Genomic DNA, 41,426 nt, shown 5'->3' with positions numbered 1-41,426 from the left:
CAGTATAGTACGCCAATTTGTAGGATTAGAGAGTAAGCAACTTCTACTACTGGATTCTTTTGCCTTTTTCTCCATCTGGTAAATTTCTTAAATATTTATTACTAAAGTAGTATTATGGATACCAAATTTGATATTAGAAAAATACTTCCCTTTTTCTGGAGCACTTTAGTATAATGAGTTTAGTATTGTAAATTACTTCAAGTAAAATTTTTGGTACTAAATCTACAGTGGGCTTTATGAATAAGAAATTTCTCTGTTCATCATTATCAATAAAAAGTATAGAGGAAAACGGTTTATTTTCTGGTTATGCGAGCGTTTTTAACATAGTTGATAAACAGAATGATCTGATCTTACCTGGGGTATTTAAAGAAAACTTGAATAAAGATAAAACAAAACTTCTCTGGCAGCACAACCCGAGCGAACCTATAGGTTATATTATAGATATTCATGAAAATGATGTTGGTCTGTATATAACTGCACATTTACTTTTAGGTATCCAAAAGGCAGAAGAAGTTTACTTGATGCTTAAAACTGGAGTAATCAAAGGACTTTCAATTGGCTATATACCTATAGAGTATGACATTTATCATGAAAGTGGAGCTCTGGTGTTGAAACAAGTGGAATTATGGGAAGTAAGTTTGGTTACTTTTCCTGCAAATTTAGCTGCTCAGGTAGTTAATGTAAAAAGTCAGGATAACGAGCAGAAGATGTTGATAAGAGCAATAAAAAAGGCAAAAGATGTGCTCACAGGCACGTATATTTCTACTTAAAGCTTACCGCAAGCAAGAGCTTTACTGTAAATACTTACTTAACATTTAAGGCGTTCAGGTTAGGTTTAACATTCGCATTAATGCTTACCTAATATTCACACCAATATATATAATTTTGTTACTATTTTTGATGGTCGTTAATAAAATTCGACTCTCAGTTTGGGAAAAGTTTTTAAAGTTTAAAAGATAAGGTGGTTTTATGCTCAATGCTAACAATGAAATCAGTGTTAAGAAGGAAGAAAGAAAACACAGTTGGTCCACCGTATTTGCTTGGTTATACCTAAAAACGATTGGATGAATATTGCCCAAGAGATGAAACAGATGGGCAGAAAATATTTTGTACTACGATTAAACCACTGCAGATAATGAAGTTCAAACTGATGCTTTTAAGACGGTAGATGAAAGTGCTCAAGTTGACTTAAAACCTGAAGTTGCTGAGAAAGAGAACCAAAGGAAATTGAAGGACGAGAACGAAAAATTAAAGGGAGAGCTGGAAGGAGCAAATCAGGTGCTAAAAGCGTTTATTGGACTTTGTGATGATCAAGCACAGCAGATTGCAAACTTACAAACAGGAAATGACCTTTTGGAAGAGGAAAATGGGGGGTTGAAGTCTAAACTTGCAGAATTTAAAAAGAGTTACAGAGAATTGGCAGAAGTTGTAGACAAACGAGGGAAAGAGTTTCTAGCAAAACTGAAGGAAAGATCCGAAACAATAGTGCGACTGGAGGGAGAATTAATTAACCTCAGCGCAGAGTTTGCAAATGAAACACAAAAGCTTTCGGTGGAGGGAGAAGAAAAAGATGCAAAAATAAACAATTTAAAGTGGCTGCTTGAAACCTTAGAACAAAATAAAAAGCAATGCAGGATAAAGTTGATGAGGAACAGAAAGCTATATCTGATCAGGAAAAAAGAATGAAAGAACAAGACACTTTATTTAAATTACTTACTGATAAAAATGAGGCTGTTGAGAAAGATAATGAGAGCCTACGAATCCAAATCATGGAGCTTGGGGGGAAAGTTAGTGGGTTAGGTCGTGAAAAAAAAGCTCTACAATCAAATGTGAATACACTGACTGCTCAGTTGCAAAGTGTTCAAGAATCTAAACAACAATTGGAGGAAGAAAAGAGTAATATCGAGCAACAAAAACAAGCTGAGTTAGAGCAAACTATATGCAAGAATGCTGAATTAGAAATTAAAGTAAGTGAATTGCGAAAAGAAAAAGCCCAGTTTGAAGAGCAGTTAGAAGCTATGAAAGAAGAACGTAAAATGCACGAAGAAAATCAGCGTGAGTTAGAAAGTCAATTGAAAAACTTAGAAAGTCGATTAAGTACAGCAATAAACAAGAAAAAGAACTTAGAAAATGATGTTGCTGAGTTACAAAAGCAAGCGCCTCCTTTAGAAGGAAATAAAGAATGGGAGTTAGCTGGAATAGATAGTACCTTAAATGAAACTTTTTTGACCATCATGGAATTGTTAGCGCAGCAACTACTACTAAATAATCAAGAGCAATCTGTAAAAGAAAAAAGTTAGAGGAGTTAACTTTATCCTATAGTGATCAAGTACATCAGATTGCAGGCTTACAAGCAAAAAATCTCTCGTTAGAAGCGAAGAATGGAAAATTGCTATCTGTGATTGAACGATCTATAATAGAGGAAACTGAAGTGAAGAAAATGGATGAAAAAGTAAGGCAAAATCAACTAAATGAAAATCAACATGTATTAGGGGACTTAGAATATAAATTAGAGAGCTTAGAAAGTCAAATCACTGTGGCAAAAATGCAACAACGGAAATATAGCTCCCACCAAGCGAATATGAAATCAATGGCCAAAAGTGAGGCTGATTTATCTAATGAGAAAAAAGTAAGTTTTGTTAAGAAGCGTAAAAATAACCTATATAATGAAAAATTTGCGCAGTCCTATACAAACTCTTTACCTGAAGACGCTCTGGAAAAGTCAATAAAAACTAAAGCAAAATCCTTAGGCTCAAGTAATGTTCAAAAACTAGCAAAAAATATAAGCAATGAATTTATGTTACCAAAAAATACAAACATCATACCTAACTCTTTCATGAGTCACACTAATAACACTGCGCATGTACTTTCATTAAGTAATGTAAGAACAGGTAGTTAAAGTAGGCTCTTAGCATAAAGTAACAACTCCTCTTTCGTTAAGGAATAGGAGCTGTCTTCCCAATATTGTTTTAGCAACTCCAAGTTTCTGCCCAAACTTTTCCCTGACTGATAACCTATATTTATCAAATCATCGCCAGATAAAGGAAATTTCTGGATATCGAACACTTTAGCAAGTGAGATATATTCATCAACGTTTGCTCCAGACTCAACACCACAAATTTTCACTAAATCACAATATAATTCTTTACCAAATAAAGATATGTATTTTTTTTGCTCTTTTTCTGAAAGCCCTGTTTTGATATTATTGGATACTAAAAATAGTAGCTTTTTCTTTTGCTTGTTTGAAAGACGTAAAAACTTGCTTATGTATTCTCCAAGATTTAGCCTGTCTTTGGTAGTTCTAAGAAGCAACGCTAATTTTACTAGCGCATCAGCACCAAAAAGAAGTGGTGAGGACAGGATTTCGCACTTTACTTCTTTGGGAATAATCTTTTGCAAAACATCAGATTTTTGCATACTCTTAAGCGTTGGAGCGGGGTCACCACACTCTAGCAATTTAAACATTTCGTCTCTTATTCTCTCTCCAGAGAGGTTTTGGATCATGTGCGAATGCTTTTTGCATACGTTCAATATTTCATCACTCAAATTTCCAACGCATATTTTTGCGTAAAACCGAAATACTCTTAAAATACGCAGATAGTCTTCCTTGATTCTATCTTCAGCATTGCCTATAAAGTTTAACTTTCGAGCTTTTAAGTCCTGAGTACCACCAAAGTAATCATATATATGGCCATGCTTGTCTGCGTATAGGGCGTTAAACGTGAAGTCGCGCCTTGAAGCATCAGCTTGCCAATTATTGGTAAATTCTACTTTCGCATGTCTACCGTTGCATTGAGTATCATACCTTAGCGTTGTGATCTCAAAAGATCTTTGGTTTAAAACTGCAGTGATAGTTCCATGTTTTAAGCCATTTGGAATAGTTTTTATATTGCGAAGTTTGAGCGCTTCAATCGCTTGATTAGGGAGTAGATTGGTAGCGAGGTCAATGTCGTGAATGTCACGCTGCAGAATTGAGTCCCTTACACACCCACCGACAAGCCTTGCCTCCCCACCAAACCTCTCTATGGCATCAATGATTAAACTAGTCTCATGGTCAACTTGCATTTAGGTTAGTATGTATTGCAGCTCATATTACATGAAATGCAAAGCTTTTGCAAAAAGCCTTATATAAAGATATACAGGGCTATGAAGATTTATTTTATTACAAGCTGCTGCTGATCAAATGGTTTTTCTATCCATCATCCTTTTTCACCACACCTTAGTAAACTTGAAGGGCTTTGCTCTTCAGAACGCTGAATACATTGCTTTATATCACTAACGCACTGCTCTACAACATCACTAATTTTTCCTTCAGGATTATTTTTCAATAACTCATCAAATCTCTTTTCAACTTCCGCCCTCTTAGAGATACCCTTTGAAAGGTTACAATATTCTAAGATCTCATTTATCTGAAGTTGTTTTGCGAATAGAAAGTCGTCTTGTTCTTGTTTTAGTTTATCTTCCTCTTGCAGTTGCTTTGCTAAACTTTTATTTATATCAAGCAATGGTTCGAAATGACTTTCACCATTACATACCATATGTATGGTAGATTGATCATTATAGTCTAAATTATCTTCTGGTAAACTGCCTGAAGAATCAATAAGACAATGTGTGTGACTTAAGTTACCAAAATCCTGCATATTTTTTAGCAATTTACTCGCTTCATCAGAGTTAATTTCTTTCAATTTTTGAGCAAGTGCTCCGTTAGAATCAGAGTTCATTATTGCTGACTGAATCTCTTTGCTAAACTTACTTCTGTCTTGAGACACTTCTCGTTGCAAAAACTTAAAATATGATTGATCTTCAACAACATGCAATGTTACACTATACTTCTCACAAAGTATTCTGCCTTCAATGTCAGGATCACCCCATCTATTACTGTCCATAATGTTTACTACATAGTCATTTACAGTTTCATTACGACGTGACTATTGTTATCATAACTGTTGGCAATTGCATTTGTAAACCACTCTGGCGGATTGTTTTGTGCAAATTTTTTACAATTATTTCTTAATTGCTCTACAGTAACTTGTGTTCCTATTTGCTGCTCTAGACTCTGTCTGAACGAGTCAAAAAACAGCTTCAATTATCAATTGCTTGTCCTACGTGGAAATTGTCAGGATAAGGGATGCCACTTAAAGAAGTTACTTTACCTCAGCATTCTGAAAATTTGGTAGCTTTTGTTTATTAGCTGTAGTCATAGTCTCTCCTCCTAATATAAGCTATATACTACTATACTAACAAAATTAGTAATAAGTAGATAATTAAGTATAGCAAAAATTCTTAAATTATGCATTAATTATAATTTTACATAGTAAATATGAGCTTTAATTGTGGCATAGTAGGACTGCCAAACATAGGAAAATCAACTTTATTTAATGCACTTACACAATCAAGTGCGGCTGAAGCTGCAAATTATCCTTTCTGTACAATTGAATCCAACGTTGGCAAAGTGCCAATAAGAGATCAACGCTTGAAACAAATCGCAGCAATTGCCGGCTCGGAGAAGATAATTTACAACCAACTAGAAGTTGTAGATATTGCAGGCCTGGTAAAAGGCGCAAGCAAAGGTGAAGGACTTGGTAATAAATTTTTAAGTCATATCAGAGAAGTTGATGCTATCGTTCATCTGCTCAGATGCTTTACGGATGACGACATCAGCCATGTACACAATACAATAGACCCAATATCAGATGCTGAAGTGGTGGAAATGGAATTAATACTAGCAGATATTGATAGCATAGAAAAAAGGCTGCCACAATTAGAAAAGAAAGCAAAGCAAGGTGATAAAGAACTAAAGAAACAACTTGATTTAATGCAAGAAATCTTAGCTACTTTAAGACTCGGTAAACCTGCAAGAAGCTTAGAACATATCGATAAAGATGAGATGAAGTTGCTTCAATTGCTGACAACAAAGCCTTTTATGTACGTCTGTAATGTCAAAGATACAAATATCACAACTGGCAATGAATTATCTAAAAAAGTAGAAAAGATAGCAGAAGAGAACAAGAGCAAATTTTATTGTATCTCAGCAAAACTTGAAGCAGAGATTGCAAACCTTGAAGACGAAGAAGAAAAACAGAGCTTCTTGTCAGAATTTGGCTTGCAAGAGTCAGGCCTTGATGGAGTAGCGCGTATTATGTATGAAGTGCTGAGTATGATAACTTTCTTTACTGTAGGGCCAAAAGAAGCACGTGCGTGGCCAGTAAAGATAGGATCTACAGCTGATAAAGCAGCGGGTGTGATTCACACTGATTTTGAAAAAGGCTTTATCAAAGCAGAAACAATAAGCTTTGCAGACTATGTAAAATATGGAAGCGAATCAGCCTGCAAGGACGCAGGAAAAATTCGCTACGAAGGCAGAGATTATATCGTGCAAGATGGCGATATAATGCACTTTAGGTTTAATGTATAATATTTATTGTTTCTCAATGGAAGGAGCTACTAATTTTGTAGTTCCTACTTCATCAAGAGCAGAGCCAGGCACAATGATATTCTCGCGTGGCTGTGTATTCTCCTTCTCCTTACATTGTGTTTGCTGGATTAGACATTTTTCTAAAACTTCATGTAAAGCTTTACCACCTATAAGTGCAACTCCATTTTGCTTAGCGAATTCTAAAATTTCCTTCGGTTCAACATTTTTACCGTTAGTAGTTGATTTTTTAATACTAATTTGACCAGAATTTATGCTTAGAACAATAACGCAACTAAGATCTTTTTCTGAGGTATTTTTTGCATTCCAACTAATTTCAATGTCGCACACTGCAAGCTTCGTAAAGGAGTAGTTCCTCTGTTGTTTCTCATTCTTCTCAATTGTTAATATTTTTTTGCCGTGGTCGTATATTTTTGCTCTTTTTACCTCGCTTTTCTCCTCTTCCATTCTTTTAATTTTTTCGGTGAAAAGGCGACTAGTTTCGAAAGTCTGTCCAGGTTTAGTAATGTTGATATTAAGATTCTCGTGAATATTGCGTTTGTGCCCTGCATGCTATATAATATCCATTAAAGAAAGCTGTCAGATCACTATTTAAAAACTCTTTCGCATCATTTATCCCTTGCCCAATTCTATCCGAATATATCTTCATCCTCTCCCTAAACTTCTCTCTGGCCTGGGTATCACACTTCTTACTTATTATATCCATTATCTCTTTTTCCTTGTGAAATACCATATCGACAAAGAGGAAAACATTCTTCTTTCTTCGATAATATTTTGCTATTTTATCAAATGGATTTGCCTCTTTACCTTTATTGTAATTCATATCATATAAATGGTGGTTAAATTGCCCACTTGAGAAATCCAAACTATCAAAATCCAATAATATGCTTTGTACCTCAGGATCGTCATCAAATTTATGCTTGTCCTCAGAAACTCCTTGTACAGTCAAGTGTTCTTGAGAATGTGATGAATTTAATATTATACTCTATTACATTTCCAATATAAAAGTAGTACATTTAATGTTTGTATTCTGTAAAGCTAAAATTTAGGTGTGTCAACATTAAATAATTTAGCATAAATTTTGCACTGTTTGCAGCTTTATCAGCTTGTTAGGTAGAATAATTAAAGAACTAGTTGAATAGGTGTTATGACTAAATTTAACTCCATCTACAAGTTCTCCACTTGTTACTCCAGTTATAATGAACACTGATTCGCCTCTTGCCATATCTTTTACGGTGTAGATTTTTTCTGGATCATCAATATTCAGATTCTTTGCTCTTTCTTTTAACTGATCCGTGTCAAATATTAATCTTCCCTCCATTTGTCCACCGATTGAGCTCAGCGCTGCAGCCGCAAGCACTCCTTCTGGCGCTCCTCCTGTTCCGATATACATATCATGATTGCCATTCACTAGTGAGACTACAGCAGCAATATCACCATCATCTATCAGTTTAATTTTCGCGCCTAATCTCCTGATTTTTGCTATTAATTCATTATGCCTTTCACGTTTAAGTATAGTTACTGCCAGACCACTTACTTTACATCCTTTTGCCTGAGCTAGATTATCTAAATTTTTTTCGACACTATTTTTTAATGAAACTACGCCTTCTGGAAGATTTTTTCCTATCGCTACCTTTTCCATATAAACATCAGGTGCGTGCAAAAAATTACCTCTTTTTGTTGCAGCAAGAACGGACATTGCTCCTTGTTTATAATGAGCGCAAATCGTAGTGCCTTCGAGTGGGTCAACAGCAATATCAACCTCAGGGCCATTTCCCGTGCCAACTTTTTCCCCGATATATAGCATCGGTGCTTCGTCCCTCTCTCCCTCGCCGATCACAATCGTACCATTTATTTCCATGGAATTTAGCACCGTCCGCATCGCATCAACTGCAACCTGATCAGCCTTTTTTTCATCACCAAAGCCTACCAACTTATGCGCAGCAAGCGCTGCAGCTTCGGTTACCTTAACTAACTTATAAGCTAAACCTTCTATCATTTGCTCGAGGTAAAGCATTCAATATACATTATGCCACTTGAAAATGCAATATATCTTGACTGATTGCTGGGAAGTTGATATAATAGGCATATAGCAATAGCGGTAAGATCTGATATGGCTGATAACTTAACTTATGAAAAGATAAAAGAAATTTTAACTAACAAGGATGATATAACTGCTGAGGAGTTTGGTAAGGAGCTTAGAAAAGAGAAAATAGATATAAAAATAACAAATCAAGATGGTTGGACTTTGCTTTATTATGCTGTTCGTCCAGAAGGGAATTATATTACCGGCGATCGTAGCATATTTCTTAAGGTTGTTAAATTGCTTATAAATTCAGGCATTAAGATCAATGGTATTCAAGATACTGCTTATACTTTATTGGACCGTGCTGTAATAACAAAGCAAGCTGATATTGTTAAGATACTTTTAGAAAGCGGGAAGTTTAATGAAAAAGAAAAATTGCAAGCTTTGAATTCTTCTATTGTTCAAGGCAATGTCTAAGAGTTTGAGGTATTTTTAGATTACATAGATCATGCAAAAATACTAGAGGCTCTTAATAAAGCTTCTTGTGATGAGAACGCTGACATTATGAATGTGCTTTTAGATCATAAGAGACTTACTAAAGAAGAAAAGGCTAATGCCTTGAGTAATGCTTTTGTAGATGGTGGTCTACCAAAGGTTAGGTTACTTTTAAAGTATATGAGAGGTATACCAGCAAATGGTATAAGAAATCTTTTAGAAATGATTAAAGAAAGTAAATCACCATTTGAGGAAGAGCTTAGGACGAATTCTGAGTTTAAAGTAGACTTCGACAATTCTGATCATTATGAATACTCTCGAATTGTGTAATAATTGCACTGCTTAGATCAGCAATAAACAAAAAAGATGGGCAAAACATATCCAATGCAGAAGAAAATAATGGGGTAAAATTCAACAAAAGTAATGGGAATGTAAGTACTGGTCTCACGCCAAATAATGATGACACTAGGAATCTATTTCTGGACATAGATAGAATTACAAAACAGGATAACACAGTTACTAGCCTTGAAGGTTTACAAAAAAGGTTAAGGAGGAACAAAATTAACCTTCAAGGTAAACGTGAACAAAATGCTGTACTGGAGCATGCGATTGAAGATTGAAATTTAAATGTTATAAAGTTTCTCTTGAAAAATGGGGTAACTATGATCAACATAATCGAAGAAGGAAGGTATTCCATCAGCAAAATTAAAGAAAACGAATCTATATTATGCTCTGTTGTTTCTGACACTGATGGTGATAATGCTGAGATTCTAAGCACGCTGCTGCAAAGTGTTAATGCAGAGCAATCAAAGTTAAGTTCTGAGGACGAATTGTATAGGCTATATCAATAACTAAAGGATGATGCGTTCCGCACTGCTTTTGAAAAACGTAACTCTGTAGCAGCGAAAGTGCTAATACAGAACGATCAAGAAAGAATTGCATCATGCAAATCAGCAGTAAACGACAATGAAATACCTGTAGTAACGATTAACTAGGTTGTTACTACGCCAAACGTAGAAGAAGGTAAACCAGAGCCCAGCGGAAAGGTTGATAGTAAACCAGCGTCTCCTATACCAACAAAAGAAACAGGTACAGGCCAAACTGCTGAGCCAAGCGATGATAACAAGTTTGATGACTTCAAAAATCATCAATTTTCTCCACCAAATGAAGAGGAAACTAAATACAAAGAAAGCAAGGAAAATTTGCATATCTCATTAAGGAATGATGTTGTTGGAGTTGTTATTACAGGATTATTCATTGCTGCTGCTGTGATGGTTCCATCTGTGGCTGGTGCAGCGGTTTGTGGTATTGTAGCTGCTTAAGCTCTAGTAGCTACTGGAATACACGTAAAAGATTCTACATTGCCAAGTTATAAAGAGATGGAAAAAAATAGAGTTGAATGCGTAGCCAAAACTGCACAGTTTGCGATTTGAAAAACCAGGAAAGTAGCACGTAGCGCTGAAATCTAATTTATCTAACAAATTTAGATTTGACGCTAAATTGCGCTGCTACTAATTTCGCAATCGGCACCCTATAGGGTGAGCATGAGACATAATCAATCCCTGATTTGATGAGAAACTCTATAGATTTTGGATCTGCCCCGTGCTCCCCGCATATACCAAGTTTTATTTCTTTTCGGGTTTTCCTGCCTCTTTCGATAGCTATCTTGATTAACTCCCCTACCCCTTCGATATCCAGCACTTCAAATGGATCGTTTTCGAATATGTTGTTTTCTTTATAGGAATCAAGAAAATTAACTGAATCATCTCTTGAGAGTCCCATGGTTGTTTGCGTTAAATCATTAGTACCAAAACTGAAAAATTCTGCGTGTTTTGCTAATTTATCGGCAATCAGTGCTGCCCGTGGTAGCTCTATCATCGTTCCGATTGAATAAGCCTTGTCTGATGTCATTCCAGCGATGACAGAGGATTCTTTCTTTATTAACTCGCATATCAGTACAAATTCTTTCTCATTCATGATAAGAGGGATCATAATTTCAGGCTTAATTTCTACCTTTTTTTCTTTTCTTAGCTCATCTGCGGCGCTGAGTATTGCCCTAATCTGCATGCTATATATTTCAGGATGAGAAATGGCAAGCCTGCAGCCTCGGTGACCAAGCATTGGATTTTTTTCTGATAACTGTGCTGTTTTATTTTTTATCAATTCAACTGACTTATTGAGTGACTTGGCGATCTTTTCTATGGTGGACTGATTGTCTGGTAAAAACTCATGCAGAGGTGGATCAAGCAAACGTATGGTAACCTCTCTGCCATCCATAATAGAAAATATTTCTTTGAAGTCAGACTTTTGCATTTGCTCTAATTTGCTCAGTGCACTCGCTCTTTCAACCTTGTCGTCAGCTATTATCAATTTTTGAATGAACTCAATTCTATCACTAGCAAAAAACATATGTTCCGTGCGACATAAGCCTATGCCTTCTGCACCGAACTCCTTAGCGCTCTTTGCATCTTTCGGAGTATCAGCATTTGCTCTCACCTTGATCGTTTTAATTTCATCTATCCAGTTGATTATCGATTTGAATTCTTGCGATAACTCAGGTGAAATCGTAGGAAGAATGCCAAGCATCACCTCACCCGTCCCTCCGTTGATGGTAATTGGCTCACCCTTATTTACTTTTGTATCTCCTACAGAAAAGAAATTTTCATCTTTATCGATATAAAGTCCACTCACGCTGCAAATGCACGGCTTACCCATTCCACGGGTTACAACAGCAGCATGTGAAGTCATTCCTCCTCGTGCCGTGATTATACCGCTTGCAGCATTCATCCCATTAATATCCTCAGGACTCGTCTCTGATCTTACTAAAATTACTTTTTTACCCTGCTCTGCAGCTTTTTCTGCATCATTTGCGCTGAACACTACATATCCTGAAGCCACACCTGGTGAAGCCGGTAGCCCCTTCCCTATTACTTTTTGATCACCCTTAACTTCAAGAACTGGATGTAATAAACCATCAAAAGTTTTTGGATCAATCCTTAGTATTCCTTCTTCTTTTGTAATTGTTCCTTCGTTTACCATATCAACTATTATGCGCACGGTAGCCTCGGCTGTACGTTTACCGGACCTAGTCTGCAAAATCCACAACTTACCGTTCTGCACAGTGAATTCTATATCTTGCATGTCTTTATATTGCCTTTCAAGCTTTTCACATACATCGCACAATTCTTGGTACACGCTTGGCATCAATTTCTCCATGGTATTATCCTGCTCTCCGTCAACTGTCATAGGGGTGTAAATACCGGAGACCACATCCTCACCTTGAGCATTGACCAAAAATTCGCCAAAACACTTTTTCTCACCAGTTGCAGGATTGCGCGTAAATATCACACCAGTTGCAGAATTGTTGTTAAGATTACCAAAAACCATTGCTTGCACAGTTACTGCAGTGCCAAGTGTTTCAGGAATGTTATTTATTTTTCTATAGGAAACGGCCCTGTCATTCTGCCAAGAGGCAAACACTGCATTTACTGAGCTGAGCAATTGTTCTTCAACGTTCTGTGGAAAATGTTTTGCAGTTTTTTTGTGCACTATCTTTTTGAAATCGTCAACGATCTTTCTTAAGACATCAACATCGAGATCAGCTAAACTTTTTGCTCCATTTTTTTGTTGTTCATTATCAATAACGCTTTGAAAAAGGTGATGGTCAAGCTGTAGCACAACGTTGGAATACATCGTAATAAAACGGCAGTAGCTATCATAGGCAAAACGTTCTCCACTTTTTTTTGCAAGCCCAACAACGGTTACATCGTTTAAGCCAACATTTAGGATTGTATCGAGCATACCAGGCATCGAACTTACACTGCCAGAGCGTATGGAAACCAGTAAAGGGTTATTTGAATCCCCAAATTTACAACCGATATCATTTTCGAGCATCGCCAGGTATTTTTTGATCTCGTTACGCAGATCGTCAGGCAATCTATTACTCTGGTGATAGCTCTTGCAAACAGAAGTGGAGATTGTAAAACCAGGTGGAACGAGAATACCAACGTTGCACATTTCCGCTAAATTTGCCCCCTTTCCTCCCAGCAGATTTTTCATTTCTGCATTGCCTTCACATTTGCTTTGGCTAAAGTAATATATCAACTTTTCTTCCATTGTTTTTCCGGATTTTCACTAATAAAGACATTATACGTATGACTCCAACAGGACTTGAAACCATAGGGTAATAAATTTTGCAAAATTTGGCAACAGCGGATAATAAGTAAAGTTAAATGATCTTATGGTAAATGAAAAATCGAAAGCTCTTCAATTGGTCTATTTTTATCTTTGTACAAATAAAATTTAAATACCATCCGAGAGCTCAAATATTTCTGCCTCCACATTATCCAACGAACCACCATAAGTGACTGCTTTTAGGTAAAACTTTTTTTCCCTTTGCACTTCGAAAGAAATTATTGAATCATCAAGCAGAACAAATTTTTCACCTGCGGTATACTTGTACTCTTTAGTGCCTTCTTGCCCTCTAATTAGGTCGCTAAGCTTATATTTATTTTTATCTATAAGCTCAGCACTCTGGAATTTTATTACTTCTTTTCCAACTAGTGCTAACGCAACTGGGCTCATAACCGACAGCTTACCAAAACGCAGCACTACTATAATTCCCCCATTTGTAGATTCCATTACATATCCGTAAGTGGAATGCTTGTTTGTGCTTGCGATAGGCTGATAATCTTTATCATCATACGAAATAAAAAGCGTTGCTCCTTTCTAATTCTCTTCTTCACCAGCTAAAGTAAAGCTTGCAATATTTCCTTTAACATACGATAAATCAATCATTTCAACGACGGTTTTACTGATGTGAGAAGTAGGGTGTTCTTTAAGCATAAGTGACCTCGTTGAAGGAAAAGAAAGTTTATATATAGAGCAGTCATAACTAACACCAATTATTTGAATAGACATGCTTGCAAATTTTGTTTTTACGATTCTCATCGTATGCTTTTTCTCGCCATCTGAAATTGTTATGACATCGCTTGGCGCAAGCCACGCATATTTTATCGGCAGCTTAAAATTGTATATATTTCTCTCTTGTCACGAAGAATAAAGTAAAACTTCAGCTATATTTTGCGCCTCCCCTTCATCCATGATTAGTGGTATTTCAACCGTTGCAGCATTGCCCTGCTTTGGCAGCTCAGCATATTTCACGTCAATTGGATAACCAAAATTGCGGTTAAAATAAACAACGTTGACCTTGTTGTTCAAATCTAGCTGACTGGCACTTACAAGTTGTATTGGCTTTGAGCTGTGATTGAAAACAATTTCATCAACTGGTATTTCAGTTGTAACTTCCCTGTCATTTTGAGCAAATTTTAGCTTAGAATCCCGCTCAACAACATCAAAAAAAAATAGCAGCTCTGTAGCATTTTAATAATTGAACGTATTGACTGTTGATCGTTTATTACATACCAAGACAACAATCCTTTAACGTCGCTTGTGTTAAACTGATCGCTTTTTAAACCTGCCTTTTGCAATAGATCAGATAAAACATCGGAAACATTAAGCTGTGAAATTTTTCCCTCAGTCCAGTGCCCTGTCTGCCAATTATGGCATTCAGCCCACATATCACACAAATTTGGAAAATAAGGAAACAGTCTTGCATTCCATGCCAAGAGAAACATTTTCTCCACCATTTCTGAATTTTGCCACTTTCTTAGCGTTCCTTCAATTGCAGTTTTCTGCGCAAGAAAACTCACTTCTCCGTTTGAATATCGCGGATATTTGCTCTCTATGCTGTTTTTATCAACAAACACATTTGGCTCATTAGTGCAGCCTTTCATGCTGGGAAATCCATATTCGGTAAACCATATTTTTTTCATCTTTGGTTGCCATTTTGTTTTACTGCCATCAGGATTTATGTGAGCTTCGCTCCACCATTTTTCTATGTTTTTCCATGCATATCTACTGTCATTATACTTTATTTTCTCAGGTTCACTTTTTGAGTAATCATAGAAATAATCATACCCAACTCCACTGCTCCAACCATCGATTACATCTTCTGCAGAATAGCGAAAAGGAGGTTCTGGTCCATCAGTTAGCGGAAAATAAGCATCTATGCTAACAGCGTCGATGTACTGCGAAGACCAAAGTTCATCCATGTTATACCAACCATCATATGAATGATATTCGCTCCAGTCGGCAGCATAAGTTACGGTTACCTCCTTTCCAAGATGAAGTTTTGTCTGCTTTGCAAGCTCAGCTAGCTCCATAATTCCAGGATAGTTGCCTTTTGCATCTTTTACTTTGGTTAGCTGCGCAAATTCAGACCCGATAATAAATCCTTCTACTTTAGTCTGTTTAGCAATGCTCGCGTAATGTTCTATGAATTTGTTATACTGATACTTAAAAAAATCACTTATATCTTCAGGAGCCCCGCTCAATTTTCCTCGCCACTCTTTGTTTTCTGTGTCAAGCAAGGCATCGGATAGAGCATCACCTTATAATCTCTGCTGTGTAACTCTTCTATATATCTTATTAGCGCTGCATCACTAACTGTGCCGCCATATCTTGGATTGCCATTATCATCTTTTGAAATTAGCTGAGCATTATCTCTGTTAATACTTCCCACTTGCCAATCATCGTGTAATATCGCGGAATCGTCTTGAAATTCAACTGCAGGGTATATTTTGCAATCCTTGATATTTAAACTACTTGCGAACCAATTAACTACTACCGATGCCAACTCAACATTTGGCAAACTTTCTTTTAGTTGATCCAAGGAAAGCACTGCGTCACACTTTTTAGTGTGATTATTGTGATTTACCCTTTGTGCCAGCCCATATGGGATATATTGGCTACTGCTTATTCTTTCTCGTGCAATTTTCTTCTGTATTTTCGTATCATACACAAACTCCCCTGAACCTGGTATGATATTGATATTCCGAATATTCTAGACTACTAAAAATCCACTGGACTTCAATGTAGTTTGCACTTCAAATGTAAATACCGGAACGCGATCGTTATAGTCCGCTAGAGGAAAATTCTTGATGACTATATAAGATATTCCTCTGTAAGCTGGCATATTTTCCTCGCCTTCGATTGATAACATAAATTGATAACATAAAAGGATCAGGATTTTGGTCTTCTGTACCACGGTAAAAAGTATAATCTATTTCATCAAAACTAAGTGACATTGTATCCGCCCAGATTCTATTTAATTTTTTCACTTCTCCTTTGCAGATTGCAATTGCAAGCGTTGCATAGTAGTTATATGCAGCATTCATACCTCTTCAGGTTTTATTTTTGGTAGTTGTTACTTCTTCTTTGATTGGCTGTGCCCAAATAATATTTCCCGCAACTCGGGCAGTGCTATAGATAATTGGAATTGTTCTGCTGTAGGTTGAGGTTTGAACTTGCAGATTTTTCAGCCTCGCCTCATGCGTTATCTTTTGCTCGGCATCCAAACTAAAAATTGCATTATCGAGCTGTGCACCAAGAAGAGCACCTAGTTCTGAACCGATAATCCGCTGCCAGCTTGACCTAAAATTGATGATAAAATTATTGTAGACATATAATCCTTCCTTTTGATAGATTTTCTTGGAATTGTTGAGCCAGTGTTACACACATGAACATTGTAGTGTCAAAGTTATGAAAGTAGCCTATTTCTTGTCATCCAAGTACCTTCCTTTGTTGTCATCCCAGTACTTGATACTGGGATCCAGGATACTACTTTAGTAATAAATATTTAAAAATTTACCAAGCGAAAAAAAGGCAAAGAAATCCAGAGTGGCGAGTTTTGACTCTTTAAATTGGTGCTATAATAATTTACTGACGCTTAGTTCAAGCGCAATTTGGCTGAATGTAGAAAAAATGAAAAAGACATGCAGCCGCTATAATTTGATACAATCCGCAAAAAAATACCACGAGTTTTTTAATGAATTTTGTCATTGAGCCTGCAGATCAAAAACAAGTTTTGAGTCAAAAATACCACTATTATCATAGCGGTGAAGTTGAAAGAATTTGTCAAGCAAATTTTGCATTTAATCCGTCTATTTTTGAATAAACTCCATTTGCATTTCCTGTATACTATCCTCTATTTGCTTTATTTGCTCTATTAGCCTTTCCTCTAAGTCAAAGTTACCGCCCAGCCTTGCTTTGATTTTTTCCTCTTGTAACACGTTTAATTCTTTTCGTAACACTACGTTATTCCACACAATTTCTGCTGATTTCCTCTCGTTTAATTGGCTATTTAATACGCTAGTTTTTTCGAATATAAACCTTACGGTTTCAGCACCATTAGACTGCCCAAACTCTTGTAATAAAGCCTCTCTATTGAGTTCTCTGCCATTATTTGCCACATCAATTATACGCTGTTGTAATTTTTTCATCTTGGCATTGGTAAACTCAAAATGAGAAAATTGCTCAAAGAATATAGGATGGTGTAAGATCTCGGGAAATTCTATCACTATATGCAGAATTATAGCCTGGTTTTGCTCTGCTTCAATTAGCTCTGGAGATTTATTGTAAAGATACTCACCTTTTGTTGCTTTGCTATTAAAAATCAGCTTTTTAAAGCTTCTTCTTAATTCACTGACCTTATTATAAAAATAATCTCTGTAATACCTTCTAATACTGCTGTTACCGATAGCATTGACATATTCCATGAACTTGTGCTCAAGAATTGAATATTTTTCCGGAGCAAGGTTTTTGTAGCTTTGAAGACTACTATTGACTATGTGGTGCCATAAATATTCAGAATGCAGTTCTGTTGAGCGGTCAAGCCCAGAAAGTACGTCTTCTTTCTTATATTCTAGCTCATTGCATATATCGTATGGGTCTTTATCGCTTGGCAAAGTCACAAACTTCAATGTATACCCAGGCTTGAGTATCGGAAGAGCAAATTCCGCAACTCTGGTAGCGGCGTGACGTCCAGCACTGTCGCCATCCATACAGATGGAGATTTCTTTAGCAAATCTCCACAGGTTTTTTATCTGTTCTGCAGAAATTGCAGTGCCAAGCTGGGCAACTGTATTACTAATTCCCGCTTGATGTAGTGCTATTACATCCATATACCCTTCAACAATAAATATGTTTTGTTTTTTGCGTATTTCGCTTAAGGCAAGGTTTAGCCCGTATAAATTCTCCCTCTTTTTAAAGAGCTGACTTTCTGGGCTGTTTAAATACTTCGGCTGTTGCTCAGAGCTCAGTGCACGTCCGCCAAAACCAATAACTTTGCCTGCGATGTTGTGTATAGGAAATATCAGCCGATCATAGAAATAATCACGAGAATTCTTATTTATTAAGCCAACATCGGTCAAAATTTTGTCTTCAATACCGGAAGAGTTTAAATATTCCTTCAAGCCAGAGTTTGGCGCATAACCTATCTTAAATTTATCTATGATTTCAGGCGAAATTTTGCGTTGCTTTAAATAGTCTATAACACCTTTATTTCTTTGTACAAACCAGTTTGCAGCTAAAATCAGCGTTGAAAATAATTTGTTGCTTTCTTTGGTAATATTGAGGTTTTTAGGTAACTCAACACCTGCAACTGATGCTAGCCTTTCCAATGCTTCCTTAAAGCTTAAGCCCTCAGTTTGTGAAACAAACTCAAACACATCGCCATGAGCAGAGCAGCCAAAACAGTGATACGATCCACTAGTATTACTCACAAAAAAAGACGGTGTTTTTTCATTATGAAATGGGCAAAGTCCCACGAAATTATCTCCGCTTTTTGTCAGCCTGACTTTCTTACCTACTATGTCAGATAGTAACAGTCTTGATTTTATAATATCTATGTAATCCATCTTACTTGTCGAATGAGTGGTAGGATAAAAATTATACAGAATTTATGCTGTCCTGACTCGAAATTTATTTCAAGTCTCAGAGCTCCCAAAAGGTCAGGAGGGCTTGACAAAAAACCCAAAATAAATTACCCATGTTAGATGCCTTTAAGTCATAGTTTCTTATATGTCAGATGTAATATCAATTGCCTCAGACCACGCCGGTTATGAATTAAAATCAGAAATAAAGCTTTACCTGGAAACCTTTGGTTATGCAGTGATAGATCGTGGCTGCACTGCTAAGCAAAAGAGTGTAGATTATCCTGACTATGCTGTCAAAGTTGTGGAAGATATAACAAATAAAAAAGCAAATTATGGAATATTAATTTGCGGTACAGGCCTCGGTATGAGTACCGTAGCGAACCGTTTTGAAGGAATCTACGCTGCTTTATGTAATAGTGTTGAGATTGCAAAATTAGCTCGCGAGCATGGCAACGCAAATGTACTCTGTCTTGGTGCGGGGTTTACTACGAGTGGATTAGCGAAAGACATAGTCAAGCAATTCCTCGAGACAGAGTTTTCAAAAGAAAGTAGACATAAAAAACGCCTCGATAAACTCGGCAATTTGACCTCTTCTAGTAAGAAAAAAAAAACACAGACTTATAATGAAGATGAAGTATCAAAATTCGCTAAAATAGCAGGCGAGTGGTGGGATGAAAATGGCAAATTCAAGCCATTGCACATGATGAATCCCGTGAGAGTATCATACATTATTCAGAAAATAAAAGAGTTAAAAAAATGCGATTTAAAGGAATTATCATTACTTGACGTTGGGTGTGGTGGCGGCATTTTGTCAGAATCAATGGCTCGTGTTGGCGTTAGCGTTGCTGGAATAGATGTATGCAAAGAAAACATAAAAGTAGCACAGTCACATGCAAAAAAAGTAGGATTAAACATAGAATACACACACACCAGCATTGAAGAGCTGAAAAATGACAAAAGATATGATGTGATTCTACTTATGGAAGTAGTTGAGCATGTGGATAATTTAGAGCTTTTCATGAAAAAACCGATAGAACTACTAAAACCAGAGGGACTAATATTTGTATCAACAATAAATAGAACTATCAAATCCTTCTGTCTTGCAATAATTGGTGCAGAGTACATATTAAACTGGCTGCCGAAAGGCATGCATAACTGGAATAAATTTCTCAAGCCATCAGAAATTGCAAATCACCTAAGAGAAAATAATGTCACGCTACAAAACATGTCTGGCATGGAGTATAACGTAATGAAGCGTGAGTGGAATTTGACTAAAGGTGTGGATGTCAATTATATACTTTGTGGTGTGATGAATAGTTAGGTTTTTCTTATAAAAGCACCATTTTTATTTCCAAAATAGCTCAATAGAAGCATTTTTTTATTGTGTAGCCAGGAAAGCAGCCGCTCCAAGCATTGCTGCCAGCTTATCTAATGATTTGTACTCTATGTTTTTTAGATTGTGAATACCCAGCAGCACATTGCCACCATGGATACGATAGTAGGCAATTGTATCCAGAAACAACAACAAAGCGCTTTCCTTGATGCAAAATTTGACCCTTAGGACAACAAACTTCTTTTTCCGTTACCTTTTTTACAATTGCAGAAGCACCAAAAAACACAGCAGAAAACACACCAAGTGAGAAAAGTACAGGCCAAGGCATTTTTCCAAATATTGCAAGCAAGCTTGCACCAATTATTATTAGTGTAATCACTAGTCCCCCTATTCCACCAATGTAATCTATTACATTACACATTACCTCTATTGCTCTACCAGCATGCGCATCAAATGCATAAAAGAAAATCAAACTGTAAATAGAGCTGTAAGGAAATCTCTCACTATTTTTTCAATAATCTTCATTTCATACCTAATTGTCTCATGTCTCGGTAAATAGTTTTTCCAATAAGGTTTAGTAGTATGTGCTTTGTGGTGTGATGATACCAAATCTCAATGGTAATAGGACAAACTAAAGATACTGTTTTGCCAGTCAACAATGGTGTCATCCAAGTAGCAGACACTGGAATCTCACTCTACTTTATGACGGTGTCATGAAAGTAGCCCTCCTCCTGTCATTCCAGAGTCTCCTTTTTTTTTGTCATTCCAGTGCTTGACACACAGCTGTATGAACATTGCAATTAGTAGGTAATTTGCGAGTGTCATCCCAGTGCTCCGACACTGGGATCCAGTCATTCCATAATGATTAAATGGTGTGTTTTAAATTGAGATTAGCTACTTTCTATGTTCACAAAATTAGTTTGCTTGTGAGCAAACAAACTTTCCTAGATTCCAGCGGCACGCGCTGGAATGACAAAGTTATGTGTATCATCTAAATGCCCTTTTCCCGTCATCCCAGCGCGCGACGCTGGGATCTAGGATACTATTTTAGTAATTTACTAAATAGAGAAAAAAAGCAAAAGAAATCACGTGGTAGAAGTTGCTCACTCTCTAATCCTGCAAATTGGCGTACTATACTTTCTTGAACGACTTATAAGCGTGTTTCAGCTTGTATAGAGAAAAACTTAAAAGTCTAGGTGAAATTAATAAAGAGATGAGGTGCACATAGTGCAAAAAATTAAACATAAGACGCCAAACGTGATACTTTCGTCGTTTAATCTGCACAGATTGAAGCTAAATGAATAGCTCCAATCCTATGATAAGGGTAACAGCGAAGGTTGTCAAGTAGTTTTTTTGTTTCTATTGGGTAGCTTTTCTCTACTGTTGTCTACTATTATGTAATAAAGCCCGGTAGCTATTGATTTTTACAACTAGTGCAGATATGATAAAGCTTTAAGCACTGAATAATGGAGCAATTTGGAAACTTTTACATTACTACGCCAATATATTACGTAAACGACAAACCACACGTTGGTCACGCATACACCTCCCTTTTGTGCGATGTAGTGGCAAGGTTTATGAGACTTACTGGAAAAAATGTCAAATTTACTACTGGTACGGATGAGCACGGGCAAAAAATCGAGAAAGCAGCCAAAGCACAGAGAATGCAGCCAAAAGAATTTACAGATGAAGTAAGCGTTTCATTTAGGGAATTAGCTAAGTCCATGAATTTTCAATATGATGATTTTATCCGCACTACGGAAGAACGTCACGAAAAAGCTGTAATAGCTCTGTGGAATGGGCTTGAAGAGAGAGGACAAATATATCTGGACTCTTATTCAGGTTGGTATTCAGTACGTGATGAAGCATTTTATCAGGAATCGGAGCTGATAGATGGCAAAGCACCAACAGGTGCAGAAATTCAGTGGATAAAAGAAGAAAGCTACTTTTTTCGTTTGTCGAATTGGCAGAACAAATTACTGGATTTATATGAAAATCAGCCAAGTTTTGTCTTTCCTGAGAGTAGAAAAAATGAAGTGGTATCGTTTGTAAGATCAGGACTCACTGACCTTTCAATTTCTCGCACTAGCTTTAATTGGGGAATAAAAGTGCCAGGCAATGACAAACACGTAATCTACGTTTGGATTGATGCACTCACTAATTATCTCACGTCAGTAGGCTTTCCTGGTACTGAAGGTGAAGAATATAAGGGGTTTTGGGCAAATGATAGCTCTTCCAACGTTCATGTAATCGGTAAAGACATATTGCGCTTTCACGCTGTATATTGGCCGGCGATTCTTCTTGCAGCAGATTTGCCACTGCCAAAACAAATTGCGGTTCATGGTTGGTGGCTAAACGAGGGAGAAAAAATATCCAAGTCTCTTGGCAATATCATAGATCCAATTGGCTTAGCGCAAGAGTTTGGCGTTGATCAACTACGCTACTTTCTTCTTCGGGAAGCAAGCTTTGGGCAGGATGGGAATTTCAGTAAGAAAAATATGATCAGCCGAATAAATTCAGAACTGGCAAACAATATAGGCAATTTAGTGCAAAGGACAATTTCATTTTTACACAAACAATGTTCGGGAATTGTACCAACGGTTGATCGAAATTTACTTAAAGGTGAGGAAAGCTTGCCAGATTGCAAAGCTATACTCGACCAAGTTATGGATCATCTATCAAAGTATGAATTTAACCACATTATACTGTTAATTATCAATATATCTTCCGAAGCCAATGCTTACATAGACAAAAGTGCACCCTGGACACTAAGCAAAACTGAAAGAGAGCGTATGAATTTAGTAATCTACAAATTACTCGAATATATCAGAATAATTGGCATTTTATTGCAACCAATTGTTCCAAGATCAGCAGAAATGATACTCGACCGATTGCAAATCCGAAAAGAACAACGAGATTTAAAATCTCTGTGCAGCGCGCGCGTAAGCTTAGGTATTACACTACTTAAACCTACGCCGGTTTTTTTGAGGGTTGAGGCTAAAGAGGAGAAAAATAGTTTTTAGCTATTTCTCTTGGGTGGGATTGTATAAACTAGAGACTTCTTAAATGCTCTTAAGCAGCATCAATACTCGAAAGGTTAGGTAGCTTAGAGACGTTTTGACTATCAATATTTAAATAACTCATGGGACTAGTTACGCTAAATGAGCTAGAAATCTCATCCAGCGCATCATAGAATGGCTCATTCTCGTCCAACTGCTTTTTCAGGTTAGGAATCTCATCAACTTGCTTAGCAATTTCCTGCTGTTGAACTTGCACTTCATCTTCCTTCCCTTTTAACTTCAATATAAGCTCAGCTTTTTCTTTTCCTTCTTCATGTAGAAGAGTACTCTGCCTACGGATAGCACCATTCTTTTGAATTACTACAGCTGAAAGTGCAATAACCACAGCAGAAAATATAGCACCACCAATGATAAATGGAATGCCAAGACTTAAAACTGCAGCTGAAGCTAAGAAACCAACATAAGGAGCTACAGCAAATACTCCTGATGCCAATAGAGTTACGATAGCCAAAGCACAACTCGCAAGATAAGGTGCGTTAGCTTTACTAAATATATTTTTCATTATATACCTCACTAGAATTAATTTTTTAATAAAATTAAAGCACGGGTGAAGAGATATGTCAAGTTTATTGATAAATTAGTAAACTATAGCGAGGATAGGTGTTGATAAAAGATTGCTGAGGGCTATGAAATATGCCTCTCCGTGTAATCTTTGAATGCGCCTCTGCTGGAGTCAAAATATAGCTTCACACTGCCGATTGGTCCGTTCCTTTGTTTTGCAATAATGAGCTCTGCAATATTTCTAATTTTCTCCATCTTCTCTTGCCATTCTCGATGTTTATTGCTTCCTTCACTTGGCTGCTTTCTTAGCTCATAATATTCCTCTCTGTAGAGGAACATTACTATGTCAGCATCTTGTTCTATGCTTCCTGAATCGCGCAAATCAGCAAGTTGAGGTTTTTTGTCGTCTCTTTGCTCAACAGAACGGGAGAGCTGCGATAGTGCAACAATGGGAATATTTAGCTCTTTTGCAATTGCTTTCAAACCCTGCGTCACTTCGGAGATTTCTTGCACTCTATTTTCATTACTCCTTTTTGTTGTTCCTCTAATTAACTGCAGGTAATCAATAAATACCACTTCTACACTATATAATTGATACAGCAGGCGTATTCTGGTACGAAGAGCGCTAATTGACAGCGCAGGAGTGTCATCTATGATGAAAGGCAATTCAGACAATTCTGTACTAGCATTAATGAATTCATGCAATTCAAAATCACTAATTCTTCCGGTCAGCGCCTTATAATAACTGATTCCCGAATCTATAGTGATCAATCTTGCAGTTAATTGTTCCGCTGACATTTCAAGTGAGAAAAACGCTACGTAGTATTGTTTATCTGCTCTTTTTTGCAAGGCCTTACAAGCATTAAGGGCAATGTTTAGCGCCAGTGCTGTTTTACCCATAGAAGGCCTTGCAGCTAGAATTAATAGGTCAGATTTCTGCAGACCACCAAGAAGCTGATTTAGGTCTTGGAGTCCGGTTGTAATGCCCAGCGCTTCCGGATTATTTTTCAGCGTGCTTATCTTTTCAACTACATCTTTAACTGAGCTTGCAAGCTTTATATACGTCTTTTCACCTTGCTTTTTTACTGCTAAGTTGAACAATTTTGTCATTGCTTGTTCAATTTGCGCCTGTGCAGGGTTTTCGATGTCATAGCTGTAACTATCATCAACTATCTCCTGTCCGAGCTTGATTAAGCATCTTCTTAAGTAAGTGTCACGGATTATTCTAGTTAAGCTATAGATATCAAGCGCAATACCAGCCTTCGCTGCAAGCTTTGCGAGATATTCAACCCCACCGCACTCGGTAAATGCTTCGTCGTTCTCAAAAAACATTTTGAGGCTCAGTTCATTAGCAACTACGCCGTGTTTTCTGGTTTTAGATATCTGCGCAAAAATGCTTTGATGCAGTGGATCATAAAAATTGTCTGCTGCGATTATATCTTCGACTGCGTCACAAATTCTATTATCACGAATCATTGCACCGATGAGCATTTGCTCCGCTTCTAAGTTATGTGGTAATTTGCATATTTCTTTATCTATGCTTCTTGAATCGATGAGATTAGCTAATTCATTCATTCTAAATTTTTAGAGTAACTATCCATTATTGTAGAATATTTAGTCCTCGTTTGAAAGATGTAAAGGTAAAAAAAATTTGACTAATTTCGTGTTGCCTATAGCATTCAAACTTAAGCCCCTGTGGTGGAATGGTATACACGGCAGACTTAAAATTTGTTGCTTGCAAAAGCAAGCTGGTTCAAGTCCGGCCAGGGGCACTTAAATCTTGGAAAGTGCATATGTTACAAAGGTTTTTTGATCGCTTATTTTCTATTCTCTCTTCTATGAATACTATTCAAAAGGTGAAAAGGGATGAAAGTGGAATATGCTATGTAACGGGGTTTAGGCGCTATATATCGGTATTGCTTGATCTAATTATCATCGTTTTGTTCTTACAGTTTTGCAGCCTGGCCGCAAATCAGCTCTTTACAAACTCAGAAGACAGGAAAATATTGAGCGAAATAATTGCAAAATATCAGGTGCAAGCGCCTATTTCTGCGGAAGAGAGGGCAACACAGAGCAAACTTGTTAAATTAATGGTCCTAAATCAAATAGTCCAATTTATTATGCTGTTTAGCTATGTTGCATATATGTGGATAAGGTTCGCTGCTACGCCTGGAAAACTGCTACTTAGGCTCAGAGTTGTGGATGAACAGACTTTTGGAAAAATGACCCTAAAACAAGCAACGAAGAGGTTTTTCTTCTTTATATTGTCAGTTGCGCCATTATTTTTGGGTTTTATATGGTCAAATTTCGACAAACGCTGCCAAACTTGGCACGATAAGATCGCAGGCACGGTGGTTGTCACGAGCAAAAGCCTTAGAACACAGAAAGAAAAAACTACTTGACAACCTTCGCTGTTACTCTTATCATAGGATTGGAGCTATTCATTTAGCTTCAATCTGTGCAGATTAAACGACAAGAGTATTATGGTTGGCGTCTTATGTTTGATTTTTTGCACTATGTGCACCTTATGTCTTTATTAATTTCACCTAGACTTCTGGGTTTTTCCCTATACAAGCTAAAACGCGCTTATAAGTCGTTTAAGACAGTATAGTACGCCAATTTGCAGGATTAGAGAGTGAGAACAATCTAACACGGGCTTCTTTTGCTTTTTTTCTTATCTGGTAAATTTCTTAATGTTTGAGCTAAAAATCAGATTGCAGGGTCAAGTCTTCCACCCAAATGACCACGCACTCTACCTGTTTGTTTGGATATATTTCTTGTACTAAGGTTTTATAGATCGACATTTGCTTTTTTATTTCATTTAACGAGGAAACAGAAACACTGCGGTGTGATTTATAATCAATTATGATTGCTTTATCTTGCGTTATACACAGCCTATCTAGCCGTACTAATATAGGCTCTCCATCAATTGTTCCACTTAGTGTGATTTCTGATTTACCTTCTAAATCGAATAGATAATCATATTTTTCATTAAAGGCTAATATTTTATTGTAAATTTCATCTTTATCTTCCCTGGTGTTCATATTATCGAGATATTTTCTTACACAATTTTTTCTCCTGTCTTTCTCTATCTTAGGCATATACTGCAATATGCTGTGGATTATTAGGCCTCTTGCATAGCCATCTGTTATTCCAGCACTTGTCATCCCAGTGCTACTTTTTTTGTCATCCCGGTGCTCCGACACTGGGATCCCTTCTTTTTTTTCACTGGATTCCAGCATCAAGTGCTGGAATGACAAAGGGGAATGCTGGGATGACATAGATAGGTTTGGTGGAGGTGAAATCACTGGAACATCAAAATAATCACGTTTTTTATAAACAGAGGGGTAATTTGCATTTACACACAGTACTTCAACCCTTTCTTTAAATATTGGATGTAAATCCGCTTGTTTTTTCTCATATGGTTCCCCGTGCCTAGTAATTATATCATACCAAGAGTTCTTTTGCACTGGCTCTTTACCTAAAATGTATAACTCATCTTCAGCACGCGTGAGTGCTACATATAGCAAACGCAAATATTCATTATAATCCTCTAGTTTTTTCTCTCTTTTTACTTTCTCACAATAGGCGTTGTCGTTTTTTCCACACCAAAATGGTGCTTCCATTGCATCAAAAACGATACTTTCACTGTTTCTTGGTACTGTGTTTGTATCAACCAAAAACACTATAGGAGCTTGCAGACCTTTTGATTTATGAATTGTCATTATTCGTACAGCGTTGCGTTCTGATTGCATATCGGTTTTAATCTCAGGATTATTCTCCTTGATCCACTGAACAAATGCTTGAAGAGATGGGTTTTCAAATTGCAGCACAAGGTTCATGAATTCATCTAAGATTTCAAAGCATTCAAGACCTAGCCTTGCAGCAAATTTCTTCTTGCCTGTACGCAATACATACGTGAATAATGTAAGAGAGGACTCTACGTGAGATAAGTTAATGAGATAGTTTAATTCACTATAGATAACCCAATGATAATCTTCAAGTTTTTCCCATAACGAATGTTCTTTACGATCGTATGCAACATTGAATAAATCATCCTCAGTGAAATTAAACAGTGGTGATTTTAAAACATTCGCAAGAGCCAAATCGTTTGTTGGCAAGAGTAAAAATTCAGCCAAAGCTATCAAGTCCTGCACAGCTATGTAGTCCATGATTCTAAAATAGTCTCGTCCTATAACCGGTACGTTTGCTTTTTTAAGTTCGCTTATTACGTAGTCAACTAACACATTTCTCTGCCGTACCAGGATCATAATGTCCCTTGGTTCTATATGGCGGTCTTTAGCGACTAAAATCCGCCCTTCATTTAACCAATTGTGAACTTTGTAGGCTATTGCCTGAGCGAGTAATCGCTCTGCTATTACATGATCTTTTCTCTGTGCTAAATGAATTTGTAAGGCTTGCTGCTCTTCCTCTTTACGTCTTGGTAGTAATGGCCAAATTTCAATGTATCCTTGATCGTTTTCTCTATGAGGAATATGCTTTATTTCACTATCGACAAAAGATATCTCTTTACGAAAGTTGTTAAATAATCTGTCTACAAGTGCTAGAATGTGCGGAGTGGAGCGAAATGATTTTTCAAGTTGACATGATATCAAGTCTCTGCCGCCGGTTTTTGTGTGAAAGTATTGTTGCATGTAGTTGAATAGGTAAGGATTTGCCCCTTGAAATCTGTAAATAGATTGTTTTACGTCACCAACAACAAACAAGGTTCGCTTTTTATCACCACCGGTAAAAAACTCATCACAGAGATTTGTTATAATTTTCCACTGACTGATGCTATTGTCTTGCGCCTCATCAACGAGGATACGGTCTATTTTTTGATCTAAGTTAAACAATACCCAATCTTTATAATCTGGGTTGCCGAGAAGATTTGTTGCTAAATGGATTATATCATTGTAGTCAAGCAGTGCATTTTTTGATTTTTCATCATTGTATAGATCAATGTATACTTTAAATATTTTGAGTAAACTACTGGTTCTCTTGAATATTTGATAAGAATTGACATCTCTCACATGAGTAAATACTACATTTTGAATATTTTCTATGATCTGTTCTGCATATTTGAATTTTTCCAAAGTTCCCTTTGTTATGATGGATGATATGCTTTTTTTTTCGTTTGATTCTGATTTTAGAAATACTTTGGTTAGAGTTCCTATATTGGTGTCATCCAAGTAGCTGACACTGGGGTCCATATTTCTTTTTTTCTGGCTTCCAGCGTCACGCGCTGGAGTGACAGGTGGTTTACACAAGTCGTAGAGCATTGTACTGTAACTTTGATCTCTTTTGCTTCCCTCACTTAGTATCTCAGCTAGTCTTTCTACGTGCTCAATTGTTTCACTCTGTAACCAATGAATTTCATCTGGGGCACTCAGCTTATCTTTAATATACTCCAAATCATCTGCCGACAACGGTCTTTTTACGAATAAAGTATAAAGCAGGTCGCGTAGTTTGTTTTCATCAACCTCGGCTGCGATAAGGTTAATATCATCCTGCACAGTTTCGTTATGAAGCGTTTTGTCAAATACGATGGAATGTAATTCTTTGCATTCGCTCAGCGTACAATTTGGAGCGATGCCAGCTTCCACAGGGAAGCTAGAAATTAATTTGTAACAAAAAGCATGTATGGTTTGTATAGTCAAACCAAGATTTTCCAGTTCAGAGAAAAGCCTTCTTGCTTGACCTTCGTTTTCTCTAGATCCCAGTGTCGAGCACTGGGATGACAAAGGGGGATGCTGGGATGATGCCGAAGGATGAGATGACGTTTGGGATGACATTAAAGAGAGACCCAATTGTTCTAAGTCTGCTGCCAGCACACTTCCTGAGCATATTGCCCACTTACTGAGTGTACTGTGAATCCGACTTTCCATTTCGTTTGCTGCAGCATTGGTAAATGTTAAGCAGAGAATATTTCTTTTGTTTTCCAATAAAAGTCTTAATACTCTATCTATTAAGATTTTGGTTTTGCCTGTGCCAGCAGACGCGTTTACCCACACAGAGAGGCTAGGATTTATTGCATTTAATCTCATCAAAAATGTAAAAATCGTATAAAATTTGACTAAAATGGCATTATAAAATATACTGTGAAAGTAGTATTAGTGAAGATATACAAATGAAAAGTTTTTGTGTAAAGGCTCCTGCAAAAGTTAACCTTTTTTTGCATGTTGTAGGGAAAGAAGAAATAGGGTATCACTTAATTGAAGGCTTATTTGTTTTTGCCAATCTTTCCAATTTTTTGGAAATAAAGGTAGGTGAAAAGGATTTCAGATATGATAACTCTATAGTTGAATTTGTAAATTCTAAACTTAGAATAAATAACAGGTACAACACCGTAATGAGAGCAGTTAATCTATTGCTTAGATATGCTCCTGTGCGAACTAAAGTCATTGTAAAGGTTGTGAAAAATATACCAATTGCTGCGGGTTTGGGTAGTGGCTCCTCAGATACTGGGGCTATAATACGTACACTAGGGAAATTATGGGAAATTGATAGATCAATCTTAAATGAAATAGCTTTAAGCGTTGGTGCTGATGTTCCTGCAAGTATAGATAGTAAGCCGGTTTTGGTTAGAGGTATCGGTGAAGAGTTGTGTCTCATAAAAAAATTCTCTTTATCAACAAATATAGTACTTGTAAAACCGAAAAAAAAGTTTTTGAGCACACCAGAGGTATTTTCCAAATATAAAGGGGATTTTTCAAAACGAATTGAATGGAGTGGTGATGCTGAGGAGGATCTACTGAAGCTTCTCAAAGAGACGAAAAACGATCTTCAAGAGATAGCAGTAAGTCTTGTGCCTGAAATTGAAGATGTGATACTAGCACTAGAGTCACAAAAAGGCTCTATACTGTCTCGCATGTCAGGCAGTGGTGTAGCGTGTTTTGGGATATTCGATAATGAAGAGAATGCAAAAGCTGCTGCAGCGAATATCAAAGAAAAGCAGCCAGAATGGTGGGTATGTGACACTCAATTAATAACTTGATTTATGGAAATAATTCCTTTAGCTTCTACGAATAAAAACTTTATAGGCAGTTACGGAAAAGGAAAATTTTTGGTGAATGATCAAGAATATCATAGCTCAATTATAATTTTTCCCGAAAAGGTGATTGAATTAAAAGAAAGTGATATAAATAGTAAGGAGCATTTTAAATCTTTTTTAACAGAGGAAATAGAAATTTTGTTGATAGGTACAGGTAAAACACGCAATGCATTAAATTCTTCGGTGAAATCCTATCTCATGGAGCAAAAACGTTTAAGTTTTGAATTTATGACAACGGGTTCTGCATGCAGAACCCATAATGTTCTGATATCAGAAGACAGGTTTGTTGTCACTTACTTAAGAGCCATATAGCATGCTTGAAATGTTTTCACAGGACTTTTTCATCAACAGCCTGATTGCGATAGTTATAATTGGCCTTGTGACAGGTGCACTGGGGTCATTTATGATATGGCAGAGATTATCATACCTGGGTGATAGCTTGTCTCATTCTTCGTTGCTTGGCGTTGCACTGGCTTTAATTTTTAAGACTACTCCCTCAATCAGCATAATGTTTATAGCAATTGCTTTTGCAATACTGATTTCCCTTAATTTTGATAGGTTGTATTCTGTTGATACGATATTAAATATCGTTACTAACGTAGTTTTATCATCAAGTTTAATACTGATATCCTTTCTTCCATCAAGAAATAGCAGCATTATTAGCTCGCTATTTGGCGACATATTAACACTGGAGCAGAGTGACATAGTATTGATTTTTTTAACTTCAGTAGTGGTTACTTTGATATTAGCATTTAGATGGCGCTACTGGCTAATAATTTCAATCAACCAAGATTTAGCAACAGTTGAAAAGGTTAACGTGAATTTAGTCAGGCTAGAATTTTTAATTACTCTCGCCATATTTATAGCAGTTTCTGCTCAATTAATAGGAATATTACTCATTGCTGCATTTTTGTTAATACCGGCTGCATCTGCAAGGCTTATCTCAAAAACTCCAATGCAGATGGTTATCATTGCAACGGTTTTTTCTGTGATCTCTGGAATATCAGGTCTTATATTATCTGCAAGTTTCGACTTATTAACAGGACCTGCAATTATACTTATTGCAGCTGCATACTTAATTATCACTTATTTTATGAAGTTGATATTAAGTAGATTAGCTTAACTTCACTCTAGGTGTTAACGATCTAATCATATATAATCAAATGAGATGATATAGAGCGTATGAAAGTTACACCATCTAAGATCAAAAAATTTCTAGAGAAACCTGATACTTTAAGTGGTGTGTTAATTCATGGGAGCGATAATAGTAGGATTGATTTTTTCGTACAGGAGATAATTGCCATTTTAGGTGAGTATTCAGTTCAGGTGATGGACTTTGCAACAGTGAATAAGTCACCTGGTTTATTACTTTCTGAGTTAGCAAACGTTTCGATGTTTGCTAACAAGAAATTAGTTAAGCTGATAAATGTAAGTGTGAGTATATCTAAAGAGTTAAAAAGCGTATTGGATCATAATACAAATGATCATTACGTAATGATGATAGCAAATGATCTACCATATAGTTCTGCAACTAAAAGTTATATGGAAAGCTCAAAAATTTTTGGCGTAATTGCTTGCTATAAAGATAGTGGTAGTAATCTTTACGACATTGTATCCAGTTACTTGAAACAAAATGACATAAAATACACAAACGAGGTAATCTACCATTTGCAATCTTACTTTAATCTTAGCAAGCTACCTATATACTCAGAACTTGAGAAATTAGTTTTGTACCTAGGAGAGAGAAAGGATCTTAAACCTGCTGATGTAGAACTGTGCCTTTCAGCTTCTAGCAATGATTATGTTACACTTGATAACCTGTGCTCTGCTATAGCAAATAAAGATATGGCAAATTTCATCAAAATTTCCGATACACTGATATTACAGGAGAATTTTTCACCGATAGCGTTAATTCGTATTATATCAAATTATTTCCTGCGCCTTGAAACCGTTTTGCTGTCGATACAAAGTGGAATGAGCGAACAGGCTGCAATTGATCAGCTGAGTCCCCCATTGTTCTTCAAGCAGTTGCAAAGTTTCAAGCTTCATTTGAAAAATTTTCAACTTTTAGAACTCAGAAGGATCTTAGAAAGGTTGATAAGATTAGAGGTCATCTGTAAAAGAACTGATTTAGATCATAAAATGATCTTTCAACATGCACTGCAAATGGCTGACACTTGAGATATTAGAGCTAAACTGTGGCACAAATTGTAGCTTTCATATCAAGCACCGAAAGATGTTGTTTATACTTTTGCAGATACAATTTATGTGCTATAATTTAAACTTTGATAGATAAAGTGCAAAGAAGTAACATGAAAGTAGAAGTAAAAAGATTATCACATGGAGAAGATCTGCCTCTTCCGTGTTACGCAACTACGCAGAGCGCTGGTATGGATCTTTATGCTGCGCTGAATGACTCTGCTATTTTAAATACGCTTGAAAGGCTACTTATTCCAACTGGAATTATAATTGCAATACCAAGTGGGTTTGAGGGACAAGTCCGCCCGCGTTCTGGCCTTGCTGAGAAACATGGGATCACTGTCTTAAATTCTCCTGGTACTATAGATTCTGATTATCGAGGTGAGGTTAAAGTTTGCTTGATTAATTTCAGCAATCAACCATATGAAATAAAAAGGGGAGATAGAATCGCACAAATCCTTGTTACTGCTGTGTCTCAGGTGATTTGGGATGATACAAAAAAATTCTACGTAGAAGAAACTGACCGAAATGCGGGGGGTTTTGGCTCAAGTGGTAGGTAGTTTATGCAAATGTTACCTATCAGTTGATTTTTACATCAAAAAATTCTTGACCGAGGTGATTTTTTACATATAATTTTAAGTATATTAATAATTTATTAAAGAGGTAGCTATGCCAATTTTCAAAAACAATTGTGGTCAATTCCACAAAATGAACACTGCACTTGTTGCACTTACTTCTCTGTATGTCATAGGCGCAGCGGCAGCACTTTTATCACCATATTGGGCATCTTCATATCCAGTTCTAGCTCCACTTGTAGCTTTTGCAGCTACATCACTTGGAATGGGTATATTAGCAACTGTTACTGTTGCACTAATTGGTTTAGCAGTATATGCCATCATTAAAAATAATGAAGTATCTGAGGAGAAAGCTCCGAAGGTTACTAAGGATGGGTTGTCAGTAAGAAGAGATGTATATGAGGAAATGAAGAAAAATAACCAAGTTAAAGATGGTAATGCTAAGCCAAGTCAATATTATATAGACTTCAACTTGAGAAACAAGAACTACCGTATTATTGTTGGTGATCAGTTTGACGAGGAGCAAGGTAATACTTTACTCTTCAAGACATATTCACTAGAAGTGAAAGGCGACGGAGGTAAATATGCTCAGGTGACTAGTAAAGATAAGGAATTGGAAGCATTAGGGTTAAAACAATCTAGTGATGAGATTAACACTTATTTAGGCAAACTTTCTTTTGTTACACTTGCTCAACAAGGAAAAGGACAATAATAAGCAGTCAGCTTAAGTAAAACAAAGAGGTAGGCTAAGTCTGCCTCTTTTTCTTCTAAAAATTCTTGAATTTCGAGCACCACGCAAGTTGCACGAACATTGTTTTGGGTCTACAGCAGGGTGCCCCAAGTAGTCTATTCTTCTGTCATTCCAGCGCGTGACGCACAACTGTACGAACATTGCAATTAGCAGGTAATCTGCGCAACAGACGGTGTCATCCCAGTGCTTCGACATTGGGATCCAGTTTTCCATAAAAATGGTGCATTTTAACATAACTTTTATGCTTACCTACTTGATAAAATTCCAGAATTTTAGCGTCACGCGCTGGGATGACACCACTTGTTGTAAAAACAAATGTTCGTTCATAGATTGCAACTAGCTATAAACATTAAGAAATTTACCAGACGAGAAAAAAAGGCGAAAAAATCCCTAGTGGCGAGTTTTGACTCTATAATACTTTAAATTGGCGCTATAATAATTTGCTGACGCTTAGTTCAAGCGTGATTTGGCTGAATATAGAAAAAATGAAAAAGACATGCAGCCGCTATAATTTAATACAATCCGCCAAAAATACCCTGAGTTTTTTACTGAATTTTGTGATTGAGCCTGCAGATCAAAAATAAGTTTTGAGTCAGAAATACCCTTGTTATTATGATAAGGGTAACAGTGAAGGTTGTCAAGTAGTTTTTTTAGTTCTGTTTTTATGGCTAAAGAAATCTAAATGCCAGTCGGCTACTTGCACTTCAAGATAACAATGGACCGTCAGGTATATTACCAATTACATTGATCTGATTTAATATCTTATTAGTGTGGTAGAAATAATTTTTTATAAATTCCTTATATATAGCTGTCAATTTGTGTATATCGTCCACTGACACGCATTCATTTACCTGATGTGCAGTTTTGTTGACCATACCAAATTCAATCACTGGACAAACATCTTTGATAAATGCAGCATCAGATGTTCCGCCGCTTGTGCTCAGCACAGCGTCGATATTGGTAACTTTATTTATTGCATCAAGCATAATATCAGTGTCCCTATCGGGAGTAGAGAGAAAAGCGCCCCTGCTGCTATGCATAGAGAGTTTATAATCGTTGGTCACACTTGAGCATATTTCATCGATCAACTTATATAAACCGCCAGGTGTTTGCATATTGTTGTATCGAATGTTGAAACTTGCAGTTATTGAACCAGGTATTAGATTGTCAGTATCGTTTTTAATATCAATAGTAGTAATCTCGCAGTTTGAAGGCTGAAAATATCTATTACCATGATCAAAAGTAGTATTTTTCACCTTATCTAATATCGACATCATCTTATGTATTGGATTATCCGCAAAATCTGGGTAGGCAACGTGCCCTTGTCTTCCATAGCAAATTAACTTGAATGTTGCGGATCCTCTTCTGCCTATCTTTATAGTATCACCCAGTTTTTCGCTAGTGGTTGGCTCAGCAACTATGCAATAATCTATCTTTTTTTGCTTACTTTCCATCCATTCTAAAACTGCCTTTGTTCCATATTCTTCCGTACTCTCTTTAGCGCTGGTAATCAATGCACTTATTGAACCATTGAATTGAAACTTTTCCTCAATTAAATTTACCATGGAGGTAATAAATGCGGCTACTCCGCTTTTCATGTCAGCTGCTCCTCTTCCATACAACATTCCGCCTCTCACTTCCGGCTTAAACGGATCGAACTGCCAATCCTTCAATTGACCTGGTGTTACAACATCAACATGGCCAGCAAAACATAAGTTTGGCACCCCATTTATATATTTCGCATAAAGATTTTTAACTCTAGTTCTACTATCACCAAACTCTAAAATCCTACAGTCAAAACCACTTTTCTTGAGAATTGCCTCTATGTGTTCTATTGCTCCACCATCCTTTGGTGTTATACTCTTAAAAGAAATCAATTTCTTAGTTAGTTCTACAGGGTCAATCTTCATATCAACCTTGAAATACTGATATTACTATATTGTAGACATCTTATGCATTATTTAAAACAAATATTACACCAAGCCAAGCAAACTCTTATAAGGGAAGTAATAGTAGATCATCACCTCGTTGACGATATCTATGAAATATGCACACAACACGAAAATGATATTTTCTTAGTTGCAGATGAGAATACAGCAGAGCTTTTGAATAAAAACGTACTTAATAAAATTTCTCACCTAATTGTTCCTATTAATACCATTAGGCATCTTGCAAAATCCTATTTCATCTCGGATGCTTCCAAAATTCTGTCATCCCAGTGCTCCGACACTGGGATCCAAAAAAAAGAAGTATGGATTCCAGTGTCAAGTACTGGAATGACATCAGGTAGAGAAATGATACCAGACAGTGTTGCTTCTCTCGAAACCGTCAATCTAGTTAGGAACAAAGCAAAAGATAGTGATCTAATAGTCGCATTCGGTGCTGGCACTGTTAACGATATTTGCAAATATGCAAGCTACCTCGAGAAAAAAGATTACATATCGTTCCCAACAGCAGCTTCTATGAACGGCTATACCTCTGCAAACGCTTCAATATTAGTAGATGGGCATAAAAAATCATTCGTAGCACATCTCCCCAAGGCAGTATACATCGACATCAATATAATCGCCGACGCACCACTGCGCCTTACATTAAGCGGATTTGCGGATTTTATCTGTCGTTCAACAGTAGAGGCCGATTGGCTACTATCTCATCTGCTACTTGGTACAGAATATAATGCATTACCTTTCACACTTGTTCGTGATTTGGAGCAAATCTTGCTCAGAGAACATCTAGCGCTTGCAAAAAGAAGTAAAAAAGTGGTCTTATTACTTATGGAAGCCTTACTAATCTCAGGACTTGGAATGGTGATATCAGAAGGCAGCCATTCTGCGAGCCAAGGAGAGCATATGATAGCTCATGCAATGGAAATGGTAACAAAAGATTATTCTTCACTACATGGCGAAAAAATTGCTGTTACAACGCTTACCATGGCTAATTTGCAGGAAAAGATATTATCAATACAAGATCCTACCATTAAACCAATCACTTCAGATGTAAAGCGTGTGACTGAGTGTTTTGGTAATACCGAATTTACAAAAATTCTAGAGCAGAAAAAAATTCTGCAGCAAAAAATTGGAGGGATCATTCATAAGGAATGGAATAATATTTCCAGCTTAATTAAGCAAAATTTGTTACCTGCAAGACACCTACAGGAAATATTTGAAGATTTATCAATTCCACACTTACCAGAGCATTTGGGCTGGAACCAAGAACAATATTGCAAAGTAGTAGATTTTGCATTTGCAACAAGAGACAGATTCACCTTTCTTGACTTGGCTCACTGCATAGAAGAAAGTGAAGTTTTGTAGCTAGAGCAATCAGAAAACTATTGACACATTATTCTCTGGTGATCGCTCTATTTTACTTTCCAGCTCCAGTTCTAAAAGAGCCATTAAAGCCAGGTTTGTGGGCAGTCCACTTGTTAAGATGAGCTCATCTATATCAATGTGTACAGAGTTGATATGACTCACTATGACGGACTTTGCTTGTTGCAATTTTCCCTGTTTCCCACTCTCCTTGTTAACGTGCTCAACATCAAATAGGCTCTTTTGCCGAGGAGGTAAACTAAACCTAATACTCTCTATTATATCGTCAGCGGATTCGATGAGTTTAGCACCGTTCTTAATTAAATAATTGCTACCACTAGAGCACAAATCCAAATGGAAACCAGAAACTGCAAATACCTCTCTTCCTTGATCCAAAGCAAAATTTGCTGTTATTAAAGAACCGGAACTTTTCGATGCTTCAATCACTGTCACACCTAGTGATAAACCAGATATAATTGGATTCCTTTGAGGAAAATACTGAGGCTTTGGTTTAGTTGCAAATGGAAGCTCAGTAATTACTAGCCCACCATCTTCACTGATTTTCTTGTATAGATCAGAATTTTCTCTTTGGTACACTACATCAATTCCACTCGCTGTAACAGCAATTGTAGGGTGATTTTTGTATATTACGCTGTTCGCTGCAGTGTCGATCCCCCTTGCAAGCCCAGAAACAACAATGAACCCCGCTTCACTCAAATCAAGTGCCAGCTTGCTGGCAAAATTTCTTCCACTGACTGAAGAGTTGCGCCCGCCGATTATTGCAATTATCTCACGACTTAATAACGACACATCACCAAGTGCAGTTATTACGGAAGGACAACCAGGTATATTTCTTAAAATGTTAGGGTAATCTGGATCACATGCAGCTATGATTTTGGCTCCAATTTTCCTTGCATTATTGATTTCTTTTCGTGCATCTTGAATGCTATATACCTTTTTATTTTTAGTGAGCCCATCGAGATATTTTAACGCTTCATCCAGTGACCCACACGCTCTTATTACACTAGAAAACTTTGTTGGTCCTAAAGCTCTAGCTAGGCTCAACCATATCTCTAATTCTTCATTGCTCAATTTATTTATCTGCATAAAGGGCTTGAATTTCTTATTAACTTAGTGTACCAAAGATAATATAAATATACAGTGTTTTATGACGCATTTTGTTACGGATAAATGCATAAAATGTAAATATACAGATTGTGTAGAAGTGTGTCCTGTTGACTGCTTTTATGAAGGCAAAAATATGCTCGTGATTAATCCAGATGAATGTATTGATTGCGGAGTGTGCATACCCGAATGTCCGGTAGATGCAATTGTAACTGACGATTTTATAAAAGACGTTTTGGAACTAGATGAAAAGTTATTGAACAGTGAACAAAAAACCTTCAAATCATTCTACAATATAAACGTAGAATACTCGCAAAAGTGGCCAAATATTACGGCTAAAAAACAACCTCTGGATGAAGCAGAAGAGTATAAAGAAAAAAAAGACAAAGCAGCTTATTTTGGTGAAAATCTAGAATAATGCTACTGAAGGAAAAGGAAACTTTCACGGTTGTTGCTCTTGATTGCTGGTAGTGGTTGTGCTGTTTGTGTTTTTAATATTATTCAACACCAACTAATCCGTTAAAGCGTAGTAGAAAGGAGATTTGTCAAATCATCGGTAAATCTAAATTACTTTAGCTATAGCAGTAGGTTTCTATTGAAGGTAAGAGCATCTTTTATGTATACTATATAGTAAAACATAGAGTGCTTATGTTTCCAACTATAGCAATTCTGACTGGTGGATTCTCTCGTGAAAGGGAAATATCACTGATGAGTGGAAAAGCAGTAAAAAGGGAGCTTGACAGCCTTTCATATAATACAACAGAAATAGATGTTGACAGCAACATCGCTGAAAAGCTTAAAGAAATTAATCCTTATCTTGCTCTTATTGCTCTGCATGGACATTATGGCGAAGATGGTTGTATTCAAGGTTTATTGGAAATTTTAGGTATAAAGTATACACACTCAGGAGTCATGGCTTCAGCTATTGCTATGGATAAAGCAATGTCCAAGCATATATTCCAATCGCTCGGTATTGACATCTCAAAAGGTTACATAATTAGTCGAGAAGATGTACTAAAAAACAACATTAAAATTGAATATCCGTACGTCTTAAAACCGATCAATGAAGGCTCAAGCATTGGAGTACACATAATTTTCTCGCATGAGGATTACTTAAAATTAAAAAACGTGTTTAGTGTCATTCCAGCGCTTGACCATGAAAAAGAAAAATGGATTTCAGTGTCAGCTACTTGGATGACAAAAGACTATTCAAGAGACTTGATGATCATAGAAGAGTATATACCTGGTGTAGAGTTACAAACTGTTGTATTGCTAGATGAGGCGATTTGCACTATGGAAATAAGGCCAAAAAATAAATTCTATGATTATGAGGCAAAGTATACAGATGGGCTTGTAGAGCATATATTTCCTGCTGAAATTCCTGACGATATATATAAAATGACCTTGGAATATGCATTGAAAGTTCATCGATTTTTAGGATGTAAAACTATCTCTCGTTCAGATTTTCGTTATAACACTAAGGATAACACTCTAAAAATGCTTGAGATCAATATACACCCTGGCTTTACTGAGTTATCGTTAGTGCCAGAAATTGCAAAATTGACAAAAGGAATTGATTTTAATGAATTAGTTAAAATTATCGTTGAAGATAGTTTGCAACACAAAAGTATTAGAGACCAAGTAAATGCTGAGCAATGTTACTAGAAGCCAAAGGAGTTTCCTGCGTAAGTGTGCTTTGGTTATTATAATAGCACTCTTTCTTACGCTAGTACTCTATAGCTCGTTTGATAAAATCACAAGTCGATTTAATTATTACCTTACTTGGTGTAATGATCGCTTATCTAGTTTGTTACTCAGCGGTGGGTTTTCAATCGATGAAGTAGTTGTAACTGGCAATAAATTCACAAACGAAAAGGACATTCTAGGTTTGGTAGATAAAACGCAACCGATTATGTGTGTATCACTTTCAAGACTTGCTGATAGCATACAGTCCGTAAGCAAATGGATAAAACACGTAAGAATTTATAGAACTTTGCCCAACACCTTATATATTAACATAGATGAACATAAACCGTTTGCTCTCTGGAAAGATGGCAACAGGACTTCAGTAATCGATTCCGAAGGTAAAGTGATTACAGACGACTATCCGATAGATAATCTTGTTGTAATTACAGGACAAAACTCGTTATCGAACCTAAAATTTGTTAAAGACATACTAGGAAGCAAAACTCAATTGAGTGGCTACATTTCTTCTTGTGTTTATGTAGGAAATAGAAGATGGAACATCATGCTTGATAACGTTTCTACAGTAAAACTGCCTGAAGATAATCCCCATAGCGCATTGGATTATCTAACCCACCTGCAAAACACAACTGATTTTACTTTCAGTGATTGGAGCATAATTGATATGCGTATTGCCGACAAAATCTTTGTGAAGAGGTGATCTGCTGTCATCTAAGTAGATAACAGTGGAAAAAAGCTACCTCATAGAAACAAAAAAACTACTTGACAAATTCCTCAGGTTCTCCAATTATAGTATTGGAGCTATTCATTTAGCTTCAATCTGTGCAGATTAAACGATGAAAGTATCACGGTTGGCGTCTCATGTTTAATTTTTCGCACTATGTGCACCTCACGTCTTTATTAATTTCACCTAGACTTCTAGGTTTTTGCCTATACAAGCTGAAACGCGCTTATAAGTCGTTCAAGACAGTATAGTACGCCAATTTGTAGGATTAGAGAGTAAGCAACTTCTACTACTGGATTCTTTTGCCTTTTTCTCCATCTGGTAAATTTCTTAAATATTTAT

The 41,426-nt window shown here is 36.6% G+C and carries 42 protein-coding genes and 1 tRNA gene; 22 read left to right on the top strand and 21 right to left on the bottom strand.

The features are described 5' to 3' along the window. Window positions 1–236: 236 nt before the first annotated feature. From AB6N09_RS02280 to AB6N09_RS02265, 4 genes are all read left to right on the top strand, one after another. Complete coding sequence (locus tag AB6N09_RS02280) at window positions 237–770, top strand: HK97 family phage prohead protease (protein WP_411131341.1); 534 nt, start codon at window positions 237–239, stop codon at window positions 768–770. 457 nt (window positions 771–1,227) lie between these two features. Further along, the gene (locus AB6N09_RS02275) at window positions 1,228–1,686 is read left to right on the top strand and encodes a hypothetical protein (RefSeq protein ID WP_411131340.1); all 459 of its coding nucleotides are present in this window, start codon (window positions 1,228–1,230) and stop codon (window positions 1,684–1,686) included. After that, window positions 1,683–2,300, top strand: a complete 618-nt coding sequence (locus tag AB6N09_RS02270; RefSeq protein WP_411131339.1) for a hypothetical protein — start codon at window positions 1,683–1,685, stop codon at window positions 2,298–2,300. Before AB6N09_RS02275 ends, AB6N09_RS02270 begins: the two co-directional genes overlap by 4 nt. Before the next feature lie 140 nt (window positions 2,301–2,440). Next, entirely contained in the window at window positions 2,441–2,899 is a 459-nt protein-coding gene (locus AB6N09_RS02265) for a hypothetical protein (RefSeq protein ID WP_411131338.1), read from the top strand. Here AB6N09_RS02265 and AB6N09_RS02260 read toward each other — a convergent pair. Continuing rightward, complete coding sequence (locus tag AB6N09_RS02260; protein ID WP_411131337.1) at window positions 2,896–4,065, bottom strand: CCA tRNA nucleotidyltransferase; 1,170 nt, start codon at window positions 4,063–4,065, stop codon at window positions 2,896–2,898. The genes AB6N09_RS02265 and AB6N09_RS02260 overlap by 4 nt on opposite strands. A gap of 134 nt (window positions 4,066–4,199) precedes the next feature. Next, window positions 4,200–4,886, bottom strand: coding sequence for an OTU domain-containing protein (locus AB6N09_RS02255; RefSeq protein WP_411131336.1), 687 nt, complete (start codon window positions 4,884–4,886; stop codon window positions 4,200–4,202). Between the two features lie 434 nt (window positions 4,887–5,320). Here AB6N09_RS02255 and ychF point away from each other — a divergent pair, with 434 nt between their 5' ends. Continuing rightward, window positions 5,321–6,415 (top strand): redox-regulated ATPase YchF, encoded by a 1,095-nt coding sequence (ychF, locus tag AB6N09_RS02250; RefSeq protein WP_411131335.1) that lies wholly within the window; start codon window positions 5,321–5,323, stop codon window positions 6,413–6,415. 3 nt (window positions 6,416–6,418) lie between these two features. Here the strand turns inward: ychF and AB6N09_RS02245 are convergent, their stop codons facing one another. From AB6N09_RS02245 to glpX, 3 genes are all read right to left on the bottom strand, one after another. Continuing rightward, window positions 6,419–6,880: a hypothetical protein gene (locus tag AB6N09_RS02245; RefSeq protein WP_411131334.1), complete on the bottom strand. Its 462-nt coding sequence runs from the start codon at window positions 6,878–6,880 to the stop codon at window positions 6,419–6,421. 67 nt (window positions 6,881–6,947) lie between these two features. Next, complete coding sequence (locus AB6N09_RS02240) at window positions 6,948–7,382, bottom strand: hypothetical protein (RefSeq protein WP_411131333.1); 435 nt, start codon at window positions 7,380–7,382, stop codon at window positions 6,948–6,950. 120 nt (window positions 7,383–7,502) lie between these two features. After that, entirely contained in the window at window positions 7,503–8,429 is a 927-nt protein-coding gene (gene glpX / locus AB6N09_RS02235) for a class II fructose-bisphosphatase (protein ID WP_411131344.1), read from the bottom strand. Window positions 8,430–8,546: 117 nt separating this feature from the next. Here glpX and AB6N09_RS02230 point away from each other — a divergent pair, with 117 nt between their 5' ends. The 3 genes from AB6N09_RS02230 to AB6N09_RS02220 all read left to right on the top strand — a co-directional run bounded on the left by AB6N09_RS02230 (window position 8,547) and on the right by AB6N09_RS02220 (window position 9,805). After that, on the top strand, window positions 8,547–8,936 hold the full coding sequence (locus AB6N09_RS02230; protein ID WP_411131332.1) for an ankyrin repeat domain-containing protein: 390 nt from the start codon (window positions 8,547–8,549) through the stop codon (window positions 8,934–8,936). Window positions 8,937–9,023: 87 nt separating this feature from the next. Next, window positions 9,024–9,284, top strand: coding sequence for a hypothetical protein (locus tag AB6N09_RS02225; RefSeq protein WP_411131330.1), 261 nt, complete (start codon window positions 9,024–9,026; stop codon window positions 9,282–9,284). A gap of 332 nt (window positions 9,285–9,616) precedes the next feature. Continuing rightward, on the top strand, window positions 9,617–9,805 hold the full coding sequence (locus tag AB6N09_RS02220; RefSeq protein ID WP_411131329.1) for a hypothetical protein: 189 nt from the start codon (window positions 9,617–9,619) through the stop codon (window positions 9,803–9,805). A gap of 140 nt (window positions 9,806–9,945) precedes the next feature. On the opposite strand, the gene AB6N09_RS02215 is transcribed toward AB6N09_RS02220, so the two are convergent. The 9 genes from AB6N09_RS02215 to dnaG form a co-directional block, all read right to left on the bottom strand. After that, window positions 9,946–10,095, bottom strand: a complete 150-nt coding sequence (locus AB6N09_RS02215; protein WP_411131328.1) for a hypothetical protein — start codon at window positions 10,093–10,095, stop codon at window positions 9,946–9,948. Window positions 10,096–10,424: 329 nt separating this feature from the next. Next, entirely contained in the window at window positions 10,425–13,070 is a 2,646-nt protein-coding gene (ppdK, locus tag AB6N09_RS02210; protein ID WP_411131327.1) for a pyruvate, phosphate dikinase, read from the bottom strand. A 186-nt stretch (window positions 13,071–13,256) separates the two neighbouring features. Next, the gene (locus AB6N09_RS02205) at window positions 13,257–13,595 is read right to left on the bottom strand and encodes a GTA baseplate fiber-binding domain-containing protein (RefSeq protein ID WP_411131326.1); all 339 of its coding nucleotides are present in this window, start codon (window positions 13,593–13,595) and stop codon (window positions 13,257–13,259) included. Window positions 13,596–13,682: 87 nt separating this feature from the next. Next, a complete protein-coding gene (locus tag AB6N09_RS02200; RefSeq protein WP_411131325.1) occupies window positions 13,683–13,904 on the bottom strand; it encodes a hypothetical protein in 222 nt (73 codons plus the stop codon). 99 nt (window positions 13,905–14,003) lie between these two features. Then, window positions 14,004–14,324: a phage tail protein gene (locus AB6N09_RS02195; RefSeq protein ID WP_411131343.1), complete on the bottom strand. Its 321-nt coding sequence runs from the start codon at window positions 14,322–14,324 to the stop codon at window positions 14,004–14,006. Beyond that, the gene (locus tag AB6N09_RS02190) at window positions 14,282–15,385 is read right to left on the bottom strand and encodes a baseplate megatron protein TIM-barrel domain-containing protein (RefSeq protein WP_411131324.1); all 1,104 of its coding nucleotides are present in this window, start codon (window positions 15,383–15,385) and stop codon (window positions 14,282–14,284) included. The genes AB6N09_RS02195 and AB6N09_RS02190 overlap by 43 nt, the downstream gene beginning before the upstream one ends. After that, a complete protein-coding gene (locus tag AB6N09_RS02185) occupies window positions 15,346–15,816 on the bottom strand; it encodes a hypothetical protein (RefSeq protein WP_411131323.1) in 471 nt (156 codons plus the stop codon). The genes AB6N09_RS02190 and AB6N09_RS02185 overlap by 40 nt, the downstream gene beginning before the upstream one ends. Window positions 15,817–15,928: 112 nt before the next feature. Next, window positions 15,929–16,192, bottom strand: a complete 264-nt coding sequence (locus AB6N09_RS02180; protein WP_411131322.1) for a hypothetical protein — start codon at window positions 16,190–16,192, stop codon at window positions 15,929–15,931. A 765-nt stretch (window positions 16,193–16,957) separates the two neighbouring features. Beyond that, window positions 16,958–18,712, bottom strand: coding sequence for a DNA primase (gene dnaG, locus AB6N09_RS02175; RefSeq protein ID WP_411131321.1), 1,755 nt, complete (start codon window positions 18,710–18,712; stop codon window positions 16,958–16,960). A gap of 163 nt (window positions 18,713–18,875) precedes the next feature. On the opposite strand from dnaG, the gene ubiG reads away from it, so the two are divergent. Beyond that, a complete protein-coding gene (gene ubiG, locus AB6N09_RS02170; RefSeq protein ID WP_411131320.1) occupies window positions 18,876–20,051 on the top strand; it encodes a bifunctional 2-polyprenyl-6-hydroxyphenol methylase/3-demethylubiquinol 3-O-methyltransferase UbiG in 1,176 nt (391 codons plus the stop codon). 103 nt (window positions 20,052–20,154) lie between these two features. On the opposite strand, the gene AB6N09_RS02165 is transcribed toward ubiG, so the two are convergent. Together AB6N09_RS02165 and AB6N09_RS02160 are read right to left on the bottom strand one after the other, a co-directional pair. Next, entirely contained in the window at window positions 20,155–20,484 is a 330-nt protein-coding gene (locus AB6N09_RS02165) for a TrbC/VirB2 family protein (RefSeq protein WP_411131319.1), read from the bottom strand. A gap of 290 nt (window positions 20,485–20,774) precedes the next feature. Beyond that, entirely contained in the window at window positions 20,775–20,918 is a 144-nt protein-coding gene (locus AB6N09_RS02160) for a hypothetical protein (RefSeq protein ID WP_411131318.1), read from the bottom strand. Between the two features lie 611 nt (window positions 20,919–21,529). Here AB6N09_RS02160 and metG point away from each other — a divergent pair. Continuing rightward, the gene (metG, locus tag AB6N09_RS02155) at window positions 21,530–23,086 is read left to right on the top strand and encodes a methionine--tRNA ligase (RefSeq protein WP_411131317.1); all 1,557 of its coding nucleotides are present in this window, start codon (window positions 21,530–21,532) and stop codon (window positions 23,084–23,086) included. 49 nt (window positions 23,087–23,135) lie between these two features. Here the strand turns inward: metG and AB6N09_RS02150 are convergent, their stop codons facing one another. Together AB6N09_RS02150 and AB6N09_RS02145 are read right to left on the bottom strand one after the other, a co-directional pair. Beyond that, entirely contained in the window at window positions 23,136–23,645 is a 510-nt protein-coding gene (locus tag AB6N09_RS02150; RefSeq protein WP_411131316.1) for a DUF2975 domain-containing protein, read from the bottom strand. A gap of 122 nt (window positions 23,646–23,767) precedes the next feature. Then, on the bottom strand, window positions 23,768–25,219 hold the full coding sequence (locus AB6N09_RS02145) for a replicative DNA helicase (protein ID WP_411131315.1): 1,452 nt from the start codon (window positions 25,217–25,219) through the stop codon (window positions 23,768–23,770). Window positions 25,220–25,333: 114 nt separating this feature from the next. Between AB6N09_RS02145 and AB6N09_RS02140 the strand changes: the two genes are divergently transcribed. Beyond that, a tRNA-Leu gene (locus AB6N09_RS02140) sits at window positions 25,334–25,416 on the top strand. A gap of 21 nt (window positions 25,417–25,437) precedes the next feature. After that, window positions 25,438–26,046, top strand: coding sequence for an RDD family protein (locus AB6N09_RS02135; protein WP_411131314.1), 609 nt, complete (start codon window positions 25,438–25,440; stop codon window positions 26,044–26,046). Between the two features lie 300 nt (window positions 26,047–26,346). Here the strand turns inward: AB6N09_RS02135 and AB6N09_RS02130 are convergent, their stop codons facing one another. Next, window positions 26,347–29,691: a UvrD-helicase domain-containing protein gene (locus AB6N09_RS02130; RefSeq protein ID WP_411131342.1), complete on the bottom strand. Its 3,345-nt coding sequence runs from the start codon at window positions 29,689–29,691 to the stop codon at window positions 26,347–26,349. An 83-nt stretch (window positions 29,692–29,774) separates the two neighbouring features. On the opposite strand from AB6N09_RS02130, the gene AB6N09_RS02125 reads away from it, so the two are divergent. The 6 genes from AB6N09_RS02125 to AB6N09_RS02100 all read left to right on the top strand — a co-directional run bounded on the left by AB6N09_RS02125 (window position 29,775) and on the right by AB6N09_RS02100 (window position 34,184). Continuing rightward, entirely contained in the window at window positions 29,775–30,641 is an 867-nt protein-coding gene (locus AB6N09_RS02125; protein WP_411131313.1) for a 4-(cytidine 5'-diphospho)-2-C-methyl-D-erythritol kinase, read from the top strand. A gap of 3 nt (window positions 30,642–30,644) precedes the next feature. After that, window positions 30,645–31,010, top strand: coding sequence for an Mth938-like domain-containing protein (locus AB6N09_RS02120; protein WP_411131312.1), 366 nt, complete (start codon window positions 30,645–30,647; stop codon window positions 31,008–31,010). A 1-nt stretch (window position 31,011) separates the two neighbouring features. Beyond that, entirely contained in the window at window positions 31,012–31,821 is an 810-nt protein-coding gene (locus AB6N09_RS02115) for a metal ABC transporter permease (protein WP_411131311.1), read from the top strand. A gap of 59 nt (window positions 31,822–31,880) precedes the next feature. Then, window positions 31,881–32,879, top strand: a complete 999-nt coding sequence (gene holA / locus AB6N09_RS02110) for a DNA polymerase III subunit delta (protein WP_411131310.1) — start codon at window positions 31,881–31,883, stop codon at window positions 32,877–32,879. Window positions 32,880–32,995: 116 nt separating this feature from the next. Next, entirely contained in the window at window positions 32,996–33,457 is a 462-nt protein-coding gene (gene dut, locus AB6N09_RS02105; protein WP_411131309.1) for a dUTP diphosphatase, read from the top strand. A gap of 109 nt (window positions 33,458–33,566) precedes the next feature. Then, window positions 33,567–34,184, top strand: coding sequence for a hypothetical protein (locus tag AB6N09_RS02100; RefSeq protein ID WP_411131308.1), 618 nt, complete (start codon window positions 33,567–33,569; stop codon window positions 34,182–34,184). A gap of 743 nt (window positions 34,185–34,927) precedes the next feature. On the opposite strand, the gene dapE is transcribed toward AB6N09_RS02100, so the two are convergent. After that, entirely contained in the window at window positions 34,928–36,133 is a 1,206-nt protein-coding gene (gene dapE / locus AB6N09_RS02095; RefSeq protein WP_411131307.1) for a succinyl-diaminopimelate desuccinylase, read from the bottom strand. 42 nt (window positions 36,134–36,175) lie between these two features. On the opposite strand from dapE, the gene AB6N09_RS02090 reads away from it, so the two are divergent. Continuing rightward, on the top strand, window positions 36,176–37,534 hold the full coding sequence (locus AB6N09_RS02090; RefSeq protein WP_411131306.1) for an iron-containing alcohol dehydrogenase: 1,359 nt from the start codon (window positions 36,176–36,178) through the stop codon (window positions 37,532–37,534). A 9-nt stretch (window positions 37,535–37,543) separates the two neighbouring features. Here AB6N09_RS02090 and dprA read toward each other — a convergent pair whose 3' ends face one another. Continuing rightward, window positions 37,544–38,638: a DNA-processing protein DprA gene (gene dprA / locus AB6N09_RS02085; RefSeq protein ID WP_411131305.1), complete on the bottom strand. Its 1,095-nt coding sequence runs from the start codon at window positions 38,636–38,638 to the stop codon at window positions 37,544–37,546. A 61-nt stretch (window positions 38,639–38,699) separates the two neighbouring features. On the opposite strand from dprA, the gene AB6N09_RS02080 reads away from it, so the two are divergent. The 3 genes from AB6N09_RS02080 to AB6N09_RS02070 all read left to right on the top strand — a co-directional run bounded on the left by AB6N09_RS02080 (window position 38,700) and on the right by AB6N09_RS02070 (window position 41,060). Beyond that, window positions 38,700–39,074 (top strand): ferredoxin family protein, encoded by a 375-nt coding sequence (locus AB6N09_RS02080; RefSeq protein WP_411131304.1) that lies wholly within the window; start codon window positions 38,700–38,702, stop codon window positions 39,072–39,074. Between the two features lie 224 nt (window positions 39,075–39,298). Beyond that, window positions 39,299–40,321 carry a D-alanine--D-alanine ligase gene (locus tag AB6N09_RS02075; protein WP_411131303.1) on the top strand — a complete coding sequence of 341 codons (1,023 nt, stop codon included), beginning with the start codon at window positions 39,299–39,301 and terminating at the stop codon, window positions 40,319–40,321. After that, entirely contained in the window at window positions 40,302–41,060 is a 759-nt protein-coding gene (locus AB6N09_RS02070) for a cell division protein FtsQ/DivIB (protein ID WP_411131301.1), read from the top strand. The genes AB6N09_RS02075 and AB6N09_RS02070 overlap by 20 nt, the downstream gene beginning before the upstream one ends. The last annotated feature ends 366 nt before the right edge of the window (window positions 41,061–41,426 follow it).

The organism is Wolbachia endosymbiont of Tettigetta isshikii (assembly GCF_041154185.1).
GTDB lineage: Bacteria > Pseudomonadota > Alphaproteobacteria > Rickettsiales > Anaplasmataceae > Wolbachia.
The sequence above is the reverse complement of the archived record's forward strand: the minus strand, read 5'-3'. Positions and strand labels throughout refer to the sequence as shown.

What these genes read in the sequence shown, in the direction of transcription:
- AB6N09_RS02070 (WP_411131301.1), top strand. Translation starts at nt 40,302, where the DNA reads ATGCTGAGCAATGTTACTAGAAGCCAAAGGAGTTTCCTGCGTAAGTGT.
- AB6N09_RS02160 (WP_411131318.1), bottom strand. Translation starts at nt 20,918, where the DNA reads ATGACTGGATCCCAGTGTCGGAGCACTGGGATGACACTCGCAAATTAC.
- AB6N09_RS02150 (WP_411131316.1), bottom strand. Translation starts at nt 23,645, where the DNA reads ATGAAAAATATATTTAGTAAAGCTAACGCACCTTATCTTGCGAGTTGT.
- AB6N09_RS02280 (WP_411131341.1), top strand. Translation starts at nt 237, where the DNA reads ATGAATAAGAAATTTCTCTGTTCATCATTATCAATAAAAAGTATAGAG.
- AB6N09_RS02230 (WP_411131332.1), top strand. Translation starts at nt 8,547, where the DNA reads ATGGCTGATAACTTAACTTATGAAAAGATAAAAGAAATTTTAACTAAC.
- AB6N09_RS02115 (WP_411131311.1), top strand. Translation starts at nt 31,012, where the DNA reads ATGCTTGAAATGTTTTCACAGGACTTTTTCATCAACAGCCTGATTGCG.
- dprA (WP_411131305.1), bottom strand. Translation starts at nt 38,638, where the DNA reads ATGCAGATAAATAAATTGAGCAATGAAGAATTAGAGATATGGTTGAGC.
- holA (WP_411131310.1), top strand. Translation starts at nt 31,881, where the DNA reads ATGAAAGTTACACCATCTAAGATCAAAAAATTTCTAGAGAAACCTGAT.
- dnaG (WP_411131321.1), bottom strand. Translation starts at nt 18,712, where the DNA reads ATGGATTACATAGATATTATAAAATCAAGACTGTTACTATCTGACATA.
- AB6N09_RS02260 (WP_411131337.1), bottom strand. Translation starts at nt 4,065, where the DNA reads ATGCAAGTTGACCATGAGACTAGTTTAATCATTGATGCCATAGAGAGG.
- AB6N09_RS02255 (WP_411131336.1), bottom strand. Translation starts at nt 4,886, where the DNA reads ATGGACAGTAATAGATGGGGTGATCCTGACATTGAAGGCAGAATACTT.
- AB6N09_RS02100 (WP_411131308.1), top strand. Translation starts at nt 33,567, where the DNA reads ATGCCAATTTTCAAAAACAATTGTGGTCAATTCCACAAAATGAACACT.
- AB6N09_RS02120 (WP_411131312.1), top strand. Translation starts at nt 30,645, where the DNA reads ATGGAAATAATTCCTTTAGCTTCTACGAATAAAAACTTTATAGGCAGT.
- AB6N09_RS02270 (WP_411131339.1), top strand. Translation starts at nt 1,683, where the DNA reads ATGAAAGAACAAGACACTTTATTTAAATTACTTACTGATAAAAATGAG.
- ppdK (WP_411131327.1), bottom strand. Translation starts at nt 13,070, where the DNA reads ATGGAAGAAAAGTTGATATATTACTTTAGCCAAAGCAAATGTGAAGGC.
- AB6N09_RS02145 (WP_411131315.1), bottom strand. Translation starts at nt 25,219, where the DNA reads ATGAATGAATTAGCTAATCTCATCGATTCAAGAAGCATAGATAAAGAA.
- dapE (WP_411131307.1), bottom strand. Translation starts at nt 36,133, where the DNA reads ATGAAGATTGACCCTGTAGAACTAACTAAGAAATTGATTTCTTTTAAG.
- AB6N09_RS02245 (WP_411131334.1), bottom strand. Translation starts at nt 6,880, where the DNA reads ATGGAAGAGGAGAAAAGCGAGGTAAAAAGAGCAAAAATATACGACCAC.
- AB6N09_RS02180 (WP_411131322.1), bottom strand. Translation starts at nt 16,192, where the DNA reads ATGAATGCTGCATATAACTACTATGCAACGCTTGCAATTGCAATCTGC.
- AB6N09_RS02265 (WP_411131338.1), top strand. Translation starts at nt 2,441, where the DNA reads ATGGATGAAAAAGTAAGGCAAAATCAACTAAATGAAAATCAACATGTA.
- AB6N09_RS02225 (WP_411131330.1), top strand. Translation starts at nt 9,024, where the DNA reads ATGAATGTGCTTTTAGATCATAAGAGACTTACTAAAGAAGAAAAGGCT.
- AB6N09_RS02205 (WP_411131326.1), bottom strand. Translation starts at nt 13,595, where the DNA reads ATGGAATCTACAAATGGGGGAATTATAGTAGTGCTGCGTTTTGGTAAG.
- AB6N09_RS02130 (WP_411131342.1), bottom strand. Translation starts at nt 29,691, where the DNA reads ATGAGATTAAATGCAATAAATCCTAGCCTCTCTGTGTGGGTAAACGCG.
- ubiG (WP_411131320.1), top strand. Translation starts at nt 18,876, where the DNA reads ATGTCAGATGTAATATCAATTGCCTCAGACCACGCCGGTTATGAATTA.
- AB6N09_RS02220 (WP_411131329.1), top strand. Translation starts at nt 9,617, where the DNA reads ATGATCAACATAATCGAAGAAGGAAGGTATTCCATCAGCAAAATTAAA.
- AB6N09_RS02125 (WP_411131313.1), top strand. Translation starts at nt 29,775, where the DNA reads ATGAAAAGTTTTTGTGTAAAGGCTCCTGCAAAAGTTAACCTTTTTTTG.
- AB6N09_RS02165 (WP_411131319.1), bottom strand. Translation starts at nt 20,484, where the DNA reads ATGTGTAATGTAATAGATTACATTGGTGGAATAGGGGGACTAGTGATT.
- AB6N09_RS02200 (WP_411131325.1), bottom strand. Translation starts at nt 13,904, where the DNA reads ATGAGAATCGTAAAAACAAAATTTGCAAGCATGTCTATTCAAATAATT.
- ychF (WP_411131335.1), top strand. Translation starts at nt 5,321, where the DNA reads ATGAGCTTTAATTGTGGCATAGTAGGACTGCCAAACATAGGAAAATCA.
- metG (WP_411131317.1), top strand. Translation starts at nt 21,530, where the DNA reads ATGGAGCAATTTGGAAACTTTTACATTACTACGCCAATATATTACGTA.
- AB6N09_RS02090 (WP_411131306.1), top strand. Translation starts at nt 36,176, where the DNA reads ATGCATTATTTAAAACAAATATTACACCAAGCCAAGCAAACTCTTATA.
- AB6N09_RS02080 (WP_411131304.1), top strand. Translation starts at nt 38,700, where the DNA reads ATGACGCATTTTGTTACGGATAAATGCATAAAATGTAAATATACAGAT.
- AB6N09_RS02135 (WP_411131314.1), top strand. Translation starts at nt 25,438, where the DNA reads ATGTTACAAAGGTTTTTTGATCGCTTATTTTCTATTCTCTCTTCTATG.